At 68.2% G+C, this 56,083-nt stretch carries 47 protein-coding genes, 1 rRNA gene and 1 riboswitch (1 of these 49 cut by a window edge); of the genes, 26 read left to right on the top strand and 22 right to left on the bottom strand.

Features of this window, described 5'->3' with window-relative positions:
• The 3 genes from sdhA to AC1DBL_RS11130 form a co-directional block, all read left to right on the top strand.
• Positions 1 to 1,129 carry the 3' portion of a succinate dehydrogenase flavoprotein subunit gene (sdhA, locus tag AC1DBL_RS11120; protein ID WP_476917642.1) on the top strand. The gene continues 671 nt to the left of window position 1, outside the view, so the window shows 1,129 of its 1,800 coding nt (coding positions 672-1,800); its start codon lies off the left edge, out of view; the stop codon is at positions 1,127 to 1,129.
• A 1-nt stretch (position 1,130) separates the two neighbouring features.
• A complete protein-coding gene (locus AC1DBL_RS11125) occupies positions 1,131 to 1,913 on the top strand; it encodes a succinate dehydrogenase iron-sulfur subunit (RefSeq protein ID WP_138770016.1) in 783 nt (260 codons plus the stop codon).
• 92 nt (positions 1,914 to 2,005) lie between these two features.
• The gene (locus AC1DBL_RS11130; RefSeq protein ID WP_476893268.1) at positions 2,006 to 2,776 is read left to right on the top strand and encodes an alpha/beta hydrolase family protein; all 771 of its coding nucleotides are present in this window, start codon (positions 2,006 to 2,008) and stop codon (positions 2,774 to 2,776) included.
• On the opposite strand, the gene AC1DBL_RS11135 is transcribed toward AC1DBL_RS11130, so the two are convergent.
• The 11 genes from AC1DBL_RS11135 to glyA form a co-directional block, all read right to left on the bottom strand.
• Positions 2,733 to 3,896 (bottom strand): YihY/virulence factor BrkB family protein, encoded by a 1,164-nt coding sequence (locus AC1DBL_RS11135; protein ID WP_476926110.1) that lies wholly within the window; start codon positions 3,894 to 3,896, stop codon positions 2,733 to 2,735. The two genes, AC1DBL_RS11130 and AC1DBL_RS11135, sit on opposite strands and share 44 nt — an antisense overlap.
• Positions 3,841 to 4,518: a 2'-5' RNA ligase family protein gene (locus tag AC1DBL_RS11140; protein ID WP_441418520.1), complete on the bottom strand. Its 678-nt coding sequence runs from the start codon at positions 4,516 to 4,518 to the stop codon at positions 3,841 to 3,843. The genes AC1DBL_RS11135 and AC1DBL_RS11140 overlap by 56 nt, the downstream gene beginning before the upstream one ends.
• Positions 4,519 to 4,522: 4 nt before the next feature.
• Positions 4,523 to 5,644 carry a tryptophan--tRNA ligase gene (gene trpS / locus AC1DBL_RS11145; protein ID WP_476926111.1) on the bottom strand — a complete coding sequence of 374 codons (1,122 nt, stop codon included), beginning with the start codon at positions 5,642 to 5,644 and terminating at the stop codon, positions 4,523 to 4,525.
• A 16-nt stretch (positions 5,645 to 5,660) separates the two neighbouring features.
• Entirely contained in the window at positions 5,661 to 6,494 is an 834-nt protein-coding gene (locus AC1DBL_RS11150; protein WP_441418522.1) for an exodeoxyribonuclease III, read from the bottom strand.
• 10 nt (positions 6,495 to 6,504) lie between these two features.
• On the bottom strand, positions 6,505 to 7,077 hold the full coding sequence (locus AC1DBL_RS11155; RefSeq protein WP_441418523.1) for a hypothetical protein: 573 nt from the start codon (positions 7,075 to 7,077) through the stop codon (positions 6,505 to 6,507).
• 87 nt (positions 7,078 to 7,164) lie between these two features.
• Positions 7,165 to 7,521, bottom strand: coding sequence for a VOC family protein (locus AC1DBL_RS11160; protein WP_476926112.1), 357 nt, complete (start codon positions 7,519 to 7,521; stop codon positions 7,165 to 7,167).
• 40 nt (positions 7,522 to 7,561) lie between these two features.
• Positions 7,562 to 8,422, bottom strand: a complete 861-nt coding sequence (locus tag AC1DBL_RS11165; RefSeq protein WP_476893272.1) for an ABC transporter permease — start codon at positions 8,420 to 8,422, stop codon at positions 7,562 to 7,564.
• Positions 8,419 to 9,285: an ABC transporter permease gene (locus tag AC1DBL_RS11170; RefSeq protein WP_441418526.1), complete on the bottom strand. Its 867-nt coding sequence runs from the start codon at positions 9,283 to 9,285 to the stop codon at positions 8,419 to 8,421. Before AC1DBL_RS11170 ends, AC1DBL_RS11165 begins: the two co-directional genes overlap by 4 nt.
• A complete protein-coding gene (locus AC1DBL_RS11175) occupies positions 9,278 to 10,228 on the bottom strand; it encodes an ABC transporter ATP-binding protein (protein WP_476926113.1) in 951 nt (316 codons plus the stop codon). Before AC1DBL_RS11175 ends, AC1DBL_RS11170 begins: the two co-directional genes overlap by 8 nt.
• 173 nt (positions 10,229 to 10,401) lie before the next feature.
• Positions 10,402 to 11,343, bottom strand: a complete 942-nt coding sequence (locus AC1DBL_RS11180; RefSeq protein ID WP_476926114.1) for a bifunctional methylenetetrahydrofolate dehydrogenase/methenyltetrahydrofolate cyclohydrolase — start codon at positions 11,341 to 11,343, stop codon at positions 10,402 to 10,404.
• 4 nt (positions 11,344 to 11,347) lie between these two features.
• Complete coding sequence (glyA, locus tag AC1DBL_RS11185) at positions 11,348 to 12,649, bottom strand: serine hydroxymethyltransferase (RefSeq protein WP_441418529.1); 1,302 nt, start codon at positions 12,647 to 12,649, stop codon at positions 11,348 to 11,350.
• 171 nt (positions 12,650 to 12,820) lie between these two features.
• A riboswitch (ZMP/ZTP riboswitch) is annotated at positions 12,821 to 12,906 on the bottom strand.
• A gap of 31 nt (positions 12,907 to 12,937) precedes the next feature.
• Between glyA and purU the strand changes: the two genes are divergently transcribed.
• Both purU and AC1DBL_RS11195 read left to right on the top strand, forming a co-directional pair.
• Entirely contained in the window at positions 12,938 to 13,798 is an 861-nt protein-coding gene (gene purU / locus AC1DBL_RS11190; protein WP_476926115.1) for a formyltetrahydrofolate deformylase, read from the top strand.
• Positions 13,799 to 13,864: 66 nt separating this feature from the next.
• Complete coding sequence (locus tag AC1DBL_RS11195; RefSeq protein ID WP_441418531.1) at positions 13,865 to 14,278, top strand: class I SAM-dependent methyltransferase; 414 nt, start codon at positions 13,865 to 13,867, stop codon at positions 14,276 to 14,278.
• A gap of 91 nt (positions 14,279 to 14,369) precedes the next feature.
• Here the strand turns inward: AC1DBL_RS11195 and AC1DBL_RS11200 are convergent, their stop codons facing one another.
• Complete coding sequence (locus AC1DBL_RS11200) at positions 14,370 to 14,858, bottom strand: DUF2231 domain-containing protein (protein ID WP_441418532.1); 489 nt, start codon at positions 14,856 to 14,858, stop codon at positions 14,370 to 14,372.
• 106 nt (positions 14,859 to 14,964) lie between these two features.
• Between AC1DBL_RS11200 and AC1DBL_RS11205 the strand changes: the two genes are divergently transcribed.
• A complete protein-coding gene (locus tag AC1DBL_RS11205) occupies positions 14,965 to 15,483 on the top strand; it encodes a gamma carbonic anhydrase family protein (RefSeq protein ID WP_441418533.1) in 519 nt (172 codons plus the stop codon).
• Positions 15,484 to 15,559: 76 nt separating this feature from the next.
• Here AC1DBL_RS11205 and AC1DBL_RS11210 read toward each other — a convergent pair whose 3' ends face one another.
• On the bottom strand, positions 15,560 to 17,284 hold the full coding sequence (locus AC1DBL_RS11210) for a flavin monoamine oxidase family protein (RefSeq protein ID WP_476917638.1): 1,725 nt from the start codon (positions 17,282 to 17,284) through the stop codon (positions 15,560 to 15,562).
• Positions 17,281 to 18,819: an amino acid permease gene (locus AC1DBL_RS11215; protein ID WP_441418535.1), complete on the bottom strand. Its 1,539-nt coding sequence runs from the start codon at positions 18,817 to 18,819 to the stop codon at positions 17,281 to 17,283. The genes AC1DBL_RS11210 and AC1DBL_RS11215 overlap by 4 nt, the downstream gene beginning before the upstream one ends.
• A gap of 160 nt (positions 18,820 to 18,979) precedes the next feature.
• Here AC1DBL_RS11215 and AC1DBL_RS11220 point away from each other — a divergent pair, with 160 nt between their 5' ends.
• Positions 18,980 to 20,731, top strand: coding sequence for a PucR family transcriptional regulator (locus tag AC1DBL_RS11220; protein ID WP_476926116.1), 1,752 nt, complete (start codon positions 18,980 to 18,982; stop codon positions 20,729 to 20,731).
• Here AC1DBL_RS11220 and AC1DBL_RS11225 read toward each other — a convergent pair.
• On the bottom strand, positions 20,710 to 21,528 hold the full coding sequence (locus tag AC1DBL_RS11225) for a nitrilase-related carbon-nitrogen hydrolase (protein ID WP_476926124.1): 819 nt from the start codon (positions 21,526 to 21,528) through the stop codon (positions 20,710 to 20,712). The genes AC1DBL_RS11220 and AC1DBL_RS11225 overlap by 22 nt on opposite strands.
• A 241-nt stretch (positions 21,529 to 21,769) precedes the next feature.
• Between AC1DBL_RS11225 and AC1DBL_RS11230 the strand changes: the two genes are divergently transcribed.
• From AC1DBL_RS11230 to AC1DBL_RS11265, 8 genes are all read left to right on the top strand, one after another.
• Positions 21,770 to 22,960, top strand: a complete 1,191-nt coding sequence (locus AC1DBL_RS11230; protein WP_441418537.1) for an ROK family transcriptional regulator — start codon at positions 21,770 to 21,772, stop codon at positions 22,958 to 22,960.
• 130 nt (positions 22,961 to 23,090) lie between these two features.
• Entirely contained in the window at positions 23,091 to 24,647 is a 1,557-nt protein-coding gene (gene mmsA / locus AC1DBL_RS11235; RefSeq protein WP_175323572.1) for a multiple monosaccharide ABC transporter ATP-binding protein, read from the top strand.
• A gap of 45 nt (positions 24,648 to 24,692) precedes the next feature.
• A complete protein-coding gene (gene mmsB, locus AC1DBL_RS11240; RefSeq protein WP_441418538.1) occupies positions 24,693 to 25,961 on the top strand; it encodes a multiple monosaccharide ABC transporter permease in 1,269 nt (422 codons plus the stop codon).
• Positions 25,962 to 26,024: 63 nt separating this feature from the next.
• Positions 26,025 to 27,125, top strand: a complete 1,101-nt coding sequence (locus AC1DBL_RS11245) for a substrate-binding domain-containing protein (protein ID WP_441418539.1) — start codon at positions 26,025 to 26,027, stop codon at positions 27,123 to 27,125.
• A 151-nt stretch (positions 27,126 to 27,276) separates the two neighbouring features.
• Positions 27,277 to 28,347 carry a Gfo/Idh/MocA family protein gene (locus tag AC1DBL_RS11250; protein ID WP_441418540.1) on the top strand — a complete coding sequence of 357 codons (1,071 nt, stop codon included), beginning with the start codon at positions 27,277 to 27,279 and terminating at the stop codon, positions 28,345 to 28,347.
• A 1,873-nt stretch (positions 28,348 to 30,220) separates the two neighbouring features.
• The gene (locus tag AC1DBL_RS11255) at positions 30,221 to 31,504 is read left to right on the top strand and encodes a serine/threonine-protein kinase (RefSeq protein WP_476926125.1); all 1,284 of its coding nucleotides are present in this window, start codon (positions 30,221 to 30,223) and stop codon (positions 31,502 to 31,504) included.
• Entirely contained in the window at positions 31,501 to 32,022 is a 522-nt protein-coding gene (locus AC1DBL_RS11260; RefSeq protein ID WP_476926117.1) for a mucin-associated surface protein, read from the top strand. The genes AC1DBL_RS11255 and AC1DBL_RS11260 overlap by 4 nt, the downstream gene beginning before the upstream one ends.
• A gap of 166 nt (positions 32,023 to 32,188) precedes the next feature.
• Complete coding sequence (locus AC1DBL_RS11265; protein WP_476926118.1) at positions 32,189 to 32,779, top strand: SRPBCC family protein; 591 nt, start codon at positions 32,189 to 32,191, stop codon at positions 32,777 to 32,779.
• Between the two features lie 131 nt (positions 32,780 to 32,910).
• Here AC1DBL_RS11265 and AC1DBL_RS11270 read toward each other — a convergent pair whose 3' ends face one another.
• The gene (locus tag AC1DBL_RS11270; protein WP_476926119.1) at positions 32,911 to 35,130 is read right to left on the bottom strand and encodes an NADP-dependent isocitrate dehydrogenase; all 2,220 of its coding nucleotides are present in this window, start codon (positions 35,128 to 35,130) and stop codon (positions 32,911 to 32,913) included.
• A 270-nt stretch (positions 35,131 to 35,400) separates the two neighbouring features.
• Between AC1DBL_RS11270 and AC1DBL_RS11275 the strand changes: the two genes are divergently transcribed.
• Positions 35,401 to 36,375 carry a trypsin-like serine peptidase gene (locus AC1DBL_RS11275; protein ID WP_476893277.1) on the top strand — a complete coding sequence of 325 codons (975 nt, stop codon included), beginning with the start codon at positions 35,401 to 35,403 and terminating at the stop codon, positions 36,373 to 36,375.
• A gap of 620 nt (positions 36,376 to 36,995) precedes the next feature.
• Here AC1DBL_RS11275 and purH read toward each other — a convergent pair.
• The gene (gene purH, locus AC1DBL_RS11280; protein WP_441418545.1) at positions 36,996 to 38,681 is read right to left on the bottom strand and encodes a bifunctional phosphoribosylaminoimidazolecarboxamide formyltransferase/IMP cyclohydrolase; all 1,686 of its coding nucleotides are present in this window, start codon (positions 38,679 to 38,681) and stop codon (positions 36,996 to 36,998) included.
• A gap of 160 nt (positions 38,682 to 38,841) precedes the next feature.
• Between purH and AC1DBL_RS11285 the strand changes: the two genes are divergently transcribed.
• Positions 38,842 to 40,194, top strand: coding sequence for an MFS transporter (locus AC1DBL_RS11285; RefSeq protein ID WP_441418546.1), 1,353 nt, complete (start codon positions 38,842 to 38,844; stop codon positions 40,192 to 40,194).
• 56 nt (positions 40,195 to 40,250) lie between these two features.
• Here AC1DBL_RS11285 and purN read toward each other — a convergent pair whose 3' ends face one another.
• On the bottom strand, positions 40,251 to 40,817 hold the full coding sequence (gene purN, locus AC1DBL_RS11290) for a phosphoribosylglycinamide formyltransferase (protein ID WP_476893278.1): 567 nt from the start codon (positions 40,815 to 40,817) through the stop codon (positions 40,251 to 40,253).
• Positions 40,818 to 40,856: 39 nt separating this feature from the next.
• On the opposite strand from purN, the gene AC1DBL_RS11295 reads away from it, so the two are divergent.
• Positions 40,857 to 41,288: a hypothetical protein gene (locus AC1DBL_RS11295; protein WP_476893279.1), complete on the top strand. Its 432-nt coding sequence runs from the start codon at positions 40,857 to 40,859 to the stop codon at positions 41,286 to 41,288.
• Between the two features lie 34 nt (positions 41,289 to 41,322).
• On the opposite strand, the gene AC1DBL_RS11300 is transcribed toward AC1DBL_RS11295, so the two are convergent.
• Positions 41,323 to 42,645: a cell division protein PerM gene (locus AC1DBL_RS11300; protein WP_476893295.1), complete on the bottom strand. Its 1,323-nt coding sequence runs from the start codon at positions 42,643 to 42,645 to the stop codon at positions 41,323 to 41,325.
• 201 nt (positions 42,646 to 42,846) lie between these two features.
• Between AC1DBL_RS11300 and AC1DBL_RS11305 the strand changes: the two genes are divergently transcribed.
• The 8 genes from AC1DBL_RS11305 to AC1DBL_RS11340 all read left to right on the top strand — a co-directional run bounded on the left by AC1DBL_RS11305 (position 42,847) and on the right by AC1DBL_RS11340 (position 54,306).
• Entirely contained in the window at positions 42,847 to 43,314 is a 468-nt protein-coding gene (locus AC1DBL_RS11305; protein ID WP_441418550.1) for a DUF4383 domain-containing protein, read from the top strand.
• A gap of 202 nt (positions 43,315 to 43,516) precedes the next feature.
• Positions 43,517 to 44,965: a flotillin family protein gene (locus tag AC1DBL_RS11310; protein WP_476926120.1), complete on the top strand. Its 1,449-nt coding sequence runs from the start codon at positions 43,517 to 43,519 to the stop codon at positions 44,963 to 44,965.
• Entirely contained in the window at positions 44,958 to 45,206 is a 249-nt protein-coding gene (locus AC1DBL_RS11315) for a hypothetical protein (RefSeq protein WP_476893281.1), read from the top strand. The genes AC1DBL_RS11310 and AC1DBL_RS11315 overlap by 8 nt, the downstream gene beginning before the upstream one ends.
• Before the next feature lie 330 nt (positions 45,207 to 45,536).
• Positions 45,537 to 46,718, top strand: coding sequence for a glycosyltransferase family 4 protein (locus AC1DBL_RS11320; RefSeq protein WP_476926121.1), 1,182 nt, complete (start codon positions 45,537 to 45,539; stop codon positions 46,716 to 46,718).
• Complete coding sequence (locus AC1DBL_RS11325; RefSeq protein ID WP_476926122.1) at positions 46,715 to 48,103, top strand: UDP-glucose dehydrogenase family protein; 1,389 nt, start codon at positions 46,715 to 46,717, stop codon at positions 48,101 to 48,103. The genes AC1DBL_RS11320 and AC1DBL_RS11325 overlap by 4 nt, the downstream gene beginning before the upstream one ends.
• Before the next feature lie 209 nt (positions 48,104 to 48,312).
• On the top strand, positions 48,313 to 50,100 hold the full coding sequence (locus AC1DBL_RS11330; protein WP_441418555.1) for a putative bifunctional diguanylate cyclase/phosphodiesterase: 1,788 nt from the start codon (positions 48,313 to 48,315) through the stop codon (positions 50,098 to 50,100).
• A gap of 35 nt (positions 50,101 to 50,135) precedes the next feature.
• Positions 50,136 to 52,295 carry a putative bifunctional diguanylate cyclase/phosphodiesterase gene (locus tag AC1DBL_RS11335; protein ID WP_441418556.1) on the top strand — a complete coding sequence of 720 codons (2,160 nt, stop codon included), beginning with the start codon at positions 50,136 to 50,138 and terminating at the stop codon, positions 52,293 to 52,295.
• 187 nt (positions 52,296 to 52,482) lie between these two features.
• A complete protein-coding gene (locus AC1DBL_RS11340; RefSeq protein ID WP_441418557.1) occupies positions 52,483 to 54,306 on the top strand; it encodes a putative bifunctional diguanylate cyclase/phosphodiesterase in 1,824 nt (607 codons plus the stop codon).
• Positions 54,307 to 54,521: 215 nt separating this feature from the next.
• Here the strand turns inward: AC1DBL_RS11340 and AC1DBL_RS11345 are convergent, their stop codons facing one another.
• The 3 genes from AC1DBL_RS11345 to rrf form a co-directional block, all read right to left on the bottom strand.
• Positions 54,522 to 54,824, bottom strand: coding sequence for an excalibur calcium-binding domain-containing protein (locus AC1DBL_RS11345; RefSeq protein WP_441418558.1), 303 nt, complete (start codon positions 54,822 to 54,824; stop codon positions 54,522 to 54,524).
• 92 nt (positions 54,825 to 54,916) lie between these two features.
• Positions 54,917 to 55,768, bottom strand: coding sequence for an SDR family NAD(P)-dependent oxidoreductase (locus AC1DBL_RS11350; RefSeq protein WP_476917844.1), 852 nt, complete (start codon positions 55,766 to 55,768; stop codon positions 54,917 to 54,919).
• Positions 55,769 to 55,988: 220 nt separating this feature from the next.
• Positions 55,989 to 56,083: ribosomal RNA gene (rrf, locus tag AC1DBL_RS11355) — 5S ribosomal RNA — on the bottom strand; the annotation flags it as partial.

The following is a 56,083-nucleotide window of genomic DNA, read 5'->3' on the forward strand; positions in this document are numbered from 1 at the left end:
CCACACCCTCACCGGTGACGGCATGGGCATCGCGTTCCGCCGCGGCATCCCGCTGGAGGACATGGAGTTCTTCCAGTTCCACCCGACCGGCCTGGCCGGCCTGGGCATCCTGCTCTCCGAGGCCGCCCGCGGCGAAGGCGCGATCCTGCGCAACTCCGAGGGTGAGCGCTTCATGGAGCGCTATGCACCCACCATCAAGGACCTCGCCCCGCGCGACATCGTGGCCCGCTCCATGGCCAACGAAGTCCGTGAAGGCCGCGGCTGCGGACCGAACAAGGACTACGTCCTGCTTGACCTGACGCACCTCGAGCCGGCGCACATCGACGCCAAGCTCCCGGACATCACCGAGTTTGCCCGCACCTACCTGGGTGTGGAGCCGTACACGGAGCCGGTTCCGGTCTTCCCGACGGCGCACTACGCCATGGGCGGCATCCCCACCAACATCAGCGCCGAGGTCCTGCAGGACAACGACACCGTCGTCCCGGGCCTCTACGCGGCGGGCGAGGTTGCCTGCGTCTCGGTGCACGGTTCCAACCGACTGGGCACCAACTCGCTGCTGGACATCAACGTCTTCGGCAAGCGCGCGGGCATCGCCGCCGCCGAATACGCCAAGACCGCGGACTTCGTGGAACTGCCCGCGGATCCCGAGGCCTACACGCTGAACCTGCTGGAGCACGTCCGCACCTCTGACGGCACCGAGAAGGTGGCCCAGATCCGCAAGGAACTGCAGGACACCATGGACGCCAACATGCAGGTGTTCCGCACCGCCGAGACGCTCAACCAGGTCCTGAAGGACATCGCGTCCTTCGAGGAGCGGTACCAGCGCATCAGCGTCCAGGACAAGGGCAAGCGCTTCAACCTGGACCTGCTCGAGGCCGTGGAACTGGGCTTCCTGCTGGAGCTCGCCAAGGTCATGACCGTGGCGGCCCTGCACCGCGAGGAATCCCGCGGCGGACACTTCCGCGAGGACTTCCCCGAGCGCGACGACGAAAAATTCATGAAGCACTCCATGGCGTACAAGGATGACCACGCACCGGCGGACGGTTCCGCCGAGTCGATTGCCGGCATCCGGCTTGCCACCAAACCGGTGGTCTTTACGCGCTACGAGCCGATGGTGAGGAAGTACTAAGATGACCGCTGAACTCGCTGAGCCAGCCTCCAAGATCGAACTGCCCGCCGGCGTCGGCGGCGGCGGGGACATCCCGTCCTTCGACGTCCACCTGCGGGTGCGCCGCTACAACCCGGAGGTCTCCGACGAGTCCACCTGGGACGACTTCCACGTCACCATGTACGGCACGGACCGTGTCCTGGACGCCCTGCACAAGGTCAAGTGGGAGATCGACGGCAGCGTCTCCTTCCGCCGGTCCTGCGCCCACGGCGTCTGCGGTTCCGATGCCATGCGCATCAACGGCCGCAACCGCCTCGCCTGCAAGACCCTGCTCAAGGACCTGGACACCTCCAAGCCCATCACGGTCGAGCCGATCAAGGGCCTGCCGGTGGAAAAGGACCTGATCGTGGACATGGAGCCGTTCTTCCAGTCCTTCCGCGAAGTCATGCCCTTCCTGATCAACCGCGGCCACGAGCCGACCAAGGAACGCCTGCAGTCCGCCGAGGACCGCGAACGGTTCGACGACACCACCAAGTGCATCCTGTGCGCCGCGTGCACCTCGTCCTGCCCGGTGTTCTGGACCGACGGACAGTACTTCGGCCCGGCCGCGATCGTCAACGCGCACCGCTTCATCTTCGATTCCCGTGATGACGCCGGCGACATGCGCCTGGAGATCCTCAACGACAAGGAAGGCGTGTGGCGCTGCCGCACCACCTTCAACTGCACCGAGGCCTGCCCGCGCGGCATCCAGGTCACGCAGGCAATCGCCGAGGTCAAGCAGGCCATCCTGGCCCGCAAGATCTAGCGCACGCCTGCCACCAGCTCCAACGACGACGGCGCCTCCCACCCTCCGGTGGGGGCGCCGCCGTCGTAAGCCCCCTAAATGAAAGGGCCCCCGTGTCCCGCTCCGAAAAAGTGTCCTTCGAAGGTTCCACCGGCGAGCTGCTCTCCGGGGTCATCGACCTCCCCGAGGGTCCGGTAAAAGGCTGGGGCGTGTTCTCCCACGGCTTCACGCTGGGCAAGGACAGCCCCTCGGCCTCACGGATGTGCAAGGCGCTGGCGGACAACGGGGTGGGCATGCTCCGCTTCGACAATCTCGGCCTGGGCGAGTCCGCGGGGCTCTGGTCCGAGGGGTCCTTCAGCCATAAGGTGGCGGACACCGTCCGGGCGGCCGAGTTCATGCGCGACTCCGGCCGCGCCGTCTCGCTGCTCGTGGGTCACTCGTTCGGCGGGGCCGCGGTGCTGGCGGCCGCCGGGAGCATCCCGGAACTCGACGCCGTCGCCACGGTAGGCGCACCGTTCTCGCCCAAGCACGTCGCGCATGTCTTTGACGCCGCGCTGGACCGCATCCTGAGCGAGGGCAGCGCCGAGGTGGACCTCGGCGGCAAGCGGGTGGAGATCCGCCGGCATTTCGTCGAGGACCTGGAAAACGCGGACCTGACCGATTGCATTCGGCGGCTGCACAAGCCCCTGATGGTGCTGCACTCCCCCACCGACAACACGGTGGGCATCGACAATGCCAGCAGCATCTTCCAGACCGCGCGGCACCCGCGCAGCTTCGTCTCGCTCGAGGGCTCCGACCACCTGCTCACCGGCAAGGGCCAGGCAGCCCGCGCCGCCAGGATTATTTCGGCGTGGGCCGATCAGTACCTCGACGCCGGAAGCTAGCCGCCGGGCGGCGTCGCTCCCGCTGCTCGGCCGGCGTCTTCCCGGGCTGGACCTGGCGCGCACCCCAGCCGGCAGTCCTGGCGGACGGGGCGGTTGTGACGTCCTCTTCGCGGATCGCTGACCACGCGGCCGAGACGAGGTAGACCTGGCTGACCAGGTTGAACCAGATGAGCAGACCGATGATGATGGCGAAGGGCGCGAGGATAGGGTTCCTGCCGGCGCTGGCGAGGAGTTCGGCGCTGAAGATCTGGAGGACGCTGGTGCCCACCGCGGCCAGGATGGTGCCTTCCAGCAGGGCCCGGCGCTGCAGTTTGAGCCCGCCGGCGAGCCGGAACATGATCAGCGCGGTCACCCAGCCCAGAACCAGCGGCACCGCGATCTTGATGGACGTGGTCAGCGGGCCGGCCACCAGCGGGTCCAGGTGGAGCTGTTCGGCCACCCAGCCGGCGGCGGTGCCGAACACGAGCGAGGCACCGGCGCTGATCACCAGGGCGACGCCGAGCAGCAGCAGGGTGCCGGTGTCGCGCAGTTTCAACAGGACCGGGTTGACCTTGAGCGGGGGAAGCCGCAGCACGCCGCGCAGGCCGTCACGCAGGCCGGCAATCCAGCCCAGCGAGGTCACCACGGTGACGACGGCGGCGATCGCCGCCGTCCAGCCGAGGCCGCTGGGGTTCAGCAGCTCCTGCGGGTCCACCAGCCCCTCCCGGCCGCCGACCTTGAGCAGTCCGGGGGCACTGGTGGCGACGCTGCCGACGACCTTGTCCAGCAGCGCCGGCTGGCCGCGCAGCAACAGCCCGGCGATCGAAAAGCCGGTGGCCAGCAGGCCGGTGATGGAGAAGAACATGTTGAAGCCGATGCCGGCGCTCATCAGCGGGCCGTGCTGCAGGTTGTAATGCCGGAAGGCCCGCATCGGCCGGAACACGTTGAGCCGGGCGAGCAGCCACTGGACCATGGCCAGCGGCGCGGCCAGGCCTCCGCCGGCGGAGCGCCGAGCCTTGCCCCAGTCCACCCTTTTCCGGATGACTTCCAGCCTCAGCTGGGCGAGGTCGGTGGGAAGCGGAGGTTCAGCGGGCGCCTGTTGCGCCGGCCGCGCCTCGGTGGTCGTCAGGTTCGGTGCCAAAGTCAAGCTCTTCCCGTAGCTGCCAGATGCCGTTGTCGTCGTGCTCGTAAAGTCCCATGCTAGCCACCGGGAAGCTGGCCCTGTAATTCTTCAGCGCCGTCTCGGCCTCGTCGAGGCTTTCCGGGGCCACGTCGTGGGCCACGGTGACGTGCGGGTGGTAGGCAAACGGCAGTTCGCGCTCCAGCGGCCCGGTCTGGAGCTGCTGGTGCAGCCTGACGCACTCGCCGAAACCGGCCTCGACGTTCAGGTAGACCACCGGCGATACCGGGCGGAAGGACCCGGTGCCGGCGATCGTCACGGTGAACGGCTCTTGCCCCCGCGCCACCTCGCGGACGTGGTTGCGGGTTGCTTCCCAGTCCTGCGTCATGGTGGTGGTGACCAGGGTGATGTGCGCCGGTATGGACGCGGCCATCGGGTCCCCGAAGGAGGCCCGCCAACGCTGCAGTTCCTCGGCGATCTCCCGCGGGAAACCGAGGATGACGCCGATGCTGATGCCCTCATCCGGGGTCTGTCCGTTGCCGGCCGCCGCACTTTGGTGGGGTGCGGCGCCTGAACCCTTGCGTGCGCTGTGGTGGACGGCGCGCCCGGTGTCGTTGGCGGTGACTTTGCTGGCAGAGGACATTGCGCTAGTGGACTCCCCGTGCTCCGGCGTAGGGCAGGAAGCCGACCTTGGCGTAGACGTCCCGGAGGGTGACCGAGGCGATCTCCCGGGCTTTGTCCGCGCCCAGGGCGAGCAGCCGGTCCAGCTCCGCAGGATCGTCCAGCAGCTGGTTCGCCCGGTCCCGGATCGGGCTCAGGTGTTCCGTGACCACCTCGGCGAGGTCCACCTTGAGGTGGCCGTACATCTTGCCCTCATAAGCGGCGACGAGTTGCTCCACGCTCTGCCCGCTGATGGCCGAGTAGATCGTCAGCAGGTTGGAGACGCCGGGCTTGTTCTCGCGGTCGAAGCGGATTTCGGTTTCCGCGTCCGTCACGGCGGATTTGATCCGCTTGGCGATCACCTTGGGGTCGTCCAGCAGGTTGATCAGGCCGGCCGGCGACTCCGCGGACTTCGACATCTTCGCCGTCGGGTGCTGCAGGTCGTAGATCTTGGCCGACTCCTTCTGGATGAAGGGCTGGGGCACCGTGAAGGTCTCACCGAAGCGGGAGTTGAAGCGCTGCGCGAGGTCGCGGCTCAGCTCCACGTGCTGGCGCTGGTCCTCCCCCACCGGCACGCCGTGCGGCTGGTAGAGCAGGATGTCCGCGGCCTGCAGGATCGGGTAGGTGAAGAGTCCGACGCTGGCCTGGTCCGAGCCCTGTTTCAGGGCCTTGTCCTTGAACTGGGTCATCCGGGAGGCCTCGCCGAAGCCGGTGATGCAGTTGAGCACCCAGGCCAGCTGGGCGTGTTCCGGGACCTGGGACTGGACGAAGAGCGTGCACTTGTCCACGTCGACGCCGCCGGCAATGTACTGCGCGGCGGTGACGCGGGTGCGGTGGGCCAGCTCGGCAGGATCCTGCGGCACCGTGATGGCGTGCAGGTCCGGGATGAAGAAGACGGCGTCGTATTCGTCCTGCATCCTCACCCAGTTGACGAGGGCCCCGAGGTAGTTGCCGAGGTGCAGCGAGTCGGCGGAGGGCTGCATGCCGGAGAGAATGCGGTGCCTGGCACCGGGAACCGCCGGAGCCTGTCCGGCGGGTGAGACGACAGCGTCCAGTGCGACGCCGGCGTCGACGCCGGCCAGAGTCGACGCGTTTGAAGGAGAGGTCATGGGAGGAACCTTAAGACTAGAGCCGGTAGTCCACTACCAGCGGGGCGTGGTCGGAGAAGCGTGTGTCCCAGGACGGCGCCCGGTCAACAACTGCTGACACCGCCGCGGCGGCGAGAGCGGGCGTGGCCATGTGGTAATCAATGCGCCAGCCGGTGTCGTTGTCGAAGGCCTGTCCCCTCTGCGACCACCAAGTGTAGGGGCCGTCGACGCTACCCGCCAGGCCCCTGTGAACATCCTTCCAGCCGATTTCCTCGCCGAAGAAGCGGTCGAAGTAGGCACGCTCCTCGGGCAGGAAGCCGGCACGTTTGACGTTGCCCTTCCAGTTCTTGATGTCCAGCTCGGTGTGGCCGACGTTGAGGTCGCCCACCACCAGGGCATGGTCGCTGTGCTTGGCCAGCTCCGGCAGCCGGTTTGCCATCACGTCCAGGAAACGGAACTTGTCATCCTGCTTCGGGGTGCCGGCCTCGCCGGAGTGCACGTAGGCGCTGGCCACGGTCAGCTGAGAGGCCTGACCCGCGGCGTCTCGGACAATGTAGTCGGCTTCCACCCAGCGGCCGGCCGTCGCGAAGTAGTCGTCGCCGATGCCGGAACGGGTGGCGACGGGCTCGGTGCGGGAGGCAATGGCGACGCCGGCCCGGCCTTTGGCCTCGGCCTCGGCGTGCAGGATGTGCCAGCCCTCGCCGAGGAGCTCGTGGACGATCGCATCAGGCGCGCGCACTTCCTGGAGGCAGAGGATATCGACCTCACGCGGCGCCAGCCATTCCGCCATGCCTTTTTTGTAGGCGGCGCGGAGGCCGTTGACGTTAACCGATGCGATGCGAAGGTGGTCCTTCTTCAATGCCGAGCTCACCCGTTCCACTCTAGTCGATGATGGTTCCGTGGACCGGCTGGTCGGTGCCGTCCGCGGACTTGATCATGTCCCGTGCATTGGTGGCCGTGATCTCGATGGTTTCCAGCGCCCGGCGGATGGTGTCCTGGTCTGCGGCGCCGCCCTTGGCCTGTTCCTGCTCCACCACGCGGACCTGCACCTGGACAATCTTGAAGGAGTGGTCCAGCTTCATGTCGCGGACCTCGTCCGCTCCGCGGCGGTCGCCGACAAGGCGGGTGCCGCCGTGGTCGGCGCTGCCGGACGACGGCGCCCGGCCCACCGCGGAGTTGAACGCGTTCTGCGCCTCGTTCAGCTTGGCGCCGGCTTTCTTGGCAGCCCGCTGGATGCTGAACACCACGAACGATGCCAGAGCGAGCCAAAAGGCGGCGATGACCGCGACAACCCAGCCCACGACGTCGTTCTGGTTCGCCGCGAAGATGACGGCCACCAGGAACGCGATGATGAAGACCGTCATCCCGAGACCGCCGATGCGGAACATCGAGAATTTTCCGGTGGCCGCGTTGAACGCGGACGGCTTGGCAGAAGGGTTGTCCAGAGATCGCATGTGCCTATTATCGCAAACCGGCCGGACCCGGGGTTCCGCTTCCACCCCGGGCGAACGGCGCGGGGGAACTACGCCGTCACTTCGCCGTCAGGACAGCACCAGGCAAAACGGGTGCCCGCTGGGGTCCGAGTAGACCCGGAAGGACTCTCCGCCGGCGAACAGGTTCGTGGCGCCGAGCTTCAGCACCTCGTCCTCCGCGGCGTCGAGGTCCCCCACCATCACGTCCACGTGCATCTGCTGCGGGTGGTCCGCGTCCGGCCACTGCGGCCGGACCAGCCGCTCGACCCGCTGGAAAGCGAGCGCGGGGCGGTCGGCCGCGTCGCCGATCGTGATCCAGTCCGCATCCTCGTCCACCCGGACCATGCCGAGCAGCTGCTGGTAGAAGGTCGCGGCTGTGTCCGGCTGCTCGCAGTCGATGACGAGGGCGTGCCATTTGCCGATCATGGGGTTCTCCTTTGCGCCGGGCCTGTGACGACCGGTTGTGTCACTTCAGGAACAGTTTGCGGAGCCGGCCGGTGGTCAACGCCACGCCGAGCACGATCATGGCGAGGTAGTAGCCGATGTGCACCGCGGTGGCGGGGGTGAACACGCCGACGCTGATCTGGCGCAGCAGCTCCACCCCGTGCCACAGCGGCATAGCCTGGATCAGCCACTGGATCCACTGCGGGTACACGCTCAACGGGTAGAAGGTGGCGCTGAAGAGGAACATCGGCAGCATCACGAAGTTGATCCAGTCCATCTGCTGGAAGGTCTTCATGAAGCTGGTGATGCCCATGCCGAAGCTCGCGAAACCGAACGCGATCAGCACCGACGCCGGGATCATCAGGATGGCCCACGGCGTGGTGATCAGGCCCATCACGCCCATCACGGCGGTGAAGCCGGTGGCGTACATGAGTCCGCGGAGCAGGGCGAGGAAAATTTCGCCCATCGCGACGTCGATCGGTCCCAGGGAGGTGTAGAGCATGCCCTGGTACAGCTTCGCGAAGTTCATCTTGAAGAAGACGTTCCAGGTGGAGTCGTAGACGGCGCCGTTCATCGCCGAGACCGCCAGCAGGGCCGGGGCGATGTAGGCCGCGTACGAGATCTGCTGCCCGCCGGGACCCTGCACCGCGCCGACGATCGCGCCCAGCCCCACGCCCATCGAGATCAGGTACAGCACCGGTTCGAAGAATCCGGAGACCATGACCATCCAGTTGCTGCTCTTGGTGGCCATCAGCCCGCGGGCGACGACGGCGCGCACGTTGCGCGAGTAAAGCGGCCCGAAGCGGCGGTTGCGGGCGGCGTCGGTGACGCTCTGGCCGCCCGCCTGGTTTCCCGGATCGCGGTGTCCGGCGAGCACGCTCATGATGCCATCCTTTTGGCGAACTGGCGCCGGGTCAGGACCCAGCCGAGAACGGCGAGGCCGAGCAGGAAGACGACGTGGACCACGGTGAGCAGTGGCGCTTCCTGATAGCCGTAGCTGAAGACGCGGCCCAGTTCGGTGCCGTGCCAGATCGGCGAGATCCAGCCGATCCAGCGGACCGCCAGGGGCAGGGTGTCCAGCGGGAAGAAGGTCCCGGAGAAAAGGAACAGCGGCATCACAATGAAGCGCATGACCATGGCGAACTGGCCCCTGTCGTTCTTGATGGTGGCCGCGTAGGCCATCAGCGGCAGACCGAAGGACAGCCCGGCCAGCGTGGCCACCAGGATCGAGACCCAGCCCCAGGCGCCCGGGGACGCACCGAAGAGTGCGACGACGCCGAAGTAGATGGCGGACTGCAGCACGAACCGCACCGTGACGGCAATGATCTGCCCGGCCGCGATCTGCTCCGGGGTCAGCGGCGAGGCGTGCGGACCGTAGTAGACCCGGCGCCATTTGAAGCCGTCCAACACCGGGAAGGTGAACTCGTTAGCGGCGGTCATCACGGCGGCGGAGATTAGCAGGGCGGGGGCGATGAAGGCCAGGTAGCTGACGCCGCCGAAGGCCGCCGTGGAGTTCGTGTCCACCAGCGTGGCCAGGCCCACGCCCATGGCGAAGAGGTAGGCCACCGGCTGGCCGACGCCGTACATGACGATGGTCCAGCCGTAGCCCTTCATGACCCGCAGGACCTGCTCGGCGTAGTAGAAGGCGCCCCAGCGGCGGGCGCGGGCTGCCGAGACGGCCGGCGAATGAGCGCGCAGGGCGGGCGGTGCCGTCGTCCCCGCCGCGGCGTTAATTGAATTAGTCAACGAGGCTCCGGCCGGTCAGGCGCAGGAAGACGTCTTCCAGCGAGGAACGGCGGACCAGCGAGGTGACCGGGTGCAGTCCCCGGGCGGACACCTGCTCCAGGGCGGCCTCGCCGTCGTGGGCGTAAATGAGCACGCGGTCCGGCAGGGTCTCGATCCGTTCGCCGATGCCTTCGAGCTCGGAGCCGACCGTGGCGTTGCGCTCGGAGCCGAAGCGCAGCTCCAGGACTTCGCGGGTGGAGTATTCGCGGATCAGGCTCGCCGGGGACCCTTCGGCCATGATTTTGCCCTTGTCCACCACGATCAGGCGGTCGCAGAGCTGCTCGGCCTCGTCCATGTAGTGGGTGGTGAGGATCAGGGTGACGCCCTGTTCCTTGAGCCGGAACAGCCGGTCCCAGAGGATGTGCCGGGCCTGCGGGTCAAGCCCGGTGGTGGGCTCGTCCAGGAGCAGGATCCGCGGTTCGTTGATCAGGGAACGGGCGATCGTGAGGCGGCGCTTCATGCCGCCGGAGAGCGCGTCGACCTTGGACTTGGCCTTGTCCGTCAGCTGCGCGAACTCAAGCAGCTCGTCCGCCTTGGGTTTGAGGTAGCTCATCGGCAGGCCGAAGTAGCGGCCGTAGACCAGCAGATTGTCCCGGACCTTCAGTTCCTCATCCAGGTTGTCCTGCTGCGGCACCACGCCGAGGTGGGCACGGACTTCGGGGCCGTGCTGCTCCGGGTCCAGGCCCATGATGCTGAGGCTGCCGGAGGTGCGCTGCGAAACGCCGCCGATCATCTTCATGGTGGTGGACTTGCCGGCGCCGTTGGGCCCGAGCAGTCCGAAGGCTTCGCCGGCGGGCACGCGGAAGGAGATGCCGTCGACGGCGGTGATGTCACCGTACTTCTTGGTGAGGTTTTCGGCGGTAATGACGTACCGGGGAGAGCCGGATCCTTCGGGGCTGCTCACAGGGGATTCTTTCGAGACAAGTTCAGACACCCGAAACACGGTAGTCGATCCCGGCAAACTATGAAAGAGTCTCTTCGTAAAATATTCCAGACGTTTGCCAATTCGTGATGTCCGGCTTAAACGGCCAGGGCGCCCGCTCCCGAAGGAGGGGGCGCCCTGCGCGCTCAGTACACCTAGGCGGCGGGCCCGCTTGCCAGCTGGCGTTCCGCGGTTTCCACCACGTTGGCCAGCAGCATGGCGCGGGTCATCGGCCCCACTCCCCCGGGGTTCGGCGACAGCCAGGCGGCGACGTCGGCCGCGGCGGGCTCGACATCCCCGGTCACCACGGCCTTGCCGGTGCCGTCGTCGACGCGGCTGACGCCGACGTCGAGCACGATGGCGCCGGGCTTGAGGTCCCCTGCCTTGATCATGTGCGGCTGGCCGGCCGCAGCGATCACGACGTCGGCCTGCCGGAGTTCGGCGGGCAGGTCCACGGTGCCGGTGTGGGCCAGGATGACGGTGGCGTTGACGTCTTTGCGGGTGAGCAGGAGGCCCACCGGGCGGCCGATCGTGACACCGCGGCCCACCACGAGGACGCGTTTGCCGTTGAGGTCGATGCCGTGCCGGGTCAGGAGTTCCACGCAGCCCTTGGGCGTGCAGGGCAGCGGGGACTTCATGGGCCCGCTGACATTTGCCACGAGCCGGCCCAGATTCATCGGGTGCAGGCCGTCGGCGTCTTTCTCCGGATCCATGGCCTCCAGGATGACGTCCTGGTCAATGTGCGCCGGCAGCGGCAGCTGGACGATGTAGCCCGTGCATTCCGGGTTCTCATTGAGCTCCCGCACCACGGCCAGCAGCTCCTCCTGGCTGGTCTCTTCCGGCAGGTCGCGGCGGATCGAGGTGATCCCCACCTCGGCGCAGTCCTTGTGTTTGCCGCCCACGTACCAGGTGCTGCCCGGGTCGGAGCCGACCAGGATGGTGCCGAGGCCCGGAACGATCCCATGCGTCTTCAGCGCGGCGACGCGTTCGGTAAGCTCGGCCTTGATCGCGGCCGCGGTCGCCTTGCCGTCCAGGACCCGGGCGGTGTTCGCCTGCGTCGGTGCGGAGTCTGCGGGGACAGAGTCAGTGGCGGTCATCGGATCACCACTGCTCGTGCTGCGGGTACAGCGGGAAGTCCTCGGCAAGCTTGTCCACGCGGGTTTGGAGCGCTTCGACGTCGGTCGCGGACCCCGCCTTGAGCGCGGTGGCGATGATCTCCGCGACCTCGGTGAATTCCTTGGCGCCGAAGCCTCGGGTGGCCAGGGCCGGAGTGCCGATGCGCAGGCCCGAGGTGACCATCGGCGGGCGCGGGTCGAAGGGAACGGCGTTTCGGTTGACCGTGATGCCGACCGAGTGCAGGAGGTCCTCAGCCTGCTGTCCGTCCAGCTGGGAGTTGCGCAGGTCCACGAGGACCAGGTGCACGTCGGTGCCGCCGGTCAGCACGGAGACTCCGGCGTCGGAGAGATCGGACTGGTTCAGGCGGTCGGCGATGATCCGGGCGCCCTCCAGCACACGCTCCTGGCGCTCCTTGAATTCTTCCGTGCCGGCGATCTTGAAGGCGACGGCCTTCGCGGCGATGACGTGCATCAGCGGTCCGCCCTGCTGGCCGGGGAAGACGTTGGAGTTGATCTTCTTCGCCCACTCCTGCTTGGCCAGGATCACGCCGGAGCGGGGACCGGCGAGGGTCTTGTGCACGGTGGAGGTGACGACGTCGGAGTGCGGGACCGGGCTCGGGTGCAGTCCCGCGGCCACCAGGCCGGCGAAGTGCGCCATGTCGGTCCAGAGCAGCGCGCCGACCTCGTCGGCGATCGAGCGGAAGGCCGCGAAGTCGAGGTGGCGGGGGTAGGCGGACCAGCCGGCGATAATGACCTTGGGCTTCTCGGCGATGGCCTGCGCGCGGAGCTTGTCCATGTCGATCCGGAAGTTGTCTTCCTCGACCTGGTAGGCGGCGACCTCGTACAGCTTGCCGGAGAAGTTCAGCTTCATTCCGTGGGTGAGGTGGCCGCCGTGGGCCAGCGAGAGGCCCAGGATCTTATCTCCCGGGGTGATCATGGCGGACAGCGCTGCGGCGTTGGCCTGCGCACCGGAGTGCGGCTGGACGTTGGCGAACTCGGCGCCGAAAAGCTCCTTGACGCGGTCGATCGCGAGCTGCTCGGCGATGTCTACGTACTCGCAGCCGCCGTAGTAGCGGCGTCCCGGGTAGCCCTCGGCGTACTTGTTGGTCAGGACGGAACCCTGTGCCTCCATCACGGCGCGCGGCGCGAAGTTCTCGGAGGCGATCATTTCCAGGGTGCCGCGCTGGCGGCCGAGCTCCTGGGCCAGGACGGCGGCAATTTCGGGGTCGAGTTCAGCGAGCGGCTGGTTGCTCACGGCTGCTGAGGAAAGGCTAAGGGAAGTAGTCACGAAGAACTCCTGGCTTGGCAACGGTCACTGCTTTAAGGTCAGGTTACCGGCTGGCCCGCCGCGGCGCCGCTAAATTACGGGCACCCGAAACGGGGCCCATACTGCAGGCGCAGCACCCTGAGGGGATGCCGTCGGCGGGACGGCAGCGTGGCTGCCGTCCGGAAAAACATGACCCTCGGCCCAGGCGTACGATCCGTGGTCTGCGTGCGTGCCGCTCCCTGGTGGTTAGCCACCCAACGCCAGTTGCGACGGGTCCAGACTATCCCAGCCGCGGGTAGGCTGTCTTTCGTGACTGAAGACCAGCTGACTGCCTCCTACGTTCTGACCCTCTCCTGCCCGGACCGCCCCGGGATCGTGCACGCCGTGGCCGGCGCCCTCCTCGTGGCCGGCTGCAATATTACGGACTCGCAGCAGTACGGCAGCCAGGGCACCGGAACGTTCTTCATGCGGGTCGAGGCGACGACGGCGGCCGCGCCGGCCGAGTTGCACGCCGCGCTTGAACCGGTGGCCCAGGCCTTCGGCATGCAATGGAGCCTTAACCCGGCCGGGCGGAAGGTCCGTACCCTGCTGATGGCGAGCACCTCGGCGCACTGCCTCAATGACCTGCTGTTCCTGCAGCGTTCCGGCACCCTGCCGATCGAGATCCCGGCTATCGTCTCAAACCACCGGGATCTCGCGGGCCTGGCCGAGTTCTACGGCATCCCGTTCCACCACATCCCCGTCACCCGGGACACCAAGGTCGAGGCCGAGGACGCGCTGCGCACGCTCATGGCCGAGCACGACATCGAGCTCACGGTGCTGGCCCGGTACATGCAGATCCTCTCCGACGAGCTGTGCACGGAGCTCACCGGCAAGGCCATCAACATCCACCATTCCTTCCTGCCCTCCTTCAAGGGCGCCAAGCCGTACCACCAGGCCCATGCCCGCGGCGTGAAGCTTATTGGCGCCACGGCTCACTACGTCACCGCAGCCCTGGACGAGGGGCCGATCATCGAGCAGGAAGTCATCCGGGTGGACCACCGGCGCACCGCCGAGCAGTTTGTCCAGATGGGCCGCGACGTCGAGGGCCGCACGCTCGCCCAGGCCGTCCAGTGGCACGCCGAGCACCGGGTGCTGCTGGACGGCAACCGAACCGTTGTTTTCAGCTAGGGCCGTCCAGCTAAGGGCGTTCAGCCAGGGCTTGTCTTCACTCCGGCTCCGCCCTTAACTGGAGCCATGGCATCAACGCGGCAGGACAATCTCTCCGGTTTTCTCGCCCTCCTCAAGGCCGAGGGCCGGCGCGGCGTGCTGGGCCTGGACTGCGGCTCCGGCGCGGACGGGCTGCTCTTTGTCCGCGCCGGGATCCACTTCACCGGCGTGGACGCCTCGGAGGAGAACATCCATGCCGCCCGGGCCAGGGGGCTCTCCGCCTCCGTCGCGACCGGCCGTGCGCTGCCCTTTGCCGATGCAGCCTTCCCCGCCGTCTGGGCGGTGGACGCGCTGGCGGGATCGCCGCCGTCGGAGTGGGACGACGTCGTCCGTGAGCTGCGGCGGGTGGCGGAACCCGGGGCGCCGGTCGCCGTCGTCGTGCCCGAACCCGGGCACCCCGGCCTCGGACGCGGCTTCACGGTCCTCCGCTCCCCCGCCTGAGCAGCGCCCCCGGCGTCTCCAGCACACGCTCCCGCACGTGTGGCGGGAGCGTTCCGCCGATTTCCGCCGGATCCGCGGGAGCGTCTGTCTGTCAGGGGCGCCGGACGCTGCGCATGTAGCCGCCCAGGAAGCCGCCCGCAACCAGCAGGACGGCGCCCACCCGTGCCAGGCGCACGCCCAGCCGGTGGCGGTCCTTGCGCCGCGCGCGCCAAGACGCCAGGAAGAGCAGCGTCGCAGCGAGGTTGGAGGCGGCATGGACGACGCCGACGCGCCGCGTGGCTGGGTCGGCCCGGGCCCATTCCGCCCAGCCGCTGAGTCCGGTCGGCGCCGCTGCGAGGAGGCCGAGGCCCACCAGCCGGCGGGCGGCGCGCCGGCTGCCCTCGTCCGGAAAGAGGTCCAGGAAGATCGCCATGAACCACGCCCCGAAGGGTACATCGGTGAGGATCACGTGCGGCGGGATGCCGGTGGCGTCGCCGCGGAAGAAGCGCCGGAGCCGGGCGTCGGCGATCAGGCGGGAGGCCAGCGGCTCCGCGGCCCGGACGGCCGGGTCGAGCACATCGGCGCCTTCCAAACGTTTCATCAACTGCAGGAACATCTCGGCCACCTCCAGGGGTGTGCGTTGGAATGGCCCCGATACTACTCAGCGCCGCCCTGCCCGCAAGAGGCCGGTGTCCTAGGCTGGAGGCATGAGTCCCGTTTACGCTTTCGCCGGTGACACCCCGGCCGTCCACGAATCCGCCTTCGTTGCCCCGAGCGCCTCGGTGATTGGCAGGGCCACGCTGGCAGAGAACTCCAGCGCCTTCTACGGCGTCTCGGTCCGGGCCGACACCGCCGCGATCACCGTGGGTGCCGGCACCAACCTGCAGGACAACGTCGTGCTGCACGCGGACCCGGACTTCCCCTGCACCATTGGCGCCCGGGTCAGTGTCGGCCACAGCGCCGTGGTGCACGGCTGCACGGTCGAGGACGACTGCCTGATCGGCATGAGCGCCACCATCCTGAACGGCGCGGTGATCGGCGCCGGCTCGCTCGTGGCCGCCGGCGCGGTGGTCCTGGAAGGCACCGTGGTGCCGCCCCGGTCACTCGTCGCAGGGGTGCCGGCGAAGGTCCGCCGCGAACTGAGCGATGAGGAGTTCGAGGGCGTCAAGCACAACGCCGCCCACTACCAGGAGCTCGCCCGCGCCCACCGCGAACTGCACGCCTGACCGCCCGGGTGCCAGCGCGGGGGCTGGACCCGGGCCGTTCAGTCCGTTCAGTCCGGACCCACTCCGTCCAGTCCATTCAGTCCAGGGCGATCGGGCCCAGTTCGGAGAGCAGCTCTCCCGGTCCCGGGTTCCCCGGGGCGCTCCGGCCGCCGAGATGGTTGACCACGCCCCAGACCGCGTTCAAACCGGTGGTCACGGCACCCTCCGCCCAGCCGGCGGTGAAGGAAATGTCGTCGCCGGCGAGGAAGATGCCGCGCTGTTCGGCGGCCAGGGCATCCTGCTTGAAGTGGGTGAAGAGCCGCTGCTGGTAGCGGTAGTGCCCCGGCAGGTTGGCTTTGAACGCGCCCATGAAGTTGGGGTCGGCCTCCCATGAGACGGTGATCGGCTGGCCAACGATGTGGCTGGCAATGTCGACGCCCGGGTAGATCTGCTCGAGCGAGTGCAGCATGAGCTTCACGCGTTCTTCGGCATCGAGTGCCAGCCACTTCAGCGCGTCGTCGTTCCAGGTGTAGGACAGCAGGATCACGGCCGGCTGGTCCGGGCCGTTGTCCAGCAGGTACGTGGCCCGGTTCAGCCGGTCGGTCAGCGTCATGGACAGGACCTCACGGCCGCTCTCCGCGTCGATGTCCTTCCAGAACGGCCGGTCGACCATGACGAAGGTCTTGGAGGACTGCATGTAGTGCGAGCGCTCGATCGCGGTCCACAGCTGCGCCGGAAACAGGGACTCGTCCGTGTGGATGCGCGTCGACAGCAGCCACGACTGGCACGTGGTCACCACCGCCGGGTACGCCGCCTCGCGCCCCCAGCGTTCCCGGACCCGGAAGTCCCCGTCGCCGTCCCGCGCGATGCGGTCCACGGCGCCCCGCGGGGCGCCGGCGTGCAGGGAAGCCAGGGAGGTGCCGTCCGGCCAGTGGGCCATGCCCGACGGCGCGTGCTCCCACAGCGCCTCGGGGAGCCGCTGCGCGCCGCCGGCGATGAGCCGGTGCTGATCATCGGCGTCGGTGTAGACCACCCGAAGGATTTCGAGGATGGAGTTGGGGAAGTCGGTGTCCCAGCCGCCGGTGCCGAAGCCCACCTGGCCGAACGCCTCGCGGTGGGCGAAGCCGGCCTGCTTGAAGGCGTCGCTGCCGGCGATGAAGCCGTAGAACGTCTGCTCGTCCAGTTCGGGGAGCAGCGCGTTCCACAGCTCCTTGATCCGGGCCGTGTCCCGGGCCCGGATGGCCTCCTGCATCTCGGCGAACGCGGCGCCGTCGTTCACGGCCGCCTTCCAGGCGTCCGCCACCTCAAGGAAGAACGGCGGCAGGTCCGCGGCGGTCTCGGCGTAGTACTTCTGGCCCGCGAGCTCGATCACGGTGCTGGAGGTCGCCGGCGCCAGCGGATTCGGGAACTCCTGGGTCTGCAGGCCGAGGAGGTCGACGTAGTGGTAGAAAGCCTTGCCCGAGACCGGGAAACGCATGCCGCCGAGGTCCGCCACGACGCCGGGGGCGGACGGGAAACTGGCGGTCCTCAGCCGGCCGCCGATCCGGTCGGCCTCATAGACCACCGGCCGCAGGCCCAGCTTCATCAGCTCGTAGGCGGTCACCAACCCGGACAGGCCGGCCCCGACGACGGCGACTTCGGTCCCGTACAGTTCGGGCGGCACGGAGCCCAAGCCGTCCGGGTGGGCCAGGTAGTGGTCGTAGCTGAACGGGAAATCCGGATTCAGCATGGTGATGGGCGCCGCGGGCGTTCCGTCCCCGGCCGGGACATGAGCCGGGGTGGAAGCCGGACCGGGCGGCGGCAGTTCGGTGGCGGTGGTCATGAGATCTCTGCCTTCACTTCCTGGGTTGGGGTGGTGTTTGCGGGTTGGCGGCCGGATAGTTCACGGTATTCCTCGTGGCTCAGGGCTGCCACCCTGGAATTCTTCCGGCCGTAGCCGAAGTAGGCGGCAAGGCCCACGAGCATCCAGGCAGCGAAGACCGCCCAGGTCTCGGCACCGAGGTTGGCCATCAGGTAGGCGCACATGATGGCGCCGAGGACCGGTGTCAGCGGAAAGAGCGGGACGCGGAAACTGCGGGTGAGTTCCGGCCGGCTGCGCCGCAGGTGGATGACGGCCACGTTGACCAGCGCGAACGCGAAGAGGGTGCCGATGCTGGTGGCATCCGCGAGGGCGCCGAGCGGCACCAGGCCGGCGGTCAGCGCGACGGCGGTGCCCACGATCAGGGTTCCGGCAACCGGGGTCCCGGTCCGGGCCGAGACCCGGCCGAAGACCTTGGGAACGAGGCCGTCGCGGGACATGGACAGCAGGATCCGGGTCTGTCCGTAGAGGACGGTCAGCACGATGCTGGCGATGGCGAGCACGGCGCCGACGGCGAACAGCACACCGACCCACGGCTGGCCGGTGATTTCCTCCAGGATTTTCACGAGCGCCGCTTCGGTGCCGTCGAACCAGCCCCAGGGCCGGGCGCCGATCGCGGCGACGGCCACCAGCACGTAGATGCTGGTGACGATCAGCATGGAGAGCAGGATGGCCCGCGGAAGGTCGCGCTTGGGATCGCGGGCTTCCTCGCCCGCCGTGGAGGCGGCGTCGAAGCCGATGTAGGAGAAGAAGACCCGGGAGGCAGCGGCCGAGACTCCGGCGGCGCCCATTGGCATCAGGGGTTCGAAGTGCCCGCCGTTGAAGGCGGTGAAGGCCACGGCGCAGAAGAACAGCAGGATGCCGACCTTGACCAGGACGATCGCGGTGTTGATCCAGGCGCTTTCCTTGGCGCCGCGGACCAGGAGCACCATGGCCAGGACGACTATGACGATCGCGGGCAGGTTCAGCACGCCGCCTGCTCCCGGCGGCTGCGAAACAGTGTCCGGAAGCGTCAGGCCGAAGACAGCCAGGGCCTCGTTGACGTACTGGCCCGCACCGACCGCGACGGCGGCCACGGAGACAGCGTATTCGAGCACCAGGCACCAGCCGCAGATCCAGGCCATGCCCTCGCCCATCGTGGCGTACGTGTAGGAGTAGCTTGACCCGGCGGCGGGCACCAGGCCGGCCATCTCCGCGTACGACACGGCCGAGAGCAAGGCCGCCAAGCCGGCGATGGCAAAGGAGATCCAGATGGCCGGGCCGGCCAGCGGGACCGATTCGCCCAGGATCACCAGGATGCCCGTGCCGAGTGTGGCGCCGACGCTGATCATGGTCAGCTGCAACACACCGAAGCTGCGGACCAGCCGCGTGCCGCCGTGCCCGGTTTCGGCCTCGCGGACCAGTTGTCCGATCGGCTTGCGGCGCAGGAGCTGGGCGGCGAGCCCGGGGCGGCTGGCGGCGGCCGGTGGGCGTTCCCCGAGCAGAGTTGGCACAGTCATCGTTGACGTCCTTATCTTCAGTAGTGGTCGGTTTCCCCAGACCAACCCTAGGGCTGTGAGCCACCTCTCACCGTTGTGCAAAATGACCTATAGTCTTCAGTCATGAGACATATTGCACCGGGACACGGCGCGCCGGGCCGCCGCCGGAAAGGCCCCGGCCGTGGCTGCTGAGGACGCCGAGCGCTTCGGCTTCGTCACGCTGGCGCAGTTCCTGCGCCAGCTCCCGGCGCTGGAGGTCCTGCACGACGCCGGCAACGGGGACGAGCGCTTACGCTGGGTCGAGCCGAGCGAGCTGGCCGACCCGACCCCCTACCTGCTCGACGGCGAGTTCCTGCTTACCGCCGGCCTTCCCTTCGAGGGCGTCGGCGGCAGCGAGGCGGCGGTGGATGCCTACGTGCAGCGCCTGGTCCGGGCCCGGGTCGGGGCGCTCGGCTTCGGCTTGGAACCTTATTTCGAGGCCGTGCCGGACGCTGTGGTCGCGGCCTGCCGGCGGCACGGGCTGACCCTGGTGTCCATCCCGGGCAGCCTCCCCTTCGCCGCCCTGGGACTCGAATTCTCCCGGCTCCTCGAATCCGACAACGCCAAGACTTTCCGCCAACTGGCCGACACCAACCGGCAACTGATGCGCGCGGTCCTGTCTGCGCGTCCCGAACATGAACTCCTCGCGGCCCTCGTGCAGCGCGTCCCGGTCTGGGCCGTGTTGTTCGGCGCGGACGGACGAGTCCGGGCCCGCGGTGCGGCCGGTTCCGCCGGGCTCCAGGCCGGCGCCGCAGCGGGAGTCGATTCCGCCGCTTTGCAGCCGTTGCTGACCCGGCTGCTCGCCGGCAGCGGTCCCCGGGTGGAGATGGATTCATTCGACGCCGCAGGCTCCTCGCTGGTCTTCGGGTATCCGTTGCGCAGCACCCGGGACGCCAACCTCGGCGCCCTTGTCCTCGGCACGGACGCACCGCTGACCCCGGCCCAGAACAGTGTCGTCTCCACCGCCGTCGGGCTGCTGGAACTGCTGGTCCGCCAGCGCACAAGCGGTTCCCTGGCCCCGAGCCAGCTGGCCACGGCGTTGCTGTTGCATCCGGAGACCGTGGCCTCCGGAACGGCACGGCACGTCACCGGCTTGAAGGACCTGCTGGCGCAGAGCATTTCCTCCACCCGGTCCGGGCAGTTGCGCGTCGTCCAGGGAGTCCGGGTCGGCGCCGCCGCCGGGGGCGCCCGGCCGGCGGACGGTCCGCGCCGCACAGGCGAAGCCCCGGTGCGGGAGCTGCTCGAATGGCGCCGGCTCTTCGACACCAAACTTGTGGAGCTCACCGACTACGGCTTTGCCGCCATTACCCGGCTCAGGGTCGACGACGCGCTGCTCGCCGAGGTGGAACGTCTCGGCTGGCGCCTGGTGATCGGCGGGGGCACCGACTTCGAGGGCCTGGCCGGCGCCCACCAGCGCGCCTCCTCGCTGCGAAACCAGGTCCTCACCGGCCGCCGGAGCGTGCGGGAGGACGACGTCACCTGGTCCGTGACGGGCCTGCTCGGCCCCGAGGCCGGCACCCTGCTGGCCGGGCGCCTGCTGGCACCCGTACTCGCCCTCGAACCGGAGCGCCGCGACAGCCTGCTCGGCATCCTGCGCGCGTGGCTTGGCGAGAACGGCAGCTGGGACGCCACCGCGAAGGCCACGGGACTGCACCGTAACAGCGTCCGCCGGCAGCTCGGCGTCATTGCTGACCTGCTGGGCCTGGATCTCAACCAGGCCCAAGCCCGCGCGGAGCTCTGGGTCGCGCTGCAGTACCTGGGCGGCCCGGAGCTGGCCGACGCCGGCGCCGGCGCCACCGTCCCGACTGTCTTCGCGGCCGCCGCTACCGACTCCCCGGCAGCCTCAACGTCCGCCGGACGGACGTCCGCCGCTCAGATCCCCCAGGCGCGGTAGAGCTCCGGGCGGCGATCGCGCAGATAGGCCACCGCGGCGTCGGCACCGTGCTCCGCGGCGTCCTCGGCGGCGTCCGCCGGCACACCGACGTCGGCGAACAGCAGCTCCACGCCGGGTCCGGCCGCGGCCAGGACGGAACCGTCCGGGCCGGCGACGATGCTGCCGCCCCGGAACTCGCAGCCCGCCTCCACGCCGGTGTGGTTGGCGTAGGCCACGGTCAGCTGGTTCTCCAGCGCCCGGGCCCGGACCAGCACCTCCGGCACGGCGTCGAATCCGCCGGCGAGGGCCGTGGGCACCAGCAGCAGTTCAGCGCCGCGCAGGGCGGCGGCCCGGGCGGACTCGGGAAACTCGATGTCGTAGCAAATGACCAGCGAGGTCTTGAACCCGTGGAACTCCACGACATCCGGGGCCTCGCTGGCGGCAGCAAACGCTTCCCGTTCATCGGGGCCGAACAAGTGCACCTTTTCGTAGCGGAGCAACTCCTCGCCGGATTCATCCACCAGGGTGGCGGAGATCCGCCACTCCCCTGCCGGCGTCACGGCGGGCAGGCTGTACACCAGCGCGATCCGGTGCCGCCGGGCCACCCCGGCCAGGGCCGCGCGGAGCGCCGGCAGCGTGGCGGGATCAAAGGCCGCACGCAGCCGGATCGGCGCGTACCCGACCGGAAAGAGTTCCGGCGTCAGCAGCAGCTGCGCGCCCTCGGCGGATGCTGCACGCGCAGCCTCCTCGACCGCCGCCACGTTCGCCGCCACGTCGAGCACGGCCGAGTTCGCTTGCATCAGGGCCAGCAGCACCATAACCACCTCGAGATTCTCCGGACTTTCCGCAGGCCTGCCGCGGACTCTATTCCAGCCTAGCCTCGGCCCGGAAAGGCCGGGCTGGTGCAAATCCGCCCGGTCGGCGGGCGGTCAGGGCGGAACGTCCCTGCGGCGGGGCGCAGGCCGGGTGGCACCCCGCGGCGCCGCCGGAATCCCGTAGCGGCGCACTCCATGCGTTAACTTCTTGACTACAAGCCCAGGATGCGGCACTCTTCATTGCATGCCCTCACCAACGCGCTCAACGAGGAGCCGCACTAAAAACCCCGGGTCGCAGTCCGCGCTTCGACATCTGAACCAGCAGCGGATCATTGAATGCCTGCTGGCCGGCCCCTCCACCCAGGCGGAACTGGCCCGGCAGACCGGACTATCCACCGCCACGGTCTCCAACATCGTCAAGATCATGCAGGACGCGGGGCTGGCGTCCACCGAACCGATCACCAGCTCCGGGCGCCGCGCCCTGAACGTCCGGCTCAACAGCAACGGTGCCGTCGCCGTCGGCATCGACTTCGGCCGCCGCCACCTGCGGGTGGTCCTGGCCTCGCTCAGCTACCACGTGGTGGCGGAGGAATCGGTCCTGTTGCCACTGGGCCACCACGCCGAGGAGGGCATCACCGCCGCCGTCGGGGTGCTCGACCGGCTGCTGGCCAATAGCGGCGTGGAACGCAGCGCCCTGGTGGGGGCCGGCGTCGGCATCCCGGGCCCTATCGACCGCCGCACCGGCACCGTGGCGCAGGGCGCCATCCTGCCAGAGTGGGTGGGCATCAACATCCTCAAACGCCTTGAGGAAGCGCTGGATCTGCCGGTATTCGTCGACAACGACGCGAATCTGGGCGCGCTGTCCGAGGTGACGTGGGGCCCGCACACCGGCATCAGCAACCTGCTCTTCCTGAAGATCGGCTCGGGCATCGGCGCCGGGCTGATCCTGAACGGAATGCCGTACTACGGGAACGTCGGGATCACCGGCGAAATCGGCCATGCCACCATCCACGAGCACGGCCTCGTCTGCCGCTGCGGGAACCGCGGCTGCCTGGAAACCATCGCCTCCACCACCACCATGATCGAGCTGCTGGGCCGGGGCGAGGACGCGCCGCTGACCCCGGAGGACATCGTGCGCAAGGCACGCGCCCGGGACTCGGCAACGCTCCGGGTGGTGGACGACGCCGGGCTCGCCGTCGGCCGCGCGCTGGGCAACGTCGCGAACCTCATCAACCCGGAGGTGATCGTGGTGGGAGGCCCGCTGGCGGGACTCGGCGAACTGCTGCTGGACCCGATCCGGCGCGGCCTGGTGCGCCACGCGGTCCCCGTCATCGGTGAAACCACCACCCTGACGATGTCCTCGCTTGGCGACCGTGCCGAGGCCCTTGGCGCCACCGCGCTGGTCTTCCAACATGCCGGAATACGGCGAAACTAAAGCAGCCGTTACCTAGCCGTTGCGTTAAAGACTTGACGACAACGGCGTGATCCAGTTTACTTTTCCATCAGACGGCCCTGCGGTTTGCAGGGGCGGACAACGAAGTCATGCATTGGAGGCGTAAGGGCAGATGACGTCCCTCAACACGCACAGCGATCCGATAATTCTCGAGATGCGCTCCATCACCAAAGAGTTCCCCGGCGTTAAAGCATTGGCCGAGGTGAACCTGCGGGTGAAGGCCGGCGAAATCCACGCCATCTGCGGCGAAAACGGCGCCGGAAAATCCACCCTCATGAAGGTGCTCTCGGGCGTTTACCCCTACGGCAGCTACACCGGCGACATCGTCTACCAGAGCGAAGTCCAGCAGTTCAAGGACATCCGGGCCAGCGAGCACGCCGGCATCGTGATCATCCACCAGGAACTGGCCCTCATCCCGGAGCTGTCCATCATGGAGAACATCTTCCTGGGCAACGAGCCGACCAGGCGCGGGGTGATCGACTGGGCCGAGGCACGGATCCGCTCCACCGAACTGCTCGCCCGGGTCGGGCTCCGCGAGGACCCGGACACCCCGGTCAAGGAAATCGGCGTCGGCAAGCAGCAGCTGGTCGAGATCGCCAAGGCGCTGAACAAGAAGGTCAAGCTCCTCATCCTCGACGAGCCCACCGCGGCCCTGAACGAATCGGACTCCCAGCACCTGCTGGATCTGATCCTGGGCCTGAAGGGCCGGGGCATCACCTCGATCATCATTTCGCACAAGCTCAACGAGATCGAGCAGATCGCCGACTCCATCACGATCATCCGCGACGGCAAGTCGATCGAGACCCTCGACGTCAAGGCTGACGGCGTCGACGAGGACCGCATCATCAAGGGCATGGTGGGCCGGACCCTGGAATCCCGGTTCCCGGAGCACGAACCCAAGATCGGCGAGACGTTCTTCGAGGTCAAGAACTGGAACGTGGGGCACCCGCAGATCCAGGACCGCCTGGTCTGCAAGAACTCCAACTTCTTCGTGCGCCGCGGCGAGATCGTCGGCTTCGCCGGCCTGATGGGCGCCGGGCGCACCGAACTCGCCCGCTCCCTCTTCGGCCGCTCCTACGGCCGCTTCATCTCCGGCCAGGTCTACAAGGATGGCAAGGAACTGCACCTCAAGACCGTCAAGCAGGCGATCGACGCGGGCCTCGGCTACGTCACGGAGGACCGCAAGTCCCTCGGGCTGAACCTGCTGGACGACATCAAGGCCACCACGGTTTCGGCGGCGCTGAAGAAGATCAGCAAGCACAACGTCGTCGACGCCGACAAGGAATTCACCGTCGCCGAGCAGTACCGCAAGTCGCTGCGCACCAAGACGCCGTCCGTGGAGGAAGGCGTCGCCAAGTTGTCCGGCGGCAACCAGCAGAAGGTGGTGCTGGCGAAGTGGATGTTCACCGACCCGGACCTGCTGATCCTGGACGAGCCGACCCGAGGGATCGACGTCGGCGCCAAGTACGAGATTTACGGGATCATCCAGCAACTGGCCAACCAGGGCAAGGGCGTCATCGTGATCTCCTCGGAGCTTCCTGAACTGTTGGGGCTCTCCGACCGCATCTACACCATCTTCGAAGGCGCCATCACCGGCGTGCTGAACAAAGAGGAAGCCAGCCAGGAAAGCCTCATGAAACTCATGACTTCCGCCCGCAAGACTGCCTGACCCTCTGGACCATCCAGAACATTCCGGACAACAAGGACTGACAAAATGAACGCGCTCAAGAAGCTCTTTGGCGGCAATACCCGCCAATTCGGCATGATCTTCGCCCTGGTTGCACTGATCGTCTTCTTCCAGATCGCCACCGGGGGCAACACCCTCACCCCGGGCAACGTGATCAACCTCTTCAACGGCAACTCCTACATCCTGATCCTGGCGATCGGCATGGTGCTGGTGATCATCGCCGGCCACATCGACCTCTCCGTAGGGTCGGTCGCGGCATTCGTTGGTGTCAGCGTCGCCCTGATGATTCAGGACTGGGGCATCCCGTGGTACCTCGGCATCCTGTTCGGCCTGCTGCTCGGCGTCCTGATCGGCGCCTGGCAGGGCTTCTGGACCGCCTATGTCGGCATCCCGGCCTTCATCGTCACCCTGGCCGGCATGCTGCTCTTCCGCGGCTTCAACCAGTTCGTTGGCAAGTCCAACACCATCCCGGTCCCCGCCGACTTCCAGTACATCGGTTCCGGCTACCTGCCTGAATTCGGGCCGGTCACCGGCTACAACAACCTGACCCTGCTGCTGGGGCTGGCCGGTGTGGCATTCGTCATCGTCAGCGAGATCCGCTCCCGCCGGAAGGCCAAGGCCCTGGGCGCCGAGGTTCCCGAAGCCTGGGTGACCGTCACCAAGCTCGTCCTGATCTGCGGCGCCATCCTCTACGCCACGTACCTGTTCGCGACCGGCCGTCCGGGCACCTCGTTCCCGATCCCTGGCCTGATCCTCGCCGTACTGGTCCTGGTCTACGGCTTCATCTCCTCCAAGACCATCGTGGGCCGCCACGTCTACGCCGTCGGCGGCAACCGGCACGCGGCCGAGCTGTCCGGCGTGCAGTCCAAGAAGATCAACTTCCTGGTCATGATGAACATGTCCATCCTGGCCGGCCTCGCCGGCATGATCTTCGTCGGCCGCTCCACCGCCTCCGGCCCGTTCGACGGCGTCGGCTGGGAACTTGACGCGATCGCCGCCGTCTTCATCGGCGGCGCCGCGGTCACCGGCGGCGTCGGCACCGTGATCGGCTCGATCGTCGGTGGCCTCGTGATGGCCGTACTGAACAACGGCCTGCAGCTGCTCGGCGTCGGCGCCGACCTCACCCAGATCATCAAGGGCCTGGTGCTCCTGATCGCCGTCGCCTTCGACGTCTACAACAAGTCCCAGGGCAAGCGGTCGATCATCGGCATGATGATGAAGAACTTCGGCCGCGGCAACGAGATCAAGCCCGACGAAACCACCTCCACCAAAGAGGTCATTGCCAAGGAAGCCTGACCGGTTTCTTGGCCCCGATACCCCTGATTCTCCGAACACCATCTATAGAAAGTGAACCAAGCAATGCAAATGATTGGTAAAGCAGGAAAGGCAGCAGCGATCGCTGCTATTGCGGCACTGGCGCTGACAGCCTGCGGCCGTTCCGACAGCGGAACGTCCGGTGGCGCGAGCAGCGGCGCCGAGGCGTTCCCCAAGGACTCCTCGATCGGCGTCGCACTCCCCCAGAAGACCAGTGAAAACTGGGTGCTGGCGGAGAAGCTGTTCAACGACGGCCTCAAGGGTGCCGGTTTCAAGGCAGATGTGCAGTTCGCCAACGGCGGCGTCTCGGAACAGCAGAACCAGATCAGCGCCATGGTCACCAAGGGTGCCAAGGTCATCATCGTGGGTGCCATCGACGGCGCCCAGCTGGGTACCCAGCTCAAGCAGGCCAAGGACGCCGGCGCCACGATCATCGCGTACGACCGTCTGCTCCTGAACACCCCCAACGTGGACTACTACGTGGCATACGACAACTTCAAGGTTGGCGAGCTGCAGGGCCAGGCCCTGCTGGACGGCATGAAGGCCAAGAAGCCCTCGGGCCCGTACAACATCGAACTGTTCGCCGGATCCCCCGATGACGCCAACGCGAAGGTCTTCTTCGACGGCGCCATGAAGGTGCTCCAGCCGAAGATCGACGACGGCACCCTCGTGGTCAAGTCGGGCCAGAAGACCTTCGAACAGGCCGTTACCCAGGGCTGGAAGGCTGAGAACGCCCAGCGCCGTATGGACACCCTGCTCGCCGGCACCTACGGCAGCGCCTCCGTGGACGGCGTGCTGTCCCCGAACGACACGCTGGCCCGCGCCATCCTGACCTCGGTCAAGGCCGCAGGCAAGCCGTTGCCGGTCGTCACCGGGCAGGACTCCGAAGTTGAGTCCGTGAAGTCCATCATGGCCGGTGAGCAGTACTCCACCATCAACAAGGACACCCGCAAGCTCGTCGAGCACGCGATCACCATGGTCAAGGACATCCAGGCCGGCAAGACGCCTGAGATCAACGATGACAAGTCCTACAACAACAAGGTCAAGACCGTCCCGGCCTACCTGCTGGAGCCGGTCATCGTGACCAAGGAAAACGTTAAGACCGCTTACGTCGACGATCCGGTACTCGGACCGATCACCAAGTAGTCTGACGCTCTAAAACCGGGCCCCGGCTCTCCCGCAGTGACCAGTTCACCGCGGAGGGCCGGGGCCTTTTTGTACCCCAAAACCGCGCCCCTCCCGCGCCTCGCGCCGCCAAAGACCCGCCCCTCCCGCAGCCGGGTGAGAAGATGGCAGCATGTCTGCCCCTATCGCGAAGCCGTGGCTGTCCAACCAACCCGACCAGGACCCGCGGACGGCCACCGGCGCCCGGCTGCGGTGGGGTGTGGTCGCCACCGGCGGGATCGCCGCCGCCGTCACCCGGGACCTCGAACTCCTCCCGGACGCGGAGCTCTACGCGGTGAGCTCGCGCAGCCAGGCAGCGGCCGACGCGTTCGCGGCCGACTATGGCTTTGCCCGGGCTTACGGGGACCACGACGGCGTGGCCGGCTACGACCGGCTGCTGGCCAATGACGCCGTCGACGTCGTCTATGTCGCCACGCCGCACGCCCACCACCACGAAATCGCATTGGCGGCCCTGCGGGCCGGCAAGCATGTGCTGTGCGAGAAGGCCCTTACCGTCAACGCCCGGGAGGCGGCCGAGCTGGTGGAGCTGGCGCGGGACAAGGGGCTGTTCCTGATGGAAGCAATGTGGAGCCGGTTCCTGCCCAGCATGCAGCGGGCCTTCGAGATCGCTGCTTCGGGTGAGATCGGCGAGGTCAAGTGGGTCGGCGCGGACCTGGGCTTCCCGGCCCCCTACTCCCCCACCTCCCGGCTGTGGGCTCCCAGGGACGGCGGCGGAGCCCTGCTGGACATCACCATCTATCCGCTGCTGTGGGCGCTGGGCACGCTGGGTTTCCCGCAGACGGTCAGTGCCACCGGCTGGATCAATGACGACGGCGTGGACGCCCAAAACGCGCTGACCCTGGGCTATCACCACGGGGCCCAGGCGCAGCTGACCTCCTCGCTTCTGGCCCATGGGCCGCGCGCCGCCACGGTGGCCGGGAGCCAGGGGTTCCTGCAGAGCCTGGGCTCGGTCAACAACCCCACGGAACTCGTCGTGCGGGTCGGCTTCGAGGAGCCGCGCACCGAACAGTTCAGCGTTGTGGGGCGCGGCTACAGCTACGAACTCCGCGAGGTCACCCGATGCATCCAGCAGGGCCTCACCGAGAGTCCGGTGATGCCCTTGGAGGACTCCCTCAACACCATGCGGCTGTTCGACGGCGTCCGCGCCCAGCTGGGAGTGAGCTACCCGAACGACGTGCGCTGACCCTGGATTTCCGGGCTTTGTGGGCCCAAGTTTGCCGTGGACTATGGACTCGCCCCGGCCCCCGGACTTACTCTGTAGGCCAATCGTCGATGGATTTCGGGGAGGTGTGTTGCGCATGGAATCTGCAGCCAGCCGTCCCCGTGCGCGCCGCTTCCTGCGACGGGGGCTGCTGGCCTTGGGAGCCGGACTGACCTGGCTGGCGCTCTCCGCCGCCACGGCCAACGCCGACGAACTCAAGGTCTCCAGCGCAGTTCCACCCGCCCCCGGTTCGGCCGTCGTGACCATGATCCAATTCCCGAAGGCCGATGACCCGATAGCACCCGTAAGCCCGGCACCGTCGGCTCCAGCCCCGACTGCGCCTGCCGTCACCCCCGCTCCGGTTTCGCCTCCGGCTTCGCCTCCGGCTGTACCTGTGCCGGCTGTCCCGGCGCCAGTTGTCGCGGAGCCCGCCGTCGTGCAACCCGTTGTGCCGCTTGCGGAGTCCGACGCGCCTCCTGTCGTCCCGCAACCGGTGTTGCCTGTTGCCCAGCCCGAACCGGCCTCCCAGGTTACCGAGACTCCGGCCCCCGTCCCACCGGTCAGTGAGCCGGTCGCCAGTCCCCCGGCCGAGCCCGCCCCGGCTCCCGCGCCGGTCCCGCCCGGAGAGCCTGCGCCCGCCCCTTCCAGTGATCCGGCACCGGTCGCGGACCCGGCTGTTCCGGTCACGGCTCCCGACACCGGCGCCGGAGACCTCCCGGCTGTCCCGTCCGCTCCCGAGCCAGCGCCCCCAGTGAGCGGATCCGTCCCCGGCACGGTACCCCCGGCCACCCCGCCTGCGGTGGTACCGGTGCCGGTAGTCGTCCCCGTGGTCGTCCCGGGCCAGGTCGGGGCCGGCCCTGCACCGCTTGTCCCGCCCCGGAAGACCGTCGCAGTTTCTCCGGCAAGCGCTGATCCCTTGCTGAAGCAAAGCCCGGCGGCTGTGGACCGGCCGCGCGGCCTTCAGGCCGTTTACCCTGCGGCGGGCCACGGCTACGTTCCCTCCCTGACCCTGCCGGACGTCCCGGCCCGCGGCAGCCTGCCGGGTGCCTTGGCGGCAGGAAACCGAACTCCTGCGAGCCCCCGGTCGACCGGAGACGGTGCCCCCGCGGCGCCCACGGGCGGCAATGACGCGCCCCGGCCCCGTGGCGGCGACACCGGGCTGCCTGCCCCCGCTGCGCTCCCGCCGACCCCAGGGTCGGGGTCCGGCAGCGGTTCCACGTCCAGCGGGCCTTCCGGCGCTGCTGCGTGGACGCCAAGCGCGTTCTTCCTCATCCCACCAATGGGCACCGACCCCATCAGCGGCCCGCTACAGCACGTCCATCCTGCTGTCGCCGCCGATCCCGGATCTTCTCCTGACTAGTAGGGCCGTCCTCTGCCACTTTCCTGCGCAGAGCACGGTCCTTCGGGCTGCCACGCACGCCCGCCACCAGTCATTCAGGAGATTTCCCCATGGACACCACCGTCCGCGACCGGATACCCGGCACCAACGCTTCGCCTAGGCGCGCCGTCTCAGCGCTCCTCGCGTCCGGTCCGGCCCCCACCCATCGCGCATCCCTGCGGCAATGCCCACGCCGGCTGCTGCGCCCGACGCCGGCGCAAGCTCCGCCCGCGGGACGGCCACCGTAACGCGTGGCCGCTCCCGTCCAGGTCTATTGCCGCCGGAGCGAAGTCGTTGGGTCCGCTGGGGGATTCAACGGCCTCGCAGGCTCCGGCGGCACCCCCTCCCTTCGCGAGAAAGGTGAAACCGCCACCACAGACGACAGCTGAACGATGCGGCCCGTGCCGGAACCCGATACCCGCACCCGTATTATTCTTTAGGGACGCCACCGCGGCGCCAGGACGAAAGACGGGGAACATCGTGGACGCTTTACCCAGTGAGGTCACGACCGAGATCCTGAGCGGCCGCTACCGTCTGGGCGAAGTGATCGGCCGGGGCGGCATGGCGTCCGTGTACTCTGCCCGGGACGAGAACCTGGGCCGGGACGTCGCGCTCAAGCTCTTCGCCCCGCAATCCGCGGAGGCCGATGAGCTCAAGCGCCAGCAGGCCGAGATCGAACTCCTGGCCACACTGAACCATCCGAGCCTCGTAACGCTCTTCGACGCCGGCACGGACACCCGGATCCCGGACGAGCCCAGGCCCTTCCTGACCATGGAACTGGTGGAGGGCCAGGACCTCCGGAGCCGGATCCGGCACAGCGCGGTCCCTTACGACGAGCTTGCCGTGATCGGCGCGGGACTCGCGGATGCCCTCGCCTACGTCCACTCCCTCGGAATCATCCACCGCGACATCAAGCCGGCCAACGTCCTGCTGGTGCAGGTCCGGCCTGGCGAACCGCTGCGGCCAAAGCTGACCGATTTTGGCATTGCCAGGATCATCGACGGGACCAGGCTCACCGCCACCGGAACGATGGTGGGAACGGCCGCCTACCTGAGTCCGGAGCAGGCCCGCGGCGCCGACATGGGCCCGGCCAGCGACATCTACTCGCTGGGACTGGTCCTGCTGGAGTGCATCAAGGGCTCCGTGGAGTACCCGGGAAGCGCCGTCGAGTCGGCAGTGGCCCGGTTGCACCGCGCCCCCGTTGTTCCTGACGCGGTGCCGGCCGAGTGGGCCCAGCTGATCCGGGCCATGACCGCACTGGACCCCCTGGACCGCCCCGCGGCGGCCGACCTGGAGGCTGCGTTGCGCCAGGCCCTGGTCTCCCCCGACTCCTTGCCGGGCCTGCTGGCCGAAGAACGGACCAGGGTACTGCCCGCACCGCCCGCCAGGCCGCCGCGCTCGGCGACGGGAGTTCGGGACTTTGTCCAGGACACAGCTCAGGACCCTGTCCAAAACACAGCGGCGGGCTCGGCCGGCCAGGCCCCGGGCATCAGGCCCGGAACCCGCCGGCACCACGCACTGACCCCGGACGACGCCCCGGCGCGCCGCGCAGGCGTGCTGGCCCGCCCGCTCGCACGCTTCCGGCGGGCCCGACTCCGCACGAGGATCGCGGTCGTCCTCGCGTTGGTGGCGCTCCTTGCGGCAGCCGCCGTCGCCGTCTCCCTCACTGTCCCCCAGCCGCCCGCCGTCGTGCCCTATCCGGCCGTCTCCGGCGATTTGGGCGAGCACCTGAAGCAACTGCAGAAGAGCGTGCAACCATGAATGCCACTGGCAAACGGCGGTGGAACCTGGCCTTAGCCGGTCCGCTGCTCACCGCTGCCCTGATCGCAGGGTCGCTCACCGGATGCGGCACTCCTCCCGAGCTGGACGGCACGGCTGCACGTCAGCTCCAGTCCCAGGTCCTGGCAGTGACCGAGGCCGCAGCCACCAACGACTCCGCCGGCGCATTGAAACTGCTGGACGAACTGACGGCCAGGCTCGACGCGGCGGCAGCGGACGGACAAGTGTCCTTCAAACGCCACCAAAGCATCAAGGCGGCCATCGATGCCGTGCGCGCCGACCTCACGGCCAAGCAGGCGGCGGCCGAAAAAGCCGCCCGGGATGCGGCGGCGGCCAAGAAGGCAGCAGCCGACAAGGCTGCGGCGGCAGCCAAGGCAGCGGCGGCAGCAGCAGCCGCGAAGGCGGCCGCCGCGGCCCAGGCAGCGGCGGCGCCGGCTCCCGTGGCGCCTGTCCCCGTAGTGAAGAGCAAGCCCAAGGGCAAGGGCAAGGGCGGCCACTGACGGCGCGCGGACTTTCACAATTAGCCGGATCCGGCTAGCTTGGTCAGTCAGGCCGGAAACGGCCTGACTGACCCAACCGCTGTCCGAGCACTTGTACCAACCTTGTATCCGTCCCTTGCAACGACGCGCAGGCCGCAGCCTGCCAGCCGAAGGAGTGAAAGCAAGCATGGCAACAGTCCAGGAATCCATCGCCGTCAACGTCCCCCTGAGCCAGGCCTACAACCAGTGGACCCAGTTCGAAGACTTCCCGCAGTTTATGAGCGGCGTCGACGCCGTCCAGCAGCTCGATGACACCACCGTCCACTTCCAGACCAGCATCGGCGGGGTCAAGCGCGACTACGACGCCAGGATCACTAGCCAGGACCCCGACCGGCAGGTGTCCTGGGAAAGCCTGGACAGCCCCCGAAACGCCGGCACCGTGCGCTTCGCGGAGCTGGGACCGGCGGAGACCCGGGTCGACGTCGAACTCAGTTGGGAGCCCGGCACTGCAACCGAGAAAATCGGCGCTGCGGTCGGGCTGGACTCCCGGCAGGTGGGGGCGGACCTGCAGCGGTTCAAGAAGTTCATTGAGGGCCGCGACTTTGAGACCGGCGCGTGGCGCGAACGGGTCAACAGCGGGGAAGCGGGCGGGCTGACGCCGGTGACCGACCCGGAGTACGACGTGCTGGGGACCGGAGCGCCGCTGGACGCGGACCCGGATCTGGCAACCGAACCGGCCAGCGAGGCCGGCGGCGGCCGGAGGATCTCCGACCGCTAGGCACTCGCCGGCCGCCACGGTCCGACGACGGCGGGACGCACCGCCGTCGTCGGCCGGACATGGACCGGCCGGTTGCTTAAACGCCGAACGGCGCACCGGGAGCTCCCGGTGCGCCATTCGCGTTGTGCGGGCTAGCCCAGCAGGGACAGCACTTCGCTGAACTTGGCCGAGGGCCGCATCACGGCGGAGACCTTGGCTTCGTCCGGACGGTAGTAGCCGCCGATGTCCACCGGGGATCCCTGGACCGAAAGCAGTTCGCCGACGATGGTTTCCTCGTTGGCGGCCAGGGCGTCCGAGACGGCGGCAAAGGCCGCGGCCAGCTCGGTGTCGTCGCTCTGGCGTGCCAGCTCGTCGGCCCAGAACTTGGCCAGGTAGAAGTGGCTGCCGCGGTTGTCCAGCTCGCCGGCCTTGCGCTTCGGGGACTTGTTCTCCAGCAGGAACGTGCCGGTGGCGCGGTCCAGGGTGTCCGCGAGGACCTGCGCGCGGGCGTTGCCCGTGGAGGTTGCCAGGTGCTCGAAGCTCACGGCGAGGGCCAGGAACTCGCCCAGGCTGTCCCAGCGCAGGTGGTTTTCCTTGAGCAGCTGCTGGACGTGCTTCGGGGCCGAGCCGCCGGCGCCGGTCTCGAACAGGCCGCCGCCGTTGATCAGCGGAACGATCGAGAGCATCTTAGCGCTGGTGCCGAGCTCAAGGATCGGGAACAGGTCCGTGAGGTAGTCGCGGAGCACGTTGCCGGTGACCGAGATCGTGTCCTCGCCCTTGCGCAGGCGGGCCAGGGTGAAGGCCGTGGCCTCGTCCGGGGACATAATTTCGAGCTGCAGGCCCTCGGTGTCGTGGTCCTTGAGGTATTCCTCGACCTTGGCGATCATCCGGGCGTCGTGCGCGCGGCCCTTGTCCAGCCAGAACACGGCCGGGGTGGCGGAGGCGCGGGCGCGGGTGACGGCGAGCTTGACCCAGTCGCGGATGGGCACGTCCTTGGTCTGGCAGGCGCGCCAGATGTCACCGGGGGCAACCTGGTGTTCGATCAGGACGGTGCCGGCGTCGTCGACCACCTGGACGGTGCCGGCGGCCTGGATCTCGAAGGTCTTGTCGTGGCTGCCGTATTCCTCGGCGGCCTGGGCCATCAGCCCGACGTTCGGGACCGTACCCATGGTGGTCGGGTCGAAGGCGCCGTTGGCGCGGCAGTCGTCGATGACGACCTGGTAGATCCCGGCGTAGCTGCTGTCCGGGAGGACGGCGAGGGTGTCGGCCTCCTGGCCATCGCGGCCCCACATGTGGCCGGAGCTGCGGATCATGGCCGGCATCGAGGCATCGACGATGACGTCGGAGGGAACGTGCAGGTTGGTGATGCCCTTGTCCGAGTCGACCATCGCCAGCTCGGGACCGTCGTTGAGGCCCTTCTGGATGGCGGCTTCGACGTCGCCGCGGATCTCTTCCGGGAGGTCCTCGAGGCCGTTGAGGATGGAGGCGAGGCCATTGTTGGGGCTCAGGCCGGCCGCGGCGATCTGATCGCCGTAGGTGGCAAAGAGGTCCGAGAAGTAGGCCTTGACGACGTGGCCGAAGATGATCGGGTCGGAGACCTTCATCATGGTGGCCTTCAGGTGTGCGGAGAAGAGCACGCCCTCTTCCTTGGCCCGGGCAACCTGGGCGGCGAGGAAGGTGTCCAGGGCGGCGGCGCGCATCACGGTGCCGTCGATGACTTCGCCGGCCAGCACGGGGAACGCCCGCTTCAGGACCTTGACCGTGCCGTCTTCCTTGAACAGCTGGACCTTGAGGTTGGTATCCGCCTCAATGACCACGGACTTCTCGTTAGAGCGGAAGTCGTCGGCATCCATGTGGGCGACGTTGGTCTTGGACTCCGGGGTCCAGGCGCCCATGCTGTGCGGGTTCTTCCGGGCGTAGTTCTTGACCGAGAGCGGCGCGCGGCGGTCGGAGTTGCCTTCGCGCAGGACCGGGTTCACGGCGGAGCCCTTGATCTTGTCGTAGCGGGAGCGGATGTCCGTCTCCTCGTCCGAGGCCGGGTTGTCCGGGTAGTCCGGCAGGGCGTAGCCCTGGCCCTGGAGCTCGGCGATGGCGGCCTTCAGCTGCGGCACGGAGGCGCTGATGTTGGGCAGCTTGATGATGTTGGCCTCGGGCTTTTTGGCGAGCGCGCCCAGTTCAGCCAGGGCGTCGCTGACGCGCTGCTCTTCGGTGAGGTAGTCGCCGAAGACGGCGATGATGCGGCCGGCTAGCGAAATGTCGCGGGTCTCCACTTCCACACCGGCCGTCGACGCGAATGCCTCGACAATCGGCAAGAACGAATAGGTGGCCAGCATCGGCGCTTCGTCGGTGTGGGTATAGATAATCTTGGCCATTGCTCGGGCGTCTCCCTGAAAGTCTGCGGATATCCGGAAATCTTGTGTTAGCTCAACGGCTCTAACTTACCCGAGGTGGCCCCATTGGCGCCTATCCGGGACGGGCTCCGGTGCCCCCGTGACTCGTGCAGCCGGCCTAACTCTGCGCGAATCTGCTGTGACAGTTGTTGACAAAGTTCTTTACATGTTCGTCAAGTTGACGTAGTTTCTAACCCATCACAGCGGCCCGCACCCGCAGGCCGCCCCGCATTCCTCCCGGTTAGGACACCCATGAGAACACCCAAGACTCTGGCCACCAGCCTGCTCAGCCTCTCCGCCGCGGCCCTCCTGGCCATCTGCGCGGCCGGCGGCGCCACCGCCTCGACCGTTGCGGCGCAGGACAAGAAGGCTCCCCAGGTGGCCAGCCAGTCCGTCGACGGCTCGCGGGCCGCCGACTACTGGACGCCCGAGCGTATGAAGTCGGCCATTCCGGGCGACGTGCTGGCGGACAAGGCTCTGGCCCGCGGGAACAAGTCCTCCGCCGCCACCGTGGAGAAGGGTGCCAGCACGCAGATCTCCGGCAAGGCCGCCAAGGGCAAGACCACCCTGCACGCCGACGAGTCGCCGATCTCCAACATCGGCAAAGTGTTCTTCACGATGGGCGGCAGCAACTACGTCTGCTCCGGCAACTCGGTAACCTCCACCAACAAGAGCACCGTCTCCACCGCCGGACACTGCGTCAACGAGGGTCCGGGGGCCTTCGCCACCAACTTCGTCTTCGTCCCCGCTTACCTCAACGGCGCCGCCCCGTACGGCAAGTGGGCTGCCAAGGCCCTCTACACCACGACCCAGTGGAGCTCGGCCGGCGACATGCAGTACGACACCGGATTCGCCGTCGTGTCCCCGCTGAACGGACAGAACCTGTCCGACGTCGTCGGCGCCTCCGGCGTCCAGTTCAACGCAGCGCGCGGCCTCACCTACAAGTCCTACGGCTACCCGGCCGCGGCGCCCTTCGACGGCCAGTCGTTGAAGAGCTGCACCGGCCCGGCCTCCGATGATCCCAACAATCCCCAGTTCAACGCCCAGGGCATCCCGTGCGACATGACCGGCGGATCGTCCGGCGGCCCTTGGTTCATCGGTACCAGCTCCTCCGGCTACCAGAACTCCATCAACAGCTACGGCTACGGCAGCCGCTCCACCGTGATGTACGGCCCGTACTGGGGCTCGGTGATCCAGCAGGCCTACAGCACCGCCGCAGCCGCCTAAGAACCCCACCCCCAATACGCCCACACCCTAGGAAAGGAATAGGGCAACGCGGGGTCACTTGCCACCCTCCCCCTCGACAGGGCGGCAAGTGACCCCGCGTTGCTGTGTGCTGGTTCCTGAGCCTGGCCCCCCCACCGGACATGCCCATCGCTCAGACCACCCGAGGGACATGCCCATCGCTCAGACCACCCGCCGGACATAACCCCCTTATGTCCATTCGTGGGTTCCAAGGATGGGCATGTCCGTCAGGCCTGGAGGTCTTGCCCGGTCCGAACTGCGAAGGATGGACATGCCCGTCGGCGATGCTCCTTGGCGCTCCGAGTGGACATGCCCGCCGCACGCGCCGGCCAGTGGACATAATCCCCATATGCCCGCTCCTTGGCGCGCAGGATGAGCATGTCCCGCCGAGTCTTCCGCCCGCGCCCACTCCATGGCGCGCACGATGAGCATGTCCCGCCGAGTCTTCCGCCCGCGCCCACTCCTGGCCCCGAAGAATGAGCATGTCCCGCGGCCTCAGCTCCCTGGACCCCGAAGCACACCAAAGACAGCACAAAAATGGACATGCCCTCCCGGAAAGGAAGGGCATGTCCATTCTTGGTGGCAGCAGTTGAGCATGTCCCCTAGTGGAAGAAGTGCCGAGCTCCGGTGAAGTACATCGTGATGCCGGCGGCGTTGGCTGCGGCGATGACTTCCTCGTCGCGGACGGATCCGCCGGGCTGCACGACGGCGCGGACGCCGGCGTCGATCAGGATCTGCAGGCCGTCGGCGAACGGGAAGAACGCGTCCGAGGCTGCAACGGCGCCGCGGGCCCGTTCCGGAGCGCCGGCGGCATCGGTGTTAGATGCCCCGCCGGCACCTTCCACATCGGACTCCACCGTGACACCCAGGGTGTTGGCCCGCTCGACGGCGAGACGGCAGGAGTCGAGCCGGTTGACCTGGCCCATGCCGATCCCGACGGCGGCACCGTCGGCGGCGAGCAGGATCGCGTTGGACTTGGCCGCGCGGCAGGCCGTCCAGGCGAAGGCGAGGTCGGCCAGGGTGGCGGCGTCGGCGGCCTCTCCCGCAGCGAGCGTCCAGTTGGCCGGGTCGTCGCCCTCGGCGTCGACCTTGTCCGTGGCCTGGACCAGCATGCCGCCGGAGACCTGGCGGAACTCGGTCGGGTAGCGGCCGTAGCCCTCGGGCAGGGTCAGGAGGCGGATGTTCTTCTTCTTGACAAGGATCTCCACGGCCTCGTCCTCAAAGCCCGGCGCGATGACGACCTCGGTGAAGATCCCGGCCACGGTCCGGGCCATGCCGGCGGTGACGGTGCGGTTGGCCGCGATCACGCCGCCGAACGCTGACACCGGATCGCAGGCGTGGGCCTTGGCGTGGGCGTCGGCGATCGGGTCCGCCGCGGCGGCGGAACCCACGGCAACGCCGCAGGGGTTGGCGTGCTTGATGATCGCAACGGCGGGCTCGGCAAAGTCGAACGCGGCGCGCAGGGCGGCGTCGGCGTCGACGAAGTTGTTGTAGCTCATCGCCTTGCCGTGCAGCTGGTCGGCCTGGGCGATACCTGCCGGGGCAGCCTTGTCCACATACAGCGCGGCCTGCTGGTGCGGGTTTTCGCCGTAGCGGAGGACCTCGGAGCGTTCCAGGGCCAGGCCGGCGTAGGCGGGCCAGTCGATCACGCCGTCGCCGTCTTCATCCAGGAACTGGCTGGCGGTCCAGGTGGCCACGGCGGTGTCGTAGGACGCGGTGTGCGCGAACGCCTTGGCGGCGAGCCGGCGTCGGGTCTTCAGGTCGAAGCCGCCCGAGGAGGCCGCCTCCACGACGGAACCGTAGGAGGCCGGGTCCACCACGATCGCGACGGCGGCGTGGTTCTTCGCGGCCGACCGCACCATCGCGGGGCCGCCGATGTCGATCTGCTCGACGACGTCGTCCTGCGCGGCGCCGGACTTTACGGTCTCCACGAAGGGGTAGAGGTTCACGACGACGAGGTCGAACGGCTCGATCGACATGTCCTCGAGCGTCTTCATGTGCGCCGGGACGCGGCGGTCGGCGAGGATGCCGCCGTGCACGCGCGGGTGCAGGGTCTTGACGCGGCCGTCCAGCATTTCCGGGGAGCCGGTGACTTCTTCGACTTCCTGCACCGGGATTCCGGCGGCGGCGATCTTCTTGGCGGTGGAACCGGTGGAGACGATCTTGACGCCGGCTTCGTGCAGGCCCTTGGCGAGCTCCTCCAGACCGGTCTTGTCGTAGACCGAGATGAGGGCCCGGCGGATGGGAACACGGTCGATGGATACACGCTCAAGCTGCGTAAAGCTCACAAAAGTCTCCGTCTTATATCGCGGCGCGGCCGCGGGTGGTGGGGATGCGGCCAGTTTATCGCGTCATGGCTCTCTGCATCCCCGCCGGGAGCCAGCGCGCCCGAGTGTGAAGCTTCACCGCTGGCGCGCGCCGGGACGTAGAGTTTTCCCAGGAGGCGAGATGAATACTTACACCACTGTGCCCAGCGGCGAACAGGTGGTCCAGGAACTGCCGTGGCGGTGGAAGGTCCAGGGCCGGATTTTCCTGATCGGCGGCCTGGGCTTCATGTTCGATGCCTGGGACGTCACGCTGAACGGGATCCTCATTCCGTTGCTGTCAAAGCACTGGTCCCTGACCGCTGGCGACGCGGCCTGGATCGGCACCTCCAACCTGATCGGTATGGCCGTGGGCGCCTTTGTCTGGGGCACCATCGCGGACACGATCGGGCGCAAGAAGGCTTTCACCGCCACCTTGTTGATCTTCTCGGTGTTCACGGTGCTGGGCGCGTTCTCCCCCGACTTCCTCTGGTTCGTGGCGTTCCGGTTCATGGCGGGCTTCGGCCTGGGCGGTTGCATCCCGGTGGACTACGCACTGGTGGGCGAGTTCACGCCCCGCAAGCAGCGCGGCCGGGTCCTCACCGCGATGGATGGCTGGTGGCCGATCGGTGCGGCGCTGTGCGGGTTCGTCTCGGCCGGGCTGATCGCCGCCTTCGCCGACTGGCGGCTGACCATGCTGATCATGGTGCTGCCCGCGCTGCTGGTGTTCTGGATCCGGCGCAGCGTCCCGGAGTCGCCGCTGTTCCTGATCCGCAAGGGCCGCCGCGAGGAAGCCGCCAGGGTGATCGACGACCTGGTCGCGGCCACCGGCGCCGAGGCCCGGGTCTACAGCCTGCCCGAACCCCAGGACGCGCCCCGGCTTTCCGCCGGCAGCGCCTGGACCCAGTTGCGCGCGCTCTGGCAGTTCAATTGGAAGATTACGACGGCGGCCTGGGCTTTGTTCTTCAGCATCCTGCTGGTCTATTACCTGTCGTTGACCTGGATGCCCCGGATCCTGATCGGCGCCGGCTTCGAGGAGTACAAGGCGTTCCTGACGACGGCGTCGATGGCCGCCGTCGGCCTGCTGGGCGTGGTGGTCGCCGCGCTGCTGGTGGAGCGGACGGGCCGCAAGTGGATCCTTGCCATCACCGGCCCGCTGTCGGCGCTGACGCTGGTGATTGTCGCCGTCGTCGTGGACATCCCGACGGCGGCCGTGTTCTGGCTGCTGGTGTTCGGCTTCGTGGTGCAGGTGGCGATCCCGGTGCTGTACGCCTACGTGTCGGAGCTCTACCCGACCGAGCTGCGCGGCTCGGGCTTCGGCTGGGCCTCGACGTTCTCCCGGCTCGGCGCCGGGTTCGGGCCGTTGATCTTCGCCACGTTCCTGTGGCCTGAACTGGGGCTGGCCACGTCCTTCGCCCTGGCCGGCGGCCTGGTGTTGATCTCGGTGCTGTGGATGGCGTTCTTTGCCCCGGAAACCAAGCAGCGCCGTCTGGAGTAGCTTTCCCGCCACCGCTCCCCCAACTAACTCGCAGCTGAGGCCGTTGGGCGGCCGGACTACTCCGCAGCGGCGAGCGACTTCAGCGTCGACACCAGCAACCGCCGCTCTACCGTCTTGATGCGCTCGTGCAGGGTGTCCTCGGTGTCGCCGTCGTCCACGCTCACGGCTTCCTGGGCGATGATCGGGCCGGTGTCGACGCCCGCGTCCGCCCAGTGCACCGTGCACCCGGTGACCTTCACGCCGTAGGCCAGGGCGTCGCGGACGCCGTGCGCGCCGGGGAAGGCCGGCAGCAGCGCCGGATGGGTGTTCAGGTACTTGCCGCCGAACGCGTCGATGAAGTCGGCACTGACAATCCGCATGAACCCGGAGGACACGACGACGTCGGGCCGGTAGGCGGCAACGGCTTCGATAAGCGCGGCATTCCACGCGGCCCGGTCCGGGTAGGCCTTGAAATCCACCACGAAGGTCGGGATCCCAGCGGCCGCGGAGCGCTCCACCCCGTACGTTCCGGGCCGGTCGGCGCCAACGGCGGCGAGTTCCACGTCCAGCTCGCCGGCCCTGACGGCGTCGATGACTGCCTGGAGATTGGAGCCGGTGCCTGAGACGAGGACAACTATGCGCATTGACTTAGCTTATGGGGCCACTCGCGTACGCTGGAAAATATGAATTCCCCCCAGGACCCCGGCGGAGCCCAGCGGGGACAGAATCCCCGGAGCGAAGCGGCCCAGGCATCGCTGCTCCGGACGCACAACCTGTTCCGCGCGTTTATCGTCACGGTGCTTGGGGCGTTCTTCGTCTTCCAGCTGGACGTCAGCTACCTCTGGCTCACCGCAATCCTTACCGCGGCCGCACTGGTGCTCGGCATCGTACTGCTCGTGCGTGCGGCGAAGCTCAAGGAATCCCGCCTGGTGCTGTTCGGCACCATCTCCGGTTTGGTGGTCTCCGCGGTCATGGTGCTGATGGTGCTGGCCTCCGCGGTGTTCTTCAACCAGATCCGGGACTACCAGCAGTGCGCCCGCCATGCCCTGACCCAGCAGGCTGCCTCGGCGTGCCGGACCCAGCTGGAGAATTCGCTGCCCACGCAGCTGCGCTAGCGCCGGCCACCCGCCAGGCCCGGAACGTCGCCGTTTAATCGGCTTCGGCGGCCAGTTCCAGATCCGCTTCGTGCAGTTTCTGCCGTCGTTCCAGCCACGGCCCGGCCGCGTAGCCGATCACGACGCCGATGCCCGTTTCAGCTGCCACGAACAACGCCGTTGTCAGGGGGTCCGGGCCGATCTCCGTGAGCCGTCCGATGCCGGCGGAACCGCGGGCCAACCAAGCCAGCGCCGCCGCGAGCAGACCTGCCACGGCGCCGATCATGGCGCCCAGGACCAGCGTGGAGACGGTGGCCGTGAACCAGCGCGCCTTGACCTTGATGGAGAGCCATTCGTCGAAGTGGTTTTCGCCTTCGCGCAGGAACCACCAGCCCGCCAGGAGCCCGGCGAGCGCAGGAACCACGAGGGCCACGAAGCCGTACTCCAGCGCACCGGCGGGCAGCGCGGCGAACACCGGGATGGAGGGCAGCGGCCCGACGGCGGTGGCCAGCGGCCCGGCCTGCGATCCGACGCCGAGCGCGAACCCGGAGCCGGAAGTCCAGGCCAGCGCGAACACGGCCAGGTTGGGCAGGTAGCCCAACTGCGCGATGGTGAGCGCCGCGCCGCCCACCGGGCCGGCGTCGAGCGCCTCGTAGACGGCAATGATGAGGTTCCAGTGGATGATGAGGTCCACGGTGAGGAGGGCGGCAGCCATGGCCAGGCTGGCCATCACGGCCACGAAGCCGGCCTTGACGGCGGAGCCAAGGTAGGAGCCTGCCCAGCGCGAGTGCTGGCTGGTGCGCGAGAGCCAGGCGACGGCGTCGACGCCGATCAGCCGGCTCCAGGAGCCCGCTTCCCGGCGGGCACCAATCACCATGCCGAGCGCGAAGGGGATCAACGGGACGATGGAGGCGTACCACAGGCTGACACCGACCTCGGAGGTGCGGCAGACGAAACCGGTGGCGAATCCGAAGGCGCCGTACATCATCCAGGAGCCGAGCAGCGCCTGCCAGAGCTGGTCAGTGTAGGAGGCGCGGGCCAGCCGCCGCCCCGCGCGCCAGGCGAGCAGGAACGGGAGGAGCGTGAGGCCCAGCGGGATCAGCGACAGGGTGCCGGATTCGGGCCGTCCCGCGGTTCCGGCGCCGACGGTTTCGAGCAGCAAGGGGACGCCGTGGATCAGCAGCCAGGCCTGGCCGGCCAGCCGGGCGAGGAATTCAAAGCCGCCCTCGCGGAATCCGGCCGTGGCCCAGACCGCGATAATTGGTGCGATCACGACGAGTGCGGAGATCACGGCGGCCTGCGCGGACTCCAGCGCCCCCTGCAGCCATAGAGGCATCGGAAGGCCACGGTTCCCGGTCTGATCAGCGCGCAGTTTCATCGTCTTCCATGGTGCCACGTGCGGGGCCTTCCGCCGGGTTCCGACAGGCTCTTGGGCCCCCGATTTCAGCCGGCCGGAAACGTTGCCGTCGCCGCCCGCCGCGCCCCGAGCGCACCACCGCAGGTGGCCCTGCGGCGGCGCTTTTTCCGCTACCCCGCCGTAAAATTTAAGGTGTCCGCAATCAGTGGTTGGAGGCAGAAAATGACTACCGCATCCCCACATGCACACGGCGTACATTTCGGACGGACTGATGTCCAAAACGTCGGCATGGGTGTGGGTATTGTCCTTCTTGTCGTGGGTGTCCTGGGGTTCATCCCGGGCATCACCACGCAGTACAGCGAGCTGAGGTTCTTCGGGCCAGATTCCAGGGCCATGTTCCTTGGCCTGTTCCAGGTGTCCATGCTGCTGAACATCGTTCAGCTGGCCATTGGCGCCGCGGGCTTGACCATGTCCCGCAACGGCATGGGAGCCCGGAACTTCCTCATGGGCTTCGGCCTGCTGTACATCGTCTTTAGCGTTTACGGGCTGATCGTCGGCGTGGGGTCGGCGGCCAATTTCCTGGCGTTCAACACCATGGACAACTGGACCCACATGGTGCTGGGCGTGGCAATGATTGGCGCCGGCTGGCTGCTCTCGAGGCATCTGGCCGATGACGCACAAACCCGGTAAGCGAACACCGGGAAAAGGGAGCCGCGAATGAGGACCGATTCTCAGTAATCCAACAAATTCGTACTACCTGCTGGTGCGGGCGCCTGGAGCTTCATGGGTGTCCGCACCAGCTTTCTTTTGCCCCAGCCGTTCCGCCAAATGCTGGACTTATTCGGCGGCAGCACCCCAGACTGGCCTGACCCAACGACCTGAAAGAGTTTCCATGCCGGACTTCTCAGCTTTTATCCCGTTCCTCGCGGTCCTCGTCGGGGCACTCGTCGTCGTCGCCGTGATCTGGATTTCGATCAAGCTGATGTGGAAGGTGGCCGAACCGAACGAGGCCCTGATCATCTCCGGCCTGACCCGCGGAACCCTCGAGACGCGGGACGGCATGGACTTCAAGATCGTCACCGGCAAGGGGGCGCTCGTGTTTCCCGGCCTGCAGACCGTGCGGACCCTGTCCCTGACCCTGAACGAGACGGAGCTCAAGGTCTCCTGCGTGACCTCCCAGGGCATCCAGGTGATCGTCGAGGGCGTGGTGATCTACAAGATCGGCGACGCGCCGCCGTTCATCGCGAACGCTGCGCGCCGCTTCCTCGGCCAGCAGCCCAAGATGCAGAGCCAGGTCTACAACGTCTTCGAGGGACATTTGCGCTCCATCATCGGCAGCATGACCGTGGAGGAGATCATCCGCGAGCGCGACAAGCTCGGCTCGCAGGTCCGCAGCGCCAGCGGGGTGGAGATGGAAAAGCTCGGCCTGGTGGTGGATTCGCTCCAGATCAAGGACCTCCAGGACCCCACCGGCTACATCCAGAACATCGCCAAGCCGCACATCGCCCAGGTAAAGATGGAAGCCCGGATCGCGGAGGCCACCCGGAACCGTGAGGCGGCCGAGCGGGAGGCGGAGGCGGCCGCGCAAATCGCCGACGCCCAGAGCCTCTCCGCGATCAAACAGTCGGAGGCGCAGGCCAACGCCGAACGGGCCCGGGCCAACGCCGCCCAGGCCGGACCGCTGGCCGAGGCCACCGCGCGGCAGCAGGTGGTGGTGCAGGAAACCGAGGTCGCCAAGCTCGAGGCGGACCGTGAGGAACAAAAACTCCAGACCACCATCCGCAAGCCCGCCGACGCCAAGGCCTACGCCAAGCGCACCGAGGCCGAGGGACAGAAATCCGCGGACATCAGCGCGGCCGAGGCGCTGGCCCGCCGGACCGAACTCGAGGCACAGGTCAACGCCCGGCGCACCGAGCTCCAGGCGCAGGCCAATGCGACAGCTGCCGCGGCCGCCGCCGGGGCCACCCGGGTCACCGGTGAAGCCGAGGCTGCCGCCACGAAGGCCCGCGGTGACGCGACGGCGTCGTCGATCAAGGCCAAAGCGCTGGCCGAAGCCGACGGCATCAAGGCGCGCGGCGAAGCCCTCGGCACCAACCAGGACGCGGTCATCTCGCAGCAGCTGGCCGAGAACATGCCGGCCATCATCGCCGCGGCCGCGGAGCCGTTCGCCCACGTCGGGCAGCTCACCGTCCTCAACGGCGGGGAGGGCATCAACCGGATGATCGGCGGCATCCTGGCGCAGGTCGGCGACTACCTTCCCGCGCTGCGGACGGCATTGAAAGATGGCCGGCAGGACGGCCGGCAGGCAGCCAAGCAGCCACCGAAAGCCCCGGATGCATAAGGAAGTCGACCGCAGCCTGACCGGCCGGATCGGCCGGGTGACGGGGCGGGTGGGGCCCGGCACCATCGGGGAGGTCATGCTGCCCTTCCGCGGCGGGACGAGTGCCTTCCATGCCCACCCGTTCGACAAGGAGAGCGTCTTCGCCGTCGGGGACGAGGTGCTGGTCATCTACTACGAGCCGCCCCAGACGGTCTACGTGGACGAACTCCCGGACGTGCTGCGGCACGAGCCGCGCCGCTGACGCTGGCCGGCGCGGCGCCGGGCACTGCGGCCCTGGACTGGAAGGGCCACGGGAACCAGCGCGCTCCGGCACCATCCATTTGCCAGAAGCGGCCGCCTGGGCAGCTGGTTTGCGGCCAATTTTGGATAATCGTCATTCGGCGCGGCAGCGAGCGCGCGTATTGGGATGATGTCCGGACACGCGTCCGGCCGACGGGCATGCCCAGTGGGACACCGAAGGGCCGCCATGCCCCCCGGAACCCGCGGCCCACCCACGCCTGTTAACCCACTCTTCCCCCGCAGGCCACACCGGGGACCCCGCGCCGTCAGCCGCCGCGGCCACGGTGGAGGCGTGAGGATCGCACTAGTCGCCGAATCATTCCTGCCGCAGATGAACGGGGTCACGCACTCCATCCTGAGGGTTCTGGAGCATCTGCAGGACCGCGGCGACGAGGTGCTGGTGATCGCGCCGTCCACGCAGGACCCCGAGGTCCCCGGCGAGGTCCACGGCGCGCGGGTGCACCGGCTCCCGTCAGTGCCGCTGGCCGGCTACACGAACGTACGGGTGGCGTTGGGCGGTGTGGCCCGGGTCAAGCGAATCCTTGCCGACTACGCCCCCGACGTCGTCCACCTCGCCTCGCCGTTCGTGCTCGGCTGGCGGGCAGCCCAGGCCGCGCACCAGCAGGGGATCCCCAGCGTCGCCGTCTATCAGACTGAGGTCCCCGGCTACGCGGGACGCTACGGCGTCCCGTTCCTGGAAAACTGGGCCTGGAACCGGGTGGAGCAGATCCACCTGCTCGCCACCCGCACCCTGGTCCCGTCGACCTTTGCGCGGAACCAGTTCCTGGGCCGCGGCATTCCCCGGGTGCACATGTGGCGCCGCGGCGTGGACACCCGGCGGTTCAGCCCGGAGAAGCGCGACGACGCGTGGCGGGCTTCGGTCGCCCCCGGCGGCGAGCGCATCATCGGCTACGTCGGCCGGCTCGCCGTCGAGAAACAAGTGGAGGACCTGGCCGTGCTCGCAGATATTCCCGGCACCCGGCTGGTGATCGTCGGCGGCGGGCCGCAGCGCGAAACCCTCGAAGCCGCGCTCCCGGACGCCGTGTTCACCGGGTTCCTCGGCGGCGAGGAACTGGCGCGGGCCGTCGCCTCGTTCGATCTGTTCGTCCACCCCGGCGAGTTCGAGACCTTCTGCCAGACCATCCAGGAGGCTATGGCCTCCGGCGTCCCGGTGGTCGCCACCGGCCGCGGCGGCCCGCTGGACCTGGTGGAGAATTCGCGGACCGGCTGGCTTTACGAACCGGGTGATCTCGCGGCCCTGCGGTCCCGGGTGGCAGACCTTACGGGCGACGACGCCAAGCGCCGCGCTTTCGCCGCCGCGGCCCACGCCTCGGTGCAGGGCCGGACCTGGCACGCGCTGGGCGAGGAGCTCGTGCGGCACTACGAAGCGGTCCGCACCGGTTCCGCCAGCCCCGGTTCCGCCCGCACCGGCTCCACCAGCCCCCGTTCAACCACCAGAGGAGCAACCCTGTGAAGATTTCTGTGATCGGCTGCGGCTACCTCGGCGCCGTGCACGCCGCCACCCTGGCCTCGATGGGGCACACCGTGGTGGGGATCGACGTCGACGCCGCCAAGGTGGCCCAGCTGGACCGCGGCGCCGCCCCGTTCTACGAACCGGGCTTGGACGAACTCCTGCGCGACGGCCGCGCCAACGGCCGACTCGCCTTCTCCACCAGCTTCGCCGACGCCGCCGGCGCGCAGTTGCATTTTCTCTGCGTCGGAACACCGCAGTCCAAGACCTCCGACGGCGCCGACTTGAGCTACCTGGTCTCCGCCACCGAAGCGTTGCTCCCGTTCCTGGCGCCCCGTGCCGCTGTCGTCGGCAAGTCCACCGTGCCGGTGGGCACGGTTGACATGCTCCGCGGTGTGCTGGCCGGGCGCCCGGATGTGCTCCTCGGCTGGAACCCCGAGTTCCTGCGCCAGGGCACGGCGGTGAAGGATTCCCTGGTGCCGGACCGGCTGGTGTACGGCGTGCCGGGCGGCAAGGAATCCGCGCGGCACCCGAACAGCGCCGGCGCCGCCGTCACCGCCGCCCTGGACACGGTCTACGGGCCGCTGCTCTGCGCCGGCATCCCCCGGCTCGTCTGCAACTTCGCGACCGCTGAGCTGATCAAATCGGCGTCGAACGCATATCTGGCCACCAAGCTGAGCTTCATCAATGCGATGGCCGAACTCTGCGAGGCATCCGGCGCGGACGTGACGGAGCTGGGCGAGGCGATGGGCCTGGATCCGCGGATCGGCGGCCGGTACCTGCATGCCGGCCTCGGCTTTGGCGGCGGCTGCCTGCCCAAGGACATCCGTTCCCTCCGGGTGAAGGCCGCCGCGTTGGGTGTGGACTCGGTGGACGCCTGGATGGCCACGGTGGACGGCATCAACCGCGGCCAGCGCACCCGCACCGTGGAGGCTGCCCGGGAGCTGTGCGGCGGCCAGCTGGGCGGCCGGCGGGTAACCGTGCTCGGGGCGGCCTTCAAACCGGACACCGACGACATCCGCGACTCCCCCGCCCTGGATGTGGCCCAGCAACTGGCCGAAGCGGGGGCGCATGTCACCGTCACCGATCCGGCGGCGATCAACAACGCCTGGCTGCGCTATCCGCAGCTGCGCTTCGAGGCCGCCGTCGAGCAGGCGCTCGACGGTGCCGAACTGGTGCTGCTGCTGACCGAGTGGGAGGCCTACCGCTCGCTCTCCCCGACCGCGGCCGGGGAGCTGGTCCGACGCCGGACGGTGCTGGACGCCCGGAACGCCCTCGACGCCGCCGCCTGGACCGCGGCGGGGTGGACGGTGCGGGGCCTGGGACGGGCCGACGCCGGAATTGGCGCGGACGCGGCCGCCGCCGGCCGACTGGCCACCGCCGACTGAGCGGCCCGGCCCCAGCGGCCCGGTCTGAGCGGTCCGGCCCCAGCCCGGACCCAGCGGCCCGGCCTAAGCGGCCCGGCCCCAGCAGGAGCGCGGCAACCCGCCGGACGCCCGCGCCGTGGCGCTGGGCCCGCGCTTCGCCCCCTATGATTTCTGAGGGGAGGATTCAGAATGCAGCATCGTTGGTCTCAGATTTGTCCGGTTACGGCCGCGTGAGCACTTCAGCGCGCCCCGAGGAGGACGCCCGGCTCCGCGAAGCCATGTCCCTGCTCTCAGCCACACTGGAATCCACCGCGGACGGCATCCTCGTGGTCAGTGCCGAGGGCCGGATCTCCTCCGTCAACAACCAGTTCCTCTCGATGTGGGGCATCCCCCGCGAACTCGTGGACACCGGCGACGACGAGTCCGTGATGGGCTTCGTCCTGGGCCAGCTCACGGACCCCGAGCAGTTCCTCGCAAAGGTCACGGCCCTCTACGCCGATCCGGAAGCCGAGAGCCACGACGTGCTGCGCTTCCGCGACGGGCGGACCTTTGAACGGTATTCCCGCCCGCAGAAGGTCGAGGACCGCGTGGTGGGCCGCGTCTGGAGCTTCCGAGACGTCACCGCGGCCCGGCGAGCCCAGGACCAGATCAACCAGGCAATGGCGGACCTCGCGCAGCAGGCCAGCCAGCTGAAGACCCTCGCGTTCCAGGATCCGCTGACCGGGCTCTCCAACCGCCAGCTCTTCAACGACCGTCTGGCGCACGCCTTGGCCGGACCCTACGGGACCGCCGTCGACGTCCTGCTGCTGGACCTGGACGACTTCAAGGAAGTCAACGACATCCACGGCCACCATGCCGGGGACCAGATGCTGATCGAGGTCGGCCGCCGGCTGCGCGCCTGCGTCCGGCCCAACGACGTTGTAGCACGGCTGGGCGGCGACGAATTCGTGGTCCTGCTGGTCGGGTCGCTCGACGCCGACGCGGCCGCCGCGCGGGTCGTCGAATCCCTCAAGCTGCCGGTCTGGATTGATGGCACCATGCTGCGGCCCAGCCTGAGCCTGGGGCTGGCGTCCATCAGCGAAGACGCCGTCGATGCCTCCGAGCTGCTCCGCCGCGCCGACATCGCCATGTACGCTGCCAAGTCCGCCGGCAAGAACCGCTACCTGCGCTTCCGCCCGGAAATGATGACCGCACTGCTGGAGCGCACCGACCTGGAGGCCGGGCTGCGCACCGCGGTCGACAGCGGGGAGATCGCGGTGCATTACCAGCCAATCGTCTCCGCCCGGCTGGGCACCGTTGTCAAGGTCGAGGCGCTGGCCCGCTGGGAACGCGACGGTGCCCTCGTCCCGCCGCATCAGTTCATTCCCGCCGCGGAGCGCAGCGGCCTGATCGTCGAAATCGGCACCGAGGTCCTGCTGCGCGGCTGCACGGAGCTGGAGCCCTGGCTTTCCGCGGACCCCACCCGGTCCCTCGCCGTCAACGTCTCCGGTGTGCAGCTCCAGCACGGCAACTTCCCGGAGCTGCTGTTCGCGACCGCGGGCTCCTGCGGGGTGGATCCGCACCAGCTGGTCGTGGAGGTCACCGAGAGTGTCTTCTTCGACGACGACTGCCAGGTCCAGCGCCAGCTGGTGCAGCTCCGTGGCGCCGGGGTGCGGGTGGCGCTGGACGACTTCGGCACCGGCTACTCCTCGCTGGGCCGCCTGCAGGACCTCCCGGTGGACACGCTCAAGATCGATCAGTCCTTCGTCGCCTTGATCCACGCCGGTACCGAGGAGCTCCCCATCCTGAACTGCATGATCGACATGGCCCACGGCCTGGGCCTGACCGTCACCGCTGAAGGCGTCGAGACCCGGGAACAGGCCGAGTACCTGATGCGACGCGGATGCGATTCCCTCCAGGGCTTCCTGTTTTCCCGGCCCCAACCGGCGACCGGTCTGCCCGCTGCGCTCTCGGCGTCGGCCCGGACCATCACCGCATTGCGCCACGACACTGCCGCCCAAACGCAGTCGGTGCTGTGATTTGGGTCTCATGGCCCTATGATGCTTGAAGTTTAATGACCACCGCCCTGCCGGTGGATTCGAGTGACGAACGCCCGGGGGCTGGCATCGACGTGGAACAAGGATTGGCGGAAACCCTGCTGACGCAGGGCCCTGACGCGTTGCTGCAACTCACCACGGAGGGGGTCATCTCCTATCTGAATCCCGCGGCGGAGCGCCTGTTCGGCTACTCCGGCGAGGAGCTGATCGGCGTCGCGCACAACCGGCTGCTGGTGGAGGACGACCGCGGCGGCTTCCTGCGGGTTCTGAGCCGGCTCGGCCGCGCAGGGACGTCGGGGACGAGGCCTTTCCCCGGCCTCGGGCTGCACCGCGACGGCCGCGAACTGCCGTTGGAAATCACCTGCTCGCTCGTGACCACGCCGGCCGGAACGTCGGTGGCGGTCGCAGTCCGCGACACCACGCACCGCCAGGACCACGACGCCGGCCGGCGCAGCGCCGTCTCGCTCCTGGACGCGACGCTGGAGACGACGGCGGACGCCATCGTGGTGGTGTCCAACACCGGCCAGATCACCGGCGTCAACGAACAGTACCTGCGGCTGTGGGACATGCCGCGGGAGATCCTCGCCGAGGAGGACGCCTACGCCCTGGTCAAATTCATCGCCCAGAAATTGGTTGCCCCGGACTGCTTCAAGGCCAAGGTCGCCGAGCTCTACGCCAACCACGAGCTGCACAGCCACGACGTCCTCGAGTTCCAGGACGGCCGCACCGTGGAGCTGTATTCCCGCCCGCAGAAGGTCGCCGATGAGGTGGTGGGCCGGATCTGGAACTTCCGGGACGTCACCTCCCGCACCGTGGCGCAGGACCAGGCCCGCCGCGCCCTCGACGAGCTGGCACAGCAGGCTGATCAGCTGAAGGCCCTCGCGTTCCAGGATCCGCTGACCGGGCTGGCGAACCGGATGCTGTTCAACGAACGCGCCACCGCCGCGTTGGAGTCCCCCGGACCGGTGGCGGTGCTGCTGCTGGACCTGGACGACTTCAAGGAAGTCAACGACATCCTGGGCCACCACGCCGGGGACCAGATGCTGGTGGAGATTTCCCGCCGGCTGCAAAACTGCGTGGGCCCGCACGGCACCGTGGCCCGCCTGGGCGGCGACGAATTCGTGGTGCTGCTGGTCGGCTGCGGCGATTCGGACGCGGTCGCGCAGCGGATCGTGGCCACGCTGAACGCCCCGGTCTCCATCGAGGGCACCCTGATGCGCCCGGGGCTGAGCCTGGGCGTGGCGACGCGCGGCACCGAGGACATGTCTTCCTCCGAGCTGTTGCGGCAGGCCGATGTGGCCATGTACGCCGCCAAGGAGGCAGGCAAGAACTGCTACGTGCACTTCCAGCCGGAGATGCTGGCCACCTTGCTGGAACGCACGCAGCTGACCGCGGGGCTGCGCCGCGCCGTCGAACTCGGCCAGATCACCGTCTTCTACCAGCCCGTAATCTCCACGAACCGCCGCGAGGTAATCCAGTTTGAGGCCCTGGCCCGCTGGGAACGCGACGGGGTGCTGATGGCGCCGGACGCCTTCATCCAGACCGCGGAGCGCAGCGGCCTGATCCGCGACATCGGGGCCGAGGTGCTCCGGCAAAGCTGCACCGAGCTGCAGTCCTGGCTGGCGGAGGACCCCGGGCGGACCCTGGCCGTCAACGTTTCCGGCGTGCAGCTGCAGCACAAGGACTTCGCCGAGCGGGTGCTGGACATCGCCGCATGGAGCCGGGTTGATCCGCACCAGCTGGTCCTGGAGGTCACCGAAAGCGTGTTCTTCGACGCCGACTCCCACGTCATCCAGCAGCTGATCACCCTGCGCGCCGCGGGCATCCGGGTGGCGCTGGACGACTTCGGCACCGGCTACTCCTCGCTGGGCCGCCTGCAGGAGCTTCCGGTGGACGCGGTCAAGATCGACAAGTCGTTCGTGTCCATGCTGCACACCGGCGAGGAGCGGCTTCCCATCCTGACGTCCATGATCCACATGGCCCACAGCCTGGGCCTGCGGGTGACGGCGGAGGGCATCGAGACGCCCACCCAGGCCCGGTACCTGATGGAACACGAGTGCGACGCCCTGCAGGGCTACCTCTTCTCCCGCCCCGTGCCCGGGGCACGCCGGGCGGCGGCCGTCGCACAGTCCGCGGAGGCCATCACGGCCCTGCAGGAGCCGGCAGTGGCGCTCTAGTTCGGCCCCTTGTCTGGGCGACCGGACGACATATTCGCACGCTTTCACGATTACTGTCGGGGCGGCATGAGACTGTGCTAGCGACCACATATGATTTCAGCAGGCGCGGCCGCGGCGAACCCAATCCGGTTCCCGGCGGTGCGCGGCACCATTCACAGATCCATCGCTTTTGGGGGCAGTACACATCATGGACGCAGCGTTTGCACAGACAGTGCTGGAGCACAGCCCCGACGCCCTCTTGCTGCTTGGCCCGGATGGATCCATCGCTTTCCTGAACACTGCCGCGGAGCAGCTCTTCGGCTATTCCCGGGCGCAACTGCTGGGCGCCGACTACAGCATGCTGCTTGCCGAGTCGGCACGGGAGGACTTCCACAAGGTCCTCGCCGGACTGGAAGGCGGCGCCGGGCGGACGCCCTTCACCGGCGCGGGCCGCCGCGGCGACGCCTCCGAGTTCCCGGTCCAAATCACCTGCGCCGCGCTTCCGGCAGCGCCCGGCACGGCCGGGACCGTCGCAGTCTCCGTGCGCCCGGGAGTCCCGGCCCGCCCCGGCGCCACACCACCCGCAACCCCGCACGACGGCGGAGCCACGGCGGGTGCCGCCGCGGCGGCAGCCGCTCCCCGCCGTCGGACATTCGGCTCGCTGGAGGCAGAACTGGTGCCCGGCACCACCGGCGTGCTTCCCCGTCTCACTCCCGCGGAGCACGACGACCAGCTCAAGGCGGCCGTGCTGCGGGACACGCTGACCGGGCTGCCGAACGGGACCCTGTTCAACGAGCGCCTCGCCGCGGCGCTGCGCCGGCCGGACCCGGTGGATGTGCTGCTGATCAACGTGGACGATTTCAAGAGCTACAACGACATGCTGGGCCGTTCCGCCGCGGACGAGCTGCTTGTGGAGGTGGCCAGCCGGCTGCGCAACTGCGTCCGGCCGCACGACACTGTGGCCCGGCTGGGCGGCGACGAATTCGTGGTGCTGCTGACCGAGTGCCTCAATGCCGGAGCCGTGGCGAAGCGGATTTCCGAGTCCCTGTACGTCCCGGCACGGATCGGCGGATCGCTGGTGCGGCCCGCGGTCAGCATGGGACTGGCGGCCAAGACGCCGGAGACCCACGACGGCGCTGAACTGCTGCGGCAGGCGGATTCGGCCATGACGGCGGCCAAGGCGGCGGGGAAGAACACCTGGCTGCAGTTCCGGCCGGAGATGCTGAACACGGCCGCCAACAAAGCCCAGGGCGAGACCGGCCTGCGGCAGGCGGTGGAACTGGGGCAGATCTCGGTCCACTACCAGCCGGTGGTGTCCCCCGGGCTCGGCGCCGTGGTGCAGTTCGAGGCCTTCGCGCGCTGGGAGCGGCACGGCAAGCTGGTGCCGCCCAACCAGTTCCTGCCGGTGGCCGAACAGAGCGGCCTGATCCGCGAGATCGGCGACGAGGTCATGCGCCGCGCCTGTGCCGAGATCCGGCCCTGGCTGGCCGGCGATGCCGCGTACAGCGTGGCCGTGAATGTCTCCGGCCTGCAGTTCCAGCACCGCGACTTCGCCACCGACGTGCTGGGCATTGTCGCCTCCACCGGGGTGGACCCGCGCCAGCTCATGCTCGAACTGACCGAGAGCGTGTTCTTCGACGCCGATTCGGACGTGCTCCGGCAGTTGGCACAGCTGCGCGAGGCCGGCGTCCGGATCGCGATGGACGACTTCGGCACGGGTTACTCAACGCTGGGCCGGCTTAAGGAACTGCCGCTGGACAAGGTCAAGATCGACCGTTCCTTCGTGGCGATGATCAAGACGGGCAAGGAACACCTGCCGTTCTTCCGTACCATGATCAACGCCGCGCAAAACCTCGGGCTGAAGGTCACGGCCGAGGGCATCGAGACGCCGGCGCAGGCCAAGTACCTGATGGATCTGGGCTGCGACTCGCTGCAGGGGTACCTGTTTGCTAAGCCCGCCCCGGCCAGCGACCTCGCCGGGACTATGGAAAGCGCCCTGACGGCGATCGACAAGGTCGAAGCCGCAGGCTAGCCTCCGGCTCCCGCAGCTCCGGCACGTGACGCTCCCGCAGCTCCGCGGCCGACGTTCCCGCCCAGTTGTAACCCCCGGCAGCACTCCGGCAGCCCGGTGTAGCCCGGTGTAGCCCGGGTTGGCGCGGAGTCATCCCGTGGCCTACCTAAGAACCGGGCAGGAACGTCAGCAGCGGGACCCCCACCGCCTGGCGGGGCCCCGGCGCAAAGGTCGGGTTAGCGCTTTTCGCAGGCGATGCCGTCGTTGTCACGGTCGAGGTCGTACTCGCCGCGGTGCCGGACGGCGCCGCCGTCGTTGTAGCCGTAGAGGGTGTTGTCCACGCGGAAGGTGGTGACCCGCTTGCCGGTGGTCTTGTCCTTGGCGCCCTTGCGGCCCACGCCGTGCGGGTAGACCTTGTTCAGCTCCGTGCAGTTCTTGTACGACTTCGGCGCCGGCGCGGCAGACGCCGGCACGGCGGTGCCGCTCAGCACGACGGCGCTGGCAGCCAGCGAGGCAATCATCAGTTTCTTCAGGCGCACCTTCGAGCACTCCCCCAATATGAAGCCCTCGGCCGCGTGTCGGCGAGGGGCAGGGAAAGACTATCCCACGATTCCGTTCATTGGGAGGAGGCTCAACCGCGGGGGTCGAGCCTGTCGGAGTCCTGGGCCACCATGGCGGTGCTGCGCTCCCACAGTTCCCTGGAGAGTTCCGCGTCGTAGGCCTGCTTGTTGGCCTTCGCCAGCGCCCGCTTGGCGTAGTAGGCGCCCGGGACCCACTCCTGCCCCGGGACGGCCGTGGCAAGCCACACGAGGGTGTCAGCGCCCTGCTCCGGGGACAGCATGAACCGGTTGAGGAAGCTTCGGTACATAAAGCGGAACGGGCTGGTGGTGTCCGCGGCAAAGTTGGTGGCCACTACGCCGGGGTGGAACGCCGCCGTGGAGATACCGGCTGCGTGGTAGCGGTTGTGCAGCTCGGCCGTGAAGAGGATGTTCTCCAGCTTCGCGTTACCGTAGGCCAGATTGGCGGAGTATTTGTTCGCGAGCTCCAGGTCGTCGATGTCCAGCCGGCCGTAGAGCGAATTGGCGGCGCTGGAAGTGTTGATGACGGTGGCCTTGCTGGCGGTCAGGGTGTCCAGCAGTTCGGTGGTGAGTAGGAACGGTGCCAAGTGGTTGATCTGGAAGGTCTTCTCGTGACCGTCGACCGTGAGCTCCCGGGTGCCCATGATGCCGCCAGCGTTGTTGGCCAGGACGTCGATCCGCGGGTACTTCTCCCGCAGCTGCGCGGCGAGCCGGCGGACCTGCGCCAGGTCGGCGAAGTCGCTGACGAAGTAGTGGTCCGCGCCGATTTCGTTCGCGATCCGTTCGGTCTTCTCGGCCGAACGCCCGACGACGACGACGTTCTCGCCTCGTGCGGCGAGGGTCCGGGCGGCGGACGCGCCGATCCCGTCGCTGGCGCCGGTGATGACGATGGTCCGTGCAGTCATGGGATCTCCCGAGTTGGTATTTAGTAGAAGCTACTCAAGAGTATTCAACGCTGAAGCGCCGGCAGGTGTTCCTCCCCACCCAACACTCCCGCAGGTGTGGCAAGTTCCTGCCCACGCTCCCGCACTTCCACAGGTTGCTACGGAGACCTTCAGCTCTGTGCTTGGTGTGTTAAAAGGCTCAGGCCCCGACACTGTGTGTCGGGGCCTGGCTGTAATGGTTGTCCGGCGGTGACCTACTCTCCCACACCCTCCCGGGTGCAGTACCATCGGCGCTGTGGGTCTTAGCTTCCGGGTTCGGGATGGGACCGGGCGTTT

This window comes from Arthrobacter sp. 10T44 (assembly GCF_056393885.1).

Coding starts and splice junctions, on each gene's coding strand:
- AC1DBL_RS11125 (WP_138770016.1), top strand. CDS start 1,131: ATGACCGCTGAACTCGCTGAGCCAGCCTCCAAGATCGAACTGCCCGCC.
- AC1DBL_RS11140 (WP_441418520.1), bottom strand. CDS start 4,518: ATGTCCTCTGCCAGCAAAGTCACCGCCAACGACACCGGGCGCGCCGTC.
- trpS (WP_476926111.1), bottom strand. CDS start 5,644: ATGACCTCTCCTTCAAACGCGTCGACTCTGGCCGGCGTCGACGCCGGC.
- AC1DBL_RS11155 (WP_441418523.1), bottom strand. CDS start 7,077: ATGCGATCTCTGGACAACCCTTCTGCCAAGCCGTCCGCGTTCAACGCG.
- AC1DBL_RS11160 (WP_476926112.1), bottom strand. CDS start 7,521: ATGATCGGCAAATGGCACGCCCTCGTCATCGACTGCGAGCAGCCGGAC.
- AC1DBL_RS11165 (WP_476893272.1), bottom strand. CDS start 8,422: ATGAGCGTGCTCGCCGGACACCGCGATCCGGGAAACCAGGCGGGCGGC.
- AC1DBL_RS11180 (WP_476926114.1), bottom strand. CDS start 11,343: ATGACCGCCACTGACTCTGTCCCCGCAGACTCCGCACCGACGCAGGCG.
- AC1DBL_RS11195 (WP_441418531.1), top strand. CDS start 13,865: ATGGCATCAACGCGGCAGGACAATCTCTCCGGTTTTCTCGCCCTCCTC.
- AC1DBL_RS11200 (WP_441418532.1), bottom strand. CDS start 14,858: ATGAAACGTTTGGAAGGCGCCGATGTGCTCGACCCGGCCGTCCGGGCC.
- AC1DBL_RS11205 (WP_441418533.1), top strand. CDS start 14,965: ATGAGTCCCGTTTACGCTTTCGCCGGTGACACCCCGGCCGTCCACGAA.
- AC1DBL_RS11210 (WP_476917638.1), bottom strand. CDS start 17,284: ATGACCACCGCCACCGAACTGCCGCCGCCCGGTCCGGCTTCCACCCCG.
- AC1DBL_RS11215 (WP_441418535.1), bottom strand. CDS start 18,819: ATGACTGTGCCAACTCTGCTCGGGGAACGCCCACCGGCCGCCGCCAGC.
- AC1DBL_RS11225 (WP_476926124.1), bottom strand. CDS start 21,528: ATGGTGCTGCTGGCCCTGATGCAAGCGAACTCGGCCGTGCTCGACGTG.
- AC1DBL_RS11230 (WP_441418537.1), top strand. CDS start 21,770: ATGCCCTCACCAACGCGCTCAACGAGGAGCCGCACTAAAAACCCCGGG.
- mmsA (WP_175323572.1), top strand. CDS start 23,091: ATGACGTCCCTCAACACGCACAGCGATCCGATAATTCTCGAGATGCGC.
- mmsB (WP_441418538.1), top strand. CDS start 24,693: ATGAACGCGCTCAAGAAGCTCTTTGGCGGCAATACCCGCCAATTCGGC.
- AC1DBL_RS11245 (WP_441418539.1), top strand. CDS start 26,025: ATGCAAATGATTGGTAAAGCAGGAAAGGCAGCAGCGATCGCTGCTATT.
- AC1DBL_RS11250 (WP_441418540.1), top strand. CDS start 27,277: ATGTCTGCCCCTATCGCGAAGCCGTGGCTGTCCAACCAACCCGACCAG.
- AC1DBL_RS11260 (WP_476926117.1), top strand. CDS start 31,501: ATGAATGCCACTGGCAAACGGCGGTGGAACCTGGCCTTAGCCGGTCCG.
- AC1DBL_RS11265 (WP_476926118.1), top strand. CDS start 32,189: ATGGCAACAGTCCAGGAATCCATCGCCGTCAACGTCCCCCTGAGCCAG.
- AC1DBL_RS11270 (WP_476926119.1), bottom strand. CDS start 35,130: ATGGCCAAGATTATCTATACCCACACCGACGAAGCGCCGATGCTGGCC.
- AC1DBL_RS11275 (WP_476893277.1), top strand. CDS start 35,401: ATGAGAACACCCAAGACTCTGGCCACCAGCCTGCTCAGCCTCTCCGCC.
- AC1DBL_RS11285 (WP_441418546.1), top strand. CDS start 38,842: ATGAATACTTACACCACTGTGCCCAGCGGCGAACAGGTGGTCCAGGAA.
- purN (WP_476893278.1), bottom strand. CDS start 40,817: ATGCGCATAGTTGTCCTCGTCTCAGGCACCGGCTCCAATCTCCAGGCA.
- AC1DBL_RS11295 (WP_476893279.1), top strand. CDS start 40,857: ATGAATTCCCCCCAGGACCCCGGCGGAGCCCAGCGGGGACAGAATCCC.
- AC1DBL_RS11300 (WP_476893295.1), bottom strand. CDS start 42,645: ATGAAACTGCGCGCTGATCAGACCGGGAACCGTGGCCTTCCGATGCCT.
- AC1DBL_RS11305 (WP_441418550.1), top strand. CDS start 42,847: ATGACTACCGCATCCCCACATGCACACGGCGTACATTTCGGACGGACT.
- AC1DBL_RS11310 (WP_476926120.1), top strand. CDS start 43,517: ATGCCGGACTTCTCAGCTTTTATCCCGTTCCTCGCGGTCCTCGTCGGG.
- AC1DBL_RS11315 (WP_476893281.1), top strand. CDS start 44,958: ATGCATAAGGAAGTCGACCGCAGCCTGACCGGCCGGATCGGCCGGGTG.
- AC1DBL_RS11335 (WP_441418556.1), top strand. CDS start 50,136: ATGACCACCGCCCTGCCGGTGGATTCGAGTGACGAACGCCCGGGGGCT.
- AC1DBL_RS11340 (WP_441418557.1), top strand. CDS start 52,483: ATGGACGCAGCGTTTGCACAGACAGTGCTGGAGCACAGCCCCGACGCC.
- AC1DBL_RS11350 (WP_476917844.1), bottom strand. CDS start 55,768: ATGACTGCACGGACCATCGTCATCACCGGCGCCAGCGACGGGATCGGC.